This is a genomic window from Pseudoflavonifractor hominis (assembly GCF_014288125.1).
Classification (GTDB): domain Bacteria; phylum Bacillota; class Clostridia; order Oscillospirales; family Oscillospiraceae; genus Pseudoflavonifractor_A; species Pseudoflavonifractor_A gallinarum.
Genome location: NZ_JACOPR010000011.1, coordinates 1 through 55,631, shown reverse-complemented (window position 1 = coordinate 55,631; position 55,631 = coordinate 1). Strand labels below are relative to the sequence as shown.

Here is a 55,631-nt window from a genome sequence, read left to right as displayed (position 1 = left end):
ATCTGGTCCAGATCGGCCTTGAACTGCTCCCACTGCTCCGGGTGCTCCACATAGTAGCGGGGACATTCCTTGCCCGTCACGTCATAGTGACGGATGACCTGATCGGTGCTCAGGTGAAATTCTTCCTGAAGCCAGTGGACCAGCTTCAGGAGGGACTGATAGGTGGCCTCTGTAAAGGCGCCTTCCTCATCCGGGTGGCAGCACTCGATGGAGATGGTGTCCTTGTTGCGCTGGCTGGTGCAGTAAGACCACTCATCCAGGGGGATGCACTGGATGATCTCGCCGTCCAGCCCGATCAGAAAGTGACTGCTGGCATAAGTATTGGAATCGGGCTCCCCTTCGGCTGCGGGCTCCTGCTGGGCAAGTCCCGCAAAAAAGCTCCGGTTCTGCTCGGCCGTCGTGCCGGGATTGCCCACATAGTGGACGATGATACCAGTGACCTCCTCCAGCTTGGTGCCGGGACGGGAAAAGGGATTGATCTCCAAAAGCTCCTGGGTGACCCAGTCGGGCGGGGTGGGAGCGGAGGACAGAAACTGGGGCAGAGCCAGCTTGATCCCGAGCAGCACCAGCACGATCACACCTAGGATGGCGGGCAGAATGAACGGATTTCCCCTCCGCACCTGCTGTTTTTCCCGGGAAGCCAACCGTTTTCCGCCCCGCTGCTGTGCCATATCCACTCTCTCCTTCGCCGTTTGATGGATACCATTATAACAGTTTTTTCGGCAAAGGTCTTTACAATTTCATAAAAAAGCAGCGTGTGGGCGGGATCTGCTTCAGACCCCGCCCACACGCTAGAACTTATTCTTCGTCCAAAAACTGAATACAGGCCCCCAACACACCGGAGCCAATATAGACGCTGAGTGTGGCGTCCATCTCCCCCTGCCAGAAGTGCAGATGTTCCGGCAGAGCAGCGGCAATGGTCTGCCGCAGCTGCGCCATCTCCTCCGGCGCGCCGCCATTGGCCACCGCCAGATTATAGCGCCGGCCCTGTCCCTGTTCGGCCGCCCGGGCGGAGAGAAGCTCCAAGAGCTTTCCCTGGACGGCTTTGCGTCCCCGGACCTTGGCCACACTGGAGAGCTGGCCGTCCGCGGCAAATCCCACCAGAGGCTTGATGTTGAGCATGGTACCGGCCAGAGCGGTGATCTTTCCGATGCGCCCACCCTTCTGGAGATACTCCAGGGTGTCCACGGAAAAATAGGGGTAGGTGTTCCGGATCAGCGCGGGCACACGCTGTTCCACCAGCTTGTCCCAGGTCATCCCGGCCTGGATATCCTCCCATACTTGGAGCAGCGTAATCCCAATTCCCAGGCTGCCGCTGAGGGAGTCAAAGACGGCCACCTCCAGATCCTCCCGGGCGAGCCCCTGGAGGCGCACCATATTGTAGGTGCCCGAGAGACCGGAGGAGAGGTGGATGGCAATGACCTTCTCATAGCCCTGCGCGGCAATGTGGTCCAGGGTATCCTTGACCGAGCCCCCATCGGGGAGGGAGGTCTGAGGCAGTTCACCGGCGGCCTGGCGTGTATAGATATCGGAGGCAAAGATGTCCACGCCGTCGGAAAATTCCCCGTCCCGGCAGCGGATCTTCAGGGGAAGGACAAAGATAGGGGTTCCTGCCCGCTGCTCCGCGCTCAGATCGGCGCAGGAGTCGGTAAGCAGGGCGATCTTCTGAGGATTGCGGTCGAAACAGACGTCGTTCATTGACAAGTTCATCATCCTACTCTATAATACTCACATAACGTTGTTATGTGAGTATTATACGGTGCTTGCGGGCCGGTGTCAAGAAAAAAGGAGGGACCATCTATGGATTATAGCCAGCGGCGCCGGGAACAGGCCAAGCGGACAGAGCAGGCCATCCTGCGCGCGGCGGTGGAACTCCTGCGCCGCAATCAGTTTGACAAGGTCTCGGTACGGGATATCTGCCGGGAGGCGGGGATCACCACGGGGGCTTTTTACCACCATTTCAAGTCCAAGGAAGAGATGCTGCTGCGGGGGTTTGCTCCGCTGGATACCTATATGGAGGAACTGCTGGAGGAGCACCGGGAGGAGCCCCCTGGGCGGAGATTGTGGTTTATTCTCTCGGGGTATGCCGCCTTTATGGAGAATATGGGCTGGGAGCTGGTGGGACGCTATTATCAACAGCGGCTGAACCGGCCGGACGGCCGCTCCATTGACTCCAGCCGCTTTACCTTCCGGGCCATGCGGGAGTGCCTGGTGGAGGCGAAGCAGTCGGGCGAGCTCCCGGGAGGACTTGCCGCAGAGTGGGTGGCCGACTTTTTGTTCCGCCACTTTCGCGGTGTGGTCATCGACTGGATTCTGCACCAAGGAAGCTATCCATTATACCCCAAACTGGAGCAGGACTATCTCTTTTTTCAGGGGGTTTTCCAGGGAGAAGAAGAGAAAGGGAACAATTGACCGCCGAGAGCCGCAGGGTTTCCTGGGGCTCTTTTTTATTGCGGGGGACTATACAAGGGACAGAAAGTTGGATAGAATAGAGGAAACTGAGGCCGTAGCGGAGCGCGCAGTGTCTGCGTACCGGAAAGGCCTGAGAACAGGAGGGACACCCGATGAACGAGATTTTGGAGAGCCTGCACCGGCGCAAGTCGGTCCGGGTCTTTACGGATCAGCCGGTGGGGGAAGCGGAGAAGCGGGCCATTTTGGAGGCGGCGGTCCAGGCCCCGACCGCCGGAAACCAGCAGCTTTATACCATTCTGGATATCACCGATCAGAGCATCAAGGATACCCTGGCCGAGACCTGCGACCATCAGCCCTTCATCGCCAAGGCACCGGTGGTCCTCGTGTTCTGTGCCGACTGCCGCAAGTGGTTTGACGCCTATGTGGAGGCCGGGTGCAGCCCGCGCCGCCCGGGACCGGGCGATCTGATGCTGGCGGTGGAAGATGCGGCCATCGCCGCACAGAATGCGGTGACGGCAGCGGATAGCCTTGGACTGGGATCCTGCTATATCGGAGATATTATGGAGCAGCATGAAGCCCATCGGGAGCTGCTCCATCTGCCGCCCTGGGTCTTTCCCGCTGTGATGTTGGTCCTGGGCTATCCTACCCAGCAGCAGAAGGACCGGCCCAAGCCGGAGCGGGCGGCCATGGAGCATGTGGTCCACAGCAACACCTATCGCCGGATGGACGGGGAGGAGCTGCGCCGGATTTTTGACGGGCGGACCGGAGGAGAGGAATTTTGCAGCTGGATGCAGGCCTTTCACCGGCGCAAGTACGACTCGGGCTTTGCCCGGGAAATGAATCGGTCCGTGCAGGCCTACCTGCGGGATCTGGAAGAGGAGGAGCCGGTATGATCCATATTTATTGCGGAGACGGGAAGGGGAAAACCACCGCTGCCATGGGCCTGACGGTGCGTGCAGTGGGGCATGGCCGCCGGGTGGCGGTGGCCCAGTTCCTGAAAAGCGGCAAGAGCGGGGAGCGGGAGATTCTGGCCAACCTGCCGGGCGTGGAGCTGCTTCCCATTCCGGAGGAGATGAAATTTACCTTCCTCATGACGCCGGAGGAAAAGGCCGCCGAGGCGGTGCGCCAGAAGGACATCGCGGCGCAGGCCTTTGCCCGCAGCAGCAAAGTGGATCTGTTGGTGCTGGACGAGCTGTGTGCCGCCCTTTCCACCGGAATGCTGGAGCTGCCCTGGGTGCTGGAGCAGCTGGACGCCTGCCCGAAAGCGCTGGAGGTGGTCATCACCGGGCGCAATCCCCCGCCGGAGCTGGAGGAGCGGGCGGCCTATATCACTGAGATGAAAAAGCACAAGCACCCCTTTGACGCCGGGCTTCCCGCCCGGGAGGGCGTGGAGTGGTGATTTTTCCGCCAAAAAGTAAACTGGGGCGATTGGACACATTACACGAGCTCTTCCCGGCGATGGAGCGCTTCTTTTGAACATGCACACAAAAAAGAGGCATATCCTTTAAAAAGGCAAAAAGTAAGCGCGATTTTTATACATTTTCTTTATTTGCGTTCTTGTATTTCCCGATCGGGACCGATATAATGTTACAGAACGGGCGCCAGTCGCCCACGCAGGATTAAGGAGTGAAACCATATGTCGAATATCTGGCATGATATCAGCCCCAGCCGCATCCAGCCCGACGATTTTGTGGCGGTGATCGAGATTCCCAAGGGCAGCAAAAAGAAGTACGAACTGGACAAGGAGACCGGTCTCATCATTCTGGACCGAGTCCTTCACACCTCCACCCACTACCCCGCCAACTACGGTTTTATTCCGCGTACCTACGGCGACGACGGAGACCCGCTGGACGTACTGGTCCTCTGCTCCGAGGAGATGGACCCCTTGACGCTGGTGCGGTGCTATCCCATCGGCTATATCTCCATGCTGGACGGAGGCAAGAACGACGAGAAGATCGTGGCCATCCCCTTTGCCGATCCCACCTACAATACCTTCCATGATCTGATGGACCTGCCCGGTCACATCTTTGACGAGATGGCCCACTTCTTCACGGTCTACAAGGCCCTGGAGGGCAAGGAGACGGTGGCCGGTGACGTCAACGACCGGGCCGCTGCCATTGAGGTCATCCGGCGGGCCATGGACCACTACTCGGACAGCTTCCTGGGCGGTGCCGTACCCCGGGGAAGCCAGAACAGCTCCAACCGCTGAGTGGCCCTGCGCGGGAGCAGCCCGTGCAGTTTAAAAAAATCTTAATCCTTTTTTCGTTCCCTTTGCCCTCCGCGTGTGATAAACTGGTCTGGTAGCGAATTAGGAAGGAAAAACGATCGAGATCGAGATGTGAGGTGCACACCGATGCAGAATACATACGACTGCCTGGTTATTGGCGCCGGCTTTGCAGGCGCGGTGGCGGCGCGGGAACTGGCCGAGCGGGCCGGAAAGCGGGTGCTGGTGCTGGAGCGGCGCGGCCATATCGGCGGCAACGCCTATGACCTGCCCGATGAGCACGGAGTGCTCATCCACCAGTATGGCCCCCATATCTTCCATACAGCCAACAAGCGGGTCTTTGACTATCTCTCCCGCTTTACCCAGTGGAGGGACTACCAGCACCGGGTGGTGGCCAATGTTCACGGGACCGAGATGCCCGTTCCCTTCAACCTGACCAGCCTGGAACTGGCTTTTGGCCGGGAAAAGGCCGCCGCACTGGAGGAGAAGCTCATCGCCGCCTATGGCGCGGAGAAGAAGGTCACCATTCTGGAGCTGCGCCGCAATGCCGACCCCGATGTGGCGGCCTTGGCCGACTATGTCTACGAAAACGTCTTTCTCCACTATACCATGAAGCAGTGGGACCAGTCTCCCGAGGAGATCGATCCCAACACCACGGCCCGGGTGCCGGTCTTCCTCTCCCGGGACGACCGGTATTTCCAGGACCCCTGGCAGGGGATGCCTCTGGAGGGCTACACCCCCCTCTTCGAGCGCCTGCTGGATCACCCCGGCATCACCGTGGAGCTGGGGGTGGATGCCCGGGAGCGCCTCACCCTGGGCGAGGACGGCGTGACCCTGGACGGCGTGCCCTTTACCGGCCCGGTCATCTATACCGGCGCGGTGGATGAGCTCTTTGCCTGCCGGTTTGGACGGCTTCCCTACCGGACGCTGGAGTTCCGCTTTGAGAACTACCCGGTGGAGTTCTGGCAGTCCCACGGAACGGTGAACTATACCGTCAGTGAGGAGTGGACCCGCATCACAGAGTTCAAGTACCTCACCGGGCAGGTCAAGCCGGAGTGTACCACCATTGCCAAGGAGATCTCCCACGCCTACACGGGCGCACCCGAGGAGACCCCCTACTATGCCATCATCAACCCGGAGAACAATGCCCTCTATGCCCGCTATCAGGCGCTGGCGGAGCGGTATGGAAACCTCTATCTGCTGGGACGGCTGGCAGAGTATAAATATTACAATATGGACGCCATCGTGGCCCGGGCTCTGGAGCTGTGCGACACGCTGGCAGAGAAGGGAGCCTGAGCCCCATGGACAAGCTCATTACCTTTGCGGTACCCTGCTACAATTCCGCGGCCTATATGGATCACTGTGTGGAGACCCTTCTGGCCGGAGGGGATGACATTGAGATCATCCTGGTGGACGACGGCTCCACCAAGGACGATACCCCGGCCATCTGCGACCGGTATGCCCAGCAGTATCCCGGTATTGTCAAGGCTATCCACCAGCCCAACGGCGGCCACGGCGAGGGCGTGAACCAGGGCCTGCGCAACGCATCTGGACTCTACTACAAAGTGGTGGACTCGGACGACTGGCTGGATACCGACGCACTGAAAAAGGTGCTGGATAAGCTGCGGGAGTTTGCCCGGCAGCCCGACCCGGTGGACCTCATGGTGTGCAACTATGTGTATGAGCACGTGGAGGACAACACCCAGAAGGTCATGCGTTATACCAATGTGTTTCCGGAAAATCGGGTCTTTACCTGGGCGGACATCGGCCGCTTCCGTCCCTCCCAGTATCTGCTGATGCACTCGGTCATCTACCGCACCGAGCTGCTGCGCTCCTGCGGGCTGGAGCTGCCCAAGCACACCTTCTATGTGGACAATATCTTTGTCTATCAGCCCCTGCCCTTTGTCCGGAGCATTTACTACATGGATCTGGACCTCTACCGGTATTTCATCGGCCGGTCCGACCAGTCGGTCAACGAAAAGGTTATGGTGACCCGGGTAGACCAGCAGCTGCGGGTGACCCGCCTGATGATCGATGCCCACGATCTGAAGAAGATACAGTCTACCCTGCCCAAGCTGGGCCGGTATATGTTCAACTACCTGGCCATGATGATGACCATTTCTTCCATCTTCCTCATCATCGACGGTTCCCCCGAGGCACTGGGCAAGCGGACCCAGCTCTGGGAGTACCTGCGCGGGGTGGACGGACGGCTCTATCATAAGATGAAGTACCGCGCGGTATCGGCAGTATCCAATATCCCGGGCTATCAGGGACGCAAACTCTCGGTAAAGCTCTACCGGCTGGCCCGGCGTATTTACAAGTTCAATTAACGAACAAAGATAACAGCGTCCCCGGACTGCATGTGCAGTCCGGGGACGCTGCTTTTACATACGGAAATCAAGCGGGAGTAAGCTGGAGGATCACCAGCTCCGGGCGGTTCCAGATGCGGGGGATGCGGGTGGATTCCCGGGCCAATCCCCGGCTGACGACCTGTACTTCGCCCCCGTCCCGCCGGTATATACCGCCGGCATAGGCGGGAAAAAATCCCTGGTTTGGGGCCAGAAGCCCATTCAGAAGAAAGGGAATGCGCCACTGTCCTCCGTGAGCGTGGCCATTCAGAATGAGATCGCAGCCCAAAGCGGCATAATCGGAATAGCGCTCCGGGCGGTGGGCGAGCAGGATGGCCGTGTGGGAGGTGCGGGGGCGGCTTTTCAGCTCGGTGAGCTGTCTGGAATAGGCGCTGCCCACGGTTGGATCGTCCAGACCCAGAAGATCGACCGGCTGACCATTTAGCTCCAGGGTGATCTGGGTGCCCCGGAGTACATGGATGCCCAGCTCCGCAATGCGAGCACAGAATGCCTCGGCCTGACCGGAGCGGAATTCATGGTTTCCCGTGACATAGACACAGGGCCAGCGCCGGACAGCCTCCTCCAGGAACTGAAAGGCGGGCTCGGTGGGCAGCTCATCGTCCACAATATCCCCGCCCAAGAGAAGAGCATCGGGTTCCTCTGCCTCCAGCGCATCCAAGAGGACGCGCTGGTCCTCTCCATAGCGGCAGCTGTGCAGGTCGGTTATCAGTGCCAGACGTACAGGAGCCTCCAGGGAGGCCAGCGGGATCTCATACCGGCGAATGGCAAGGCGTACATCCAGAGCGGAGCACAGAACAGCGGCGGTCACCAGTCCGAGGGCCAGACGACGGCGCTTCCGGCGGGTCATTCCCGTCCCTGCTCCTTCAGGAGGGACTGCTTGATGTCCCAGAGCTTCTGGGAGAGATCCACATAGTAGTTGTGGGGATTTTCAAAGCGCTTGACCTCATCCCAGAGGAGGTCGATCTGGGCGGCGCAGTAGGCCCGCATCTCCGTAATGGTGGGAGACTGATAGACCAGCTTTCCGTTCCGGAAAATGGGGACCAGAAGCTCCTTGGCCTCAAAATCGGTGAAGGTCTTGCGCTTCCAGGTGGCGTCCGGGTCAAAGAGCTCCAGGGGGCGGCTGTCATCCACCGTCTCGTCATAGAGGGTGATGAGATCAGCCAGGGCTTTGCCCGAGTAGCGGGAGACCAGGCGGTAGACCTTTTTGAAGTGGGGGTTGGTGATCTTGGCCGGATTTTCGCTGATCTTGATCTTGGGGATAATGTGACCCTCCCCGTCCTCCACGGCGGCCAGCTTGTAGACGCCGCCAAAGACCGGCTCGGACTTGGAGGTAATAAGCCGCTCGCCCACGCCGAAGGAGTCGATCTTGGCGCCCTGAAGGAGCAGATCCCGGATGATATACTCGTCCAGAGAGTTGGAGGCCACGATCTTGCACTCGGTCAGTCCGGCCTCGTCCAGCATCTGCCGGGCTTTGCAGGAGAGGTAGGTGAGGTCGCCCGAGTCCAGACGGATGGCGCAGTTGGTGATGCCCTTGGGGAGAAGCACCTCCTTAAAGGCGCGGATGGCGTTGGGTACGCCGGACTTGAGGACATTGTAGGTGTCCACCAGCAGCGTGGCGGAGTGGGGATAGAGCTCGCAGTAGGTCTTAAAGGCAGTGTATTCGTCGGGGAACATCTGCACCCAGGAGTGGGCCATGGTCCCACCGGCGGGAGAGCCATAGAGCTCGTCGGCCAGGGTACAGGCGGTGCCGGCGCATCCGGCGATATAGGAGGCACGGGCGCCCAGCAGCGCGCCGTCGGTGCCCTGGGCCCGGCGGGAGCCGAACTCTGACACGGGGCGGCCCTGGGCAGAGCGTACGATCCGGTTGGATTTCGTGGCAATGAGGGACTGGTGGTTCAGATTGAGCAGCAGGTAGGTCTCGATAAACTGTGCCTCAATGGCGGGGGCGCGGACGGTGAGGATGGGCTCCCGGGGGAAGATGGGCGTCCCCTCGGGCACAGCCCAGATGTCGCCGGTGAAGCGGAAGTTGCGCAGATATTCCAGAAACTCTTCGCAGAAGACGCCCTTTTTCCGGAGATAGGCGATATCCTCCTCATCAAAGCACAGGTTTTCGATATAGTCGATGATCTGCTCCAGACCGGCGGCAATGGCAAAACCGCCTCCGTCCGGGACATTGCGGAAAAAGACGTCGAAATAGCAGATCTGGTCGGCCATGCCGCTCTGGAAATAGCCGTTGCCCATGGTGAGTTCATAGAAATCACAGAGCATGGTGTAGTTCATATGGCTTTTCATGAAAAGACCCTCTTTATATGGGATGGCCGCCCCGGAACAATGGACCGGGGCGGCGGGAGTACGGATTCAGCGGTTGGTCACGGTGACCTGGAGCCCCTCCAGCACATCCAGCGCCTTTTCGTGGAGCGCGGGATCGAAGGAGGCGGTGAGCCGGGCATCCACCAGGATCTCAGCCTCGGGCAGGGCGGCCTTGACCATCACCGCGTTGGAGAGAACGCAGATGTGGGAGACCAGCCCGCACAGCTCCACCTGGGCATAGCTGCGGCCTTTGAGCCACTCAGCCAGCTCCAGGGAAGGGAAGGTGGGCTTGCGGAAGACGCAGTCCCCATCCCCACGGGCGGCGGCGGTGGAGCCATAGAGCTCCCATCCTGCCTCTCCAAAGAGGCAGTGGGGGACGGGCAGTTTGCGGCCCTCCTGGGTCTGGGCGTAGTTGGTGCCATGGGTATCCAGCGTAAAGACCACGTCGTTGCCTGCGGCATGATAGTCCGCAATGCGCTGGGCAATGGACGCGTCCAATGCCTCGGCACCGGCAAAGCCCAGGGAGCCATCCACGAAGTCCTTTTGATAATCCACTACGATCAGTAATTTTTTCATGTGTTATCACACTTTACAGGAGTTTTTCAAAGCAGGGATAGGGAAGAGGCCGTCCGTGCAGATGGATCTCGCCCCGCCGGACAAAGCCCTGCTTGATGAAGAGGGCCTGCATCCGGTGATTGAGAGAGTAGGTGTCCACATGGAGGGCGGACACATGGTTCTGCCGGGCCAGGTCCTGCGCAAAGGAGAGCAGCGCGGTGGCCACACCCTGGCGTTGGGCGGCCGGGTCCACCGCCAGGCGATGGACCGAATAGACCTCCCCCCGGTACTGCCAGGGAATGGAGGCATACTCCGGAGTCTCGCTGCGGTTGAGGCAGGCCGCGCCCAGAATGGCGCCCGTCTCGGTACAGGCCACATAGAGCTCCCCCCGGTCAATATCCCCCGCATAGAGGGCGCGAGTGGGATAGTCCGCCCCCCACTGGGGATTGCCAATGGCATTCATATGGGCCACGGCCCGCTCGACCAGGGCCCAGACGGCATCCAGATCGGCGGGAGCGGCACAGCGGATGATGGGCATGGAGCTTAGAGCGCCATGGGGCCCATGGCCTCGTGCAGTTCGTCGGTGATGGCGCCGTGGAAGAGGCCTCCGGCGAAGCCGTGGAGGGTCTCCAGACGCTCGGGGAGCTGCTCGGGGGTGAGCTTGCCCACCGTAGAGAGATCCTGGTCCAGAATGAAGCGGGGCTTGGGATCCTGCTTCCCGCCGTTGAGCAGGCCGGGACCGGCGTGGAGCTTCAGGCGGCTGTCGGTGCCCAGACGGGTCTCAATGTCCAGAGAGCACTTGTTGACTTCCTTCTCGTCCACATCGGGCTCGCCCAGGATACCGATATAGGGGCTCTGGAGCAGATCGTCCCACAGAAGATCGGTCAGGCCCAGGCGCTCCTTGGAGATGGCGTTGACGTAGCGCAGGCCCACCCGCTCAAAATAGTCGGCGTGGTAGATCTGCAGGAAAGCGGCCACGGCCTTGTCCAGCTTCAGGGCAAAATCCTCCCAGCGGGTGTAGCGCAGGGTGGACAGAGCGATAAAGTTGCTGGTCAGATTCAGCTTCCAGAATCCGTCCTGAGTGATGAAATTATAGTTGGTGATGGGGGGCTGCTGCTCCACCTTGGCGTCGGGGGTGCCCAGACCGGTGATCTTGGGGGCGGGACGCTCCTGCCGGGCGACAAACTGCGGGAATTCGTGCCGGATGGCCTCCTGGAACTCCGCGGGCTCCTGAGAGCCGATGGAGAGGATGGTAGGGAAGCGGAGCTGGCAGATCACCTCAATGAGGGGGCTGCGCTGGTAGAGGCAGCGCTCGTACTTGGCAAATAGCATAGGGTCGTGTTCCTCCTGTATTTTGTTCGGGTCTGTTCAGGGACAGGGGCCCGTTCATGGGTATATTCTCTACTATTATAATGCGTAACGGTAAAAGTAACAAGAGAGAATGGTGGATATTTCTGTTTTTTACACAATCCATACCGAAACGGTGACCGGAAAAAAGAGGGGGCGCACCCTTTTCCCGCGGCGGAATAGGATAAGACAGCAACGGAACATGGAGGAGGAGTTGTGCCATGAAACATGAGTGGAATATCTGGGTGGTGGGCGGAGACCAGCGGCAGGCGCAGCTGGCCGTCCAGCTGGCCAGAGACGGACATACGGTTCATACCTATGCCCTGGAGCGGGCGGGGGAACTGGGGGAGGGCGTGGAGCCGGAACGGGATCTGCGGGGGGCCGTGCGGGCGGACTGCGTGATCCTTCCCCTGCCTGTGACCGGAGAGGGGACGCTGCTCAACACCCCGCTGTCAGAGGGGAGCCTTCCCCTGGCCGAAGTGCTGGACCGCCTGCGCCCGGGCCAGATCGTCTGCGCCGGGCTGGTCACGCCGCCGGTGGCCGCGCTGGCCGATGCCCGGGGACTGACCCTGCACGACTATTTTGCCCGGGAAGAGCTTGCCATAGCCAATGCGGTGCCCACGGCCGAGGGGGCGATCCAGATCGCCATGGAAGAGCTTCCCATCACCCTCCACGGCGCCCGGGTGCTCGTAGTGGGTTACGGGCGGCTGGGAAGAGCGCTGGCCCCCCGGCTGGCGGCGCTGGGCGCCCGGGTGAGCGTGGCCGCCCGGAAGTGGTCCGATCTGGCCTGGATCGAGGCGGAGGGCTACGGGGTGGAACACAGCGGGCAGCTGCGGGGCTGGCTGTGCGGCTATGATCTGATCCTCAATACCGTACCGGCCCGGCTCCTGGAGGAGGAGACCCTGCGGGATCTGAAACCGGGCTGCCTGGTACTGGACCTGGCCTCCAAGCCAGGGGGGGTGGACTTTGAGGCGGCCCGTCGTCTGGGCGTCAAGGCAGTATGGGCCCTGTCCCTGCCGGGAAAAGTGGCGCCGGTGACGGCGGCCAGAGCCATCAAGAGTACCATCTATAATATCCTCAACGAATTGGGAGTGTGAATATGGAAGAGATCCATGTGGGATTTGCCTTTACCGGCTCTTTTTGCACTTACGCCAAGGCCATGGAGACCCTGGAGCGGGTGGCGGAGCGCTATGGCAGCGTGACGCCTATTGTCTCCGAACGGGGGGCGGGAACCGACTCCCGCTTTGGCAACGCCGCTGATTTTGTGGCCGAGATGGAGCGCATCTGCGGCAAACGGGTGGTGGACTCGGTGGTCAAGGCCGAGCCCATCGGGCCCAAAAAGCTGCTGGATGTGTTGCTGATCTGTCCCTGTACCGGGAATACACTGGCGAAACTGGCCGCCGGGATCACCGATTCCTCGGTCACTATGGCAGCCAAAGCCCACCTGCGCAACGGGCGGCCCCTGGTACTGGCAGTGGCCACCAATGACGGTCTGGCCGGGGCAGCCCGCAACATCGGTACGCTGCTGGACAAGAAGCACGTCTATTTTGTCCCCTTCGGCCAGGATGATCCGGAGCACAAGCCCACCTCTCTGGTGGCGGATTTTGACCGGGTACCTGAGACCATTGACGCCGCCCTCTGCGAGAGACAGATCCAGCCAATTTTGCTGCGGGAATGAATTCCGAAACCGGAAAAGGAGCGCTTCTCTGCCCGAATTTGGGGTGGAGCGGAGCGCTCCTTTTTCTTGCTATTTTCATAGAGGCGTGGTAGGATAAAAGAGCTCGCGGCCCCCCGATACTTCGCAGGGGGAGGAGAAGTACCCGCGATGGATGCGGGAATGGATATCAAGAGCAAAAGGAGTCGTTTTCATCTATGATCGCATTTCATACACCGGAACTGGCAGACAAGTCCTGGGTGGACAAGCTGCTGCTGGGGGCGGATTCCAGAGGATGTGAATACAGTTTTACCAATCTCTATACCTGGCGCCACGCGTTCCACTATGCCATTGCCCCGGTGGAGGGGTTTCTGGCGGCCCGTCTGTGTGGAAGGCTGGGGTGCAGCTATCTCTACCCCGCAGGGGAGGGGGAGGTAGAGCAGGTGCTGCATGCACTGGCCCAAGACGCCGATGAGCGGGGGGAACCCTTCCGCCTGGTCTGCCTGTCCAAGGAACAGGCGGAAGGGCTGGAGGCCCGTTTCCCTGGATGCTTTCAGATCGAAGCGGACCGGGACAGCTTTGATTACCTCTATGAGATCGATCGGCTGGCGGAGCTCCCCGGCAAACAGCTGCATGCCAAACGAAACCACATCAATGCCTTTATCCGCGCCTTTCCGCACTGGACCTATGAGGAGATGACTCCGGCCGTCCTGCCGGAGTGCCTGGAGATGGACAAGGAGTGGTACCGGCGCAGCCGGGAGCGGGAAGGAGCAGCGGAGGCCGGGGATCTGGGCAATGAGGGGCTGGCCCTCCGGGATGCCATTGCCCACTTTGAAGAGCTGGGACTGGAAGGCGGCGTGATCCGGGTCTACGGGGAAGTGGTTGCCTTTACCATGGGGGACCGGCTGGGAAAGGACTGCTATGACGTCCACTTTGAGAAGGCCTATAACGAGCTGCGGGGCGGCTACACGCTGATCAACCGGGAATTTGCCCGCTGGGTCCGAAACCGCTATCCCGATGTGCGTTATCTCAACCGGGAGGATGACATGGGTGTCCCCGGGCTGCGGAAGGCCAAGGAGTCCTATTATCCTGACTGCATGGTGGAAAAATACAGCGCTACGTTGAAAAAAGATACAAAATTTTGATAAACTAGCGCGATAAAGCGGCGGGCTGTTACTACAAAAAAGTACGAGGGGCCTAACAAATGTCTCTTGACTGAGGACATAATTTAAGATAAAATATAAAAACTGCGTAAAAGTAGGGCGCAGAGGGCCTCAGAAGGGTTAGAATGGAACGAAAACTGAAATAATTTTTCAAGCATCCGGGCGCTTGAAAAGTGGTTTCAGATTCACTCATTCACCGGAAAGAAAGGCCCTCTGAAACAGAGTGGAGAAAGAAAGTTTAGGAAGTGAAGAAATGGCAAAGTACATATTGAAGCGAGTCGTTATGGCAATCATTACGGTCCTCATCGTGTCCTGTGTCACCTTCCTGCTGATGATGTCGGTGCCTGGCAGCCCGTTTGCCTCGGAAAAAGCGCTGACGCCGCAGCAGCAGGCCACACTGGATGCAAAGTACGGCTTTGACAAGCCGCTGCCCATTCAGATGGTGAATTACCTGAAAAATGCGCTGCACGGCGATCTGGGCGAGTCCCTGAAGATGCAGAAGGGACGCCCGGTAGCCGAGATCATTGCGGATATGTTCCCCATCTCCGCCAAGATCGGCGTGATCGCCCTGGCCTGGGCTGTGGTGGTCGGTATCCTGCTGGGCTGTTTGGCCGCCTATTACCGAGGGAAGTGGGTGGACAGCCTGCTGCGCGTGGTCTGTACCTTAGGTATCTCCATGCCGGGATTTGTCGTGGCCTCGTTCCTGCTGATCCTGTTCTGTTCCCCGGTGGGACCGGAGCTGCTGAAGAGTTTTGAGCTGACCGCCATCTTTAACCCGGATCTGGGCGCCAAGGCCTATTTCATGCCCTGCTTCGCACTGGGCCTCTATCCCATGTGCTACACCGCCCGGCTGACCCGGTCTTCCATGCTGGACGCCATCAATCAGGAGTATATCAAGACTGCCCGGGCCAAGGGCCTGAAGGGCGGCAAGATCATCTTCAAGCACGCCCTGCGCAACGCCCTCATCCCCGTCATCACCTACCTGGGCCCCCTGGTTGCCTTCACCCTGTGCGGCGGCTTCGTGGTGGAGAGCGTGTTCTCCATCCCCGGCCTGGGCCGCTATCTGGTGCAGTCCATCACCAACCGCGACTACTTTGTGATTATGGGCACGACCATCTTCCTGGCGACCTTTGTGGTCCTCATGAACCTGGTGGTGGATATCATCTACAAGCTGGTCGATCCCCGCATCGATCTGACGAAAGGAGAGTAACCAATGGCGAATCGAAAGAAAAAACCGGTCATCGGCTCTCTCCAGCCCGATGTGGACTCCATGCTGGATTGGAATACCCTGACCAACGATGATTTTGCGCCTGCCTCCAGTGAGGAGAAGGCCGACTTTATTCAGCAGCGCAAGAGCGTATCCTACTGGTCGGACGCCTGGCGCCGCCTGCGCAAGAACGTGGTGGCCATGGTGGCTCTGGGCGTCATCGTGCTGCTGATCCTCTTTGCCTTTGTGGGCCCGATGCTGGTGCCCTATGGGTATGAGCAGCGCAACCTGGGCGCCGAGAATCTCTATCCTCACCACTACACCCTGGAGGAACAGGAGCAGTACCGCCAGGCTACCAGCACCCTGGACCCCCAGGAGGCGGTGGAGCAGGCCCGTGCCGAGGCTGAGGCCAAGGGCGAGAAGCTCACCAGCCGCGAGGAGGCTCTGATCCGCGCCAAGGCCAAGACCGGCGGAGAGTATGCCGGTATGTCCGAGGAGGAGGTCTATGCCGCCCTGGGCATTCACAGCCATCCCTTTGGATACTCCAATGAGGAGCTCGAGCGCATCGCCAACGGCGAGAAGGTGTTCCCCCATGTGTTCGGTACCGATAAGCTGGGCCGTGATATCATGGTGCGCACCATGTACGGCACCCGGGTGTCCATGACCATCGGTCTGGCCGCCGCCTTTATCGTGCTCATCATCGGCTCTCTGTACGGCTCCATCTCCGGCTACTTCGGCGGCAAGGTGGACGTGGTCATGCAGCGCATCGTCGACGTTATCTACTCCGTACCTGAGGTGCTGGTTATCCTGCTGATCTCCACCAGTATGAGCCCCCATATCACCCAGTTTATCTCGGACCATCAGGGCAACGCTCTGGCGGAGTTCATGCGCACCATCGGCCCCAACCTGATCGCCATGTTCATCGCCTTCGGCCTTCTGTACTGGGTCAGCCTGAGCCGCATCATCCGCGGTCAGATCCTCCAGCTCAAGCAGCAGGAGTATGTCACCGCGGCCCGGGCGCTGGGCGCCTCCGGCGGACGCATTATCCGACGCCACCTGCTGCCCAACTGCATCGGCCAGATCGTGGTGACCACCTGCCTGCAGATCCCCTCCGCCATCTTCCTGGAGTCCTTCATGTCCTACCTGGGCGTGGGCGTGTCCGCCCCGCTGACCAGCCTGGGCTCCATGTGCCGGGACGCGCTGAGCGGCTTTACCACCTATACCTACCGCCTGATCATTCCGGCTGTCATCATCAGCGTGATGATCCTGGCCTTCAACCTGTTTGGCGACGGCCTGCGCGACGCGCTGGATCCGCGCCTGAAGAAGTAAGAGAGGAGGAGCGAGCATGGATCGGAACAAAGAGAACGAGGAGCGCCGGGACGGGCAGCTCCACACCGAAGCACCGGCCAGCGGCGAGAAGCTGCTGGAAGTGAAGGACCTGCGGGTCTCCTTCTTTACCCCCGCCGGCGAAGTCAAGGCCGTGGGCGGGATCAGCTATGAGCTCAACTACGGCGAGGTCATGGGCATCGTGGGCGAGTCTGGCTCCGGCAAGAGCCAGGAGGCCTACTCCATCATCGGCCTGCTCCAGTCCCCCGGCAAAGTGGTGGGCGGCTCCATCCATTTTGAGGGCCGGGACGTCCTTGCCTTCAACAAGGATCAGATGACCCAGTTCCGGGGCAGCGAAGTGGCCATGATCTTCCAGAACCCCATGACCTGCCTCAACCCGGTCTACACCGTGGGCAACCAGCTGGTGGAGGCCCTCAAGGCCCACGACAAGAAGATCTCCAAGGCCGACGCGGAAAAGCGCGCCATGGAGATGCTGGAGCTGGTGGGAATCAACAACGTGGAAAAGCGGATGAAGCAGTATCCCCATGAGTTTTCCGGCGGCATGCGCCAGCGCGTGATGATCGCCATGGGCCTGATCTGCCATCCCAAGCTGCTCATTGCCGATGAGCCCACCACCGCTCTGGACGTGACCATTCAGGCCCAGATCCTGGAGCTCATGAAGGACCTGCAGAAGAAGACCCAGATGGGTATTATCTTCATCACCCATAACCTGGGTGTGGTGGCGGAGATCTGCGACAAGGTCTCGGTCATGTACGCCGGAAAGATCGTGGAGCAGGGCAAGGTAGACGATATTTTCTACCGCACCGGTCACCCCTATACCATGGGACTGCTGCGCTCGATGCCCCGTGTGGACGCGGAGAGCCACGAGCGCCTGATCCCCATTGAGGGTACCCCTGTGGATATGCTCAACCCGCCCGAGGGCTGTCCCTTTGCGCCCCGCTGCGAGCACTGCATGAAGATCTGCCTGCAGAAGATGCCCCCCTATGTGGAACTGGGTGAGGGCCACCGCGCCGCCTGCTGGCTGCGGGTGCAGGATGAGCTGAAGAAGCAGAGAGAGGAGGGCGCGCAGAATGGCTGAGGATAAAATTCTGCTGGAAGTCCAGAACCTGAAGAAATACTTCCCCGTCAAGGGAACCAAGGGGCCCGGCGTGCAGGCGGTGGAAAACGTGTCCCTCTTCATCCGGAAGGGTGAGACCCTGGGCCTGGTGGGCGAGTCCGGCTGTGGTAAGACCACGCTGGGCCGCACCATTTTGCAGCTCCATGAGCCCACCTCCGGCAAGATCGTCTATGACGGCGAGACCATTTTTGAGGGCGCCGATCCCTGGCAGAAGGACGCCCAGGGCCACGCCACCCGGGTTAAGGTGGCCAAGCCCAAGATGGTGAATATGCTGCCCTACCGCCGGAAGATGCAGATCATCTTCCAGGATCCCTCTGCCTCTCTGGACCCCCGCATGACGGTGGGTGAGATCATCGGCGAGGCGCTGGATATCCACAAGCTCTACGCCAGCAAGGCCGAGCGCACCGATCGCATCAAGGAACTGCTGGGCATGGTCGGACTGAACACCGAACACGCCAACCGCTATCCCCATGAGTTCTCCGGCGGCCAGCAGCAGCGCGTGGGCATCGCCCGCGCCCTGGCGGTGAAGCCCGAGTTCATCGTCTGTGACGAGCCCATCTCCGCACTGGACGTGTCCATCCAGTCCCAGGTGGTCAACATGCTGGAGGATATGCAGAACGAGATGGGGCTGACCTATCTCTTCATTGCCCACGATCTCTCCGTGGTGCGCCACATCTCCAGCCGCATCGGCGTAATGTATCTGGGTTCCCTGGTGGAGCTGGCGGAGAGCTATGAGCTCAACAAGCACCCCCTCCACCCCTATACCAAGACCCTGCTCTCCGCTGTGCCGGTTCCCGACCCCGAGGTCAGCCGCCAGCGCCAGCGCATCGTCCTGGAGGGTGACATTCCCTCTCCCATGAATCCCCCGACGGGCTGCCGGTTCCATACCCGCTGCCCCTATGCTACCAAGGAGTGCAGCGAGGCCGCCCCGGTTTTCCGGGAGGTGGAGCCCGGTCACTGGGCCGCCTGCCATCTGCTGAACAAGTAATTTTCCTGTCCGCGTAGATTGGACGTATCTGCCGTGGGAAAACGGGGATAAGCACTGTTGGATATGTGACTATTTTGCAGAGAATTTTGTTGCATCCAATGGAGTGTCATTGTATTTAAATGCAGAATCCGCGCGGAAAGGCGAAGAAAACCCGAGTTTTCTTCGCCTTTCCTTCCTATTACGGGTTAACAATTTTGAAACATTTTACTTTACAAGAGTAATGCACCGTGGTATAATCAGCCTCGGATTCCACCGAAACGCTTTTGTGGAAGAACATCTGTCCGGCTGAACAGGACAGAAGATGACCGTGTATCACGCTGGAAAGGCGAGAGGATACAAAAAAACTTTGGAGGTTTTCGCAATGAAGAAGACGAAACTTCTGGCTCTGGGCCTGTCGGTCGCCATGACCGCCTCCCTACTGGCCGGATGCGGCGGCACTGAGACGGCTCCCACCGGGACCACTGCTCCTGAGAACAGCGGCGCTCCCGCTGCCGAAGGCGTCAGCATGAGCGTCTGTGTGGCCAGTGAGCCCGAGACCATGGACCCTGCTCTGAACCGTACCGTGGACGGCGGCATCATGGCCCATCACCTGTTTGAGAACCTGTACAAGTGGGTGGACAGCGCCGAGGGCAACAACCCCGACGGCGGCGCCACCGCCGTTCTGGACCTGGGCATGGCCGCGGAGGAGCCCGAGGTGGTCGAGAATGCCGACGGCACCTACACCTGGACCTTCAAGCTGCGTGAGGACGCCAAGTGGTCCGACGGTCAGGCTGTGACCGCCAACGACTTCGTGTATGCCTGGCAGCGCCTGGTCAACCCCGAGCTGGCTGCTCCCTACAACTACATCATCGACATGGTGGTCAACGCTGTGGAGATCCGCAACGGTGAGAAGGATCCCTCCGAGCTGGGCGTCTCTGCTCCCGACGAGCACACCTTCGTGGTCAACCTGACCTACAACTGCCCCTACTTCAAGGAGATCTGCGCCTTCCCCTGCACCATGCCTCTGCGTCAGGACGTGGTAGAGGGCAACGCCAACTGGACTCAGGATCCCGCTACCTACATCTCCAACGGCCCCATGAAGCTGGAGTCTTGGTCTCACAACGCTGAGATCGTCATGGTTCCCAACGAGAACTACTATGACGCTGCCAGCGTGACCGTGAGCAAGCTGACCTTCAAGCTGATGGACGACACCCGCGCCATGCTGACTGCCTTCAACAATGGCGAGCTGGACTTCGTCAACAACGTCCCCGTGGACGAGACCGCCACCCTGCTGGCCAACGGCTCCCTGATCGCCGGTGACTACCTGGGCACCTACTACGTGGACTTCAACAACTCCAAGGCTCCCTTCGACGATCCCCGCGTGCGTCAGGCCTTCAACCTGGCCATTAACCGCAACTACATCGTGGAGAACGTGAGCCAGGTGGGCGAGATCCCCGCCGACGGCTGGGTGCCCTACGGCGTGTATGACGCTGCTGGCCCCGACGGCGATGACTTCCGCACCACCGGCGGCACCTACTGGAGCGTTGCCGAGGAGGACTACGAGGCCAACTGCGAGAAGGCTCGCCAGCTGCTGGCTGAGGCTGGCTATCCCGACGGCGCCGGCTTCCCCGCTGTCACCTACCTCTACAACACCGACGACAAGCACAGCGCCATCGCTGAGGCCCTCCAGTCCATGTGGAAGGATGTCCTCAACGTGGACGTGACCCTGAACAACCAGGACTGGAACGTGTTCCTGTCCACCCGCAGCGAGGGTAACTACAACATCTGCCGCGACGGCTGGATCAGCGACTACAACGATCCCGTGTCCTTCCTGGATATGTTCATGACCGGCAACGGCAACAACAACGCTCACTACTCCAACCCCGAGTATGACAAGATCATGACCGAGGTTCTGAGCGACTCCGATGCCGCGGGCCGTATGGAGCTCATGCATCAGGCTGAGGATATGCTGATGGAGCAGGATTGCGCCATCGCTCCCCTGTACTTCTACACCCAGCCCTACATGATCAACAGCGATCTCAACGGCATGTACTACACCCCCCTGGGCTTCTTCGTGTTCACCCACGTGACCTCCAAGTAAGACCTGAGGGCTGTATAAAACCTGCATAAGAATGAAAACGGCGAGGCCAGTGGCTTCGCCGTTTTCTGCTAGAAAATGTCATACATATCCAGAATACGGTCTGATTGTCGACACGATGCACAAGAGAACGGGCGGGAAGAAAGCAGACTTGGTCATATTCATAAATATGCAAAAAAGACTTGCATTTTCATGAATATGGTGTATAATCATAGCATATCAATCCAACACCGGCCGGCACGGGAAAGACTGGCCGCGAGTTGCTCATGAAGGAGAAGATGAATATGAAAAAGTTCTTTGCTCTTGGTATGGCCGCGGCGCTCTCTCTGAGCCTGCTGGCCGGCTGCGGCAGCACTTCCAGCACCCCCAGCGCCAATCCTGGCGCCGCCAGCCCTGCGCCCACCGAGGAGACCGGAAACACCTGGACCTCTGTGGAGGATCTGAAGGGTAAGAAGATCGCTGTGCAGGAGGGCACCACCGGCAACGATATTGCCAAGGAGATCGAGGGTGCCGAGGTCAGCGCCTTCAAGGCTGCCACCGCCTGCGCGATGGAGCTCATCAACGGCCGGGTGGACTGCATCATCATCGACACCAATCCTGCCCAGTCTCTGGTGAACGCCAACCCCGACAAGCTGCAGCTGCTGGACTTCCCCGCCTCGGAGGAGAGCGAGACCTACGCCATCGCCACCCAGAAGAATGAGGAGGGCGCGGCTCTGGCTGAGGAGTTCAACGCCGCTATGGAGACTCTGAAGGAGAATGGTACCTTTGACGCCCTGGTGGCTAAGTACATCTCCAAGGAGGAGGACGCCACCCTGCCTGAGCTCGCCCCTGTGGAGAATCCCAAGGGCACTCTGGTGATGGGCACCAACTGTGAGTTTGAGCCCTTTGAGTACCTGACCAGCGACGGCCAGCCCACTGGCTTTGATGTGGATTATGTGAAGTACCTGTGCGCCGAGATGGGCTATGAGGTGACCGTGGAGAACATGGACTTTGACGCCCTGATCCCCGCCCTCCAGTCCGGCCGGATCGACTTCATCGCCGCCGGCCTCACCAAGAATCCCGAGCGTGAGGAAAACGCCAACTTCACCAACGGCTACTATGAGGCGGTCCAGTCCATCGTGGTGGCCAAGTAAGAACACAGTCTGAATCAGGGAAGCCTGCGCCGCTCGGATTGGCGCAGGCTCTCCTGCGCTTTTGAATCTTTCCAAAACAGAGAAAAAGGAGGCGGTATCCCCATGGATATCCTGAATTGGTTTGCGGATTTCGGGGACAAGCTCTACCAGGCATTCCTCTTTGAGGACCGCTGGAAGCTCTACCTGGACGGCATGGGCGTCACACTGGGCATCACCCTGGGCGCGATTCTCATCAGTACGGTGCTGGGCATGGTGCTGTGTCTCATGAAGCTCTCCAAGCACGCGGTGCTGCGGGGGCCTGCCAAGGCCTACATCGACATCATCCGGGGGATCCCCGTGGTGGTGCAGCTGCTCATCATGTACAATGTCATCCTGCTGGATGTGACAGACAACAAGATGGTGGTGGCCATCATTGCCTTTGGTCTGAACTCCTCGGCCTATATGGCGGAGATCTACCGCTCGGGCATCAACGCCGTGGAGAAGGGGCAGATGGAGGCCGGGCGCTCCCTGGGACTGACCCAGGCGCAGACCATGTGGCACATCATCTTCCCCCAGGCCCTCAAGAACTGCCTGCCCACCTATACCAGCGAATTCATCGTCCTGGTGAAGGAGACCGCCGTGGTAGGCTATATCGCCCTGGTGGACCTGACCAAGGTCTACTCCTCGGTACAGAGCATGACCTATGACGCCTTTGGCCCGCTATTTATCATTGCGGTGGCCTACTTCTGCATCACCAAGGTCCTTGCCGTCATTTTCGCTGCTATGGAAAGGAGGCTGTGCGCCAGTGATCGACGTTAAGAATCTGTCCAAGTCTTTTGGACACACCCACGTGCTCAAGAACATCAATGAGCACATCTATCCCGGCGAAAAGGTGGTCATTATCGGGCCCTCCGGCTCGGGTAAATCCACCTTCCTGCGCTGCCTCAACCTGCTGGAGACGCCCACTGAGGGCACCATCTCCTTTGAGGGGACGGTCATCAACGATCCCAAGACCGACATCAACGCCATCCGCCGGCAGATGGGCATGGTCTTCCAGCATTTCAATCTCTTCCCCAATATGACCATTCGGAAAAATATCACCCTGGCACCGGTCCAGACCAAGCGTATGGGCCAGGAGGAGGCCGATGAGACCGCCCTCAAGCTCCTGGATCGGGTAGGACTGAAGGATAAGGCAGAAGCCTATCCCAACCAGCTCTCCGGCGGTCAGAAGCAGCGTATCGCCATCGTGCGGGCGCTGGCCATGAAGCCCAAGGTGATGCTCTTTGACGAGCCCACCTCCGCCCTGGACCCCGAGATGGTGGGTGAGGTGCTGGACGTCATGAAGGAATTGGCTAACGAGGGTATGACCATGGTGGTGGTCACCCATGAGATGGGCTTTGCCCGCGAGGTGGCCTCCCGGGTGCTCTTCATGGATGGCGGCAACATCCTGGAGCAGAACACGCCGCAGGAGTTCTTTGCCAACCCTAAGGAAGCCCGCACCATCGAATTTCTCTCCAAGGTACTGTAAAGAAAAGGCCCCGGACATCCTGATGGATGTCCGGGGCCTTTGTCATGTTCTGTATGGAGTTATTCCGCAGAGATCATATAGTAGTAGACGGGCTGACCGCCGGAGAGCAGGTTGACCTCGGCGTTGGGACAGGCCGATTGGAAGATGGAGAGCGCACGCTGGGCATCCTCCTCGGTCACATCAGAGCCATAGAAGATGCTGATAAATTCCGCGTTCTGCTGGGGCTCCGCCTGGGCCAGACGCTCCAGCAGGGCGTCCAGATTCCGGTCGGTGCCGAAGAGCTGATGCTCTGCCAGGGCCAGATAGTCGCCCTGCTTGATGGCAAAGCCGTCAAAATCCGAATCCCGGGCGGCATAGGTGATCTCGCTGGTGGCCACGCGGCCAAAGGCCTCGGTCATGGCGGCGATGTTCTCCTCTTCGCCGGCGTCCGGGTCCATGGAGAGCAGGGCAGAGATGCCCTGGGGCACTGTCTTAGTGGGGAGGACCACCACCTTTTTGTCCTCGGCCAGGGGGATACACTGCTGGGCAGCCATGATGATGTTGCCGTTGTTGGGCAGAACGAAGACGATCTCGGCAGGGGTCTTGTCGATCTCCCGCATGATGTCATCGGTGGAGGGGTTCATGGTCTGACCGCCCGAGATGATGCCGTCCGCGCCCAGATCGGCAAAGACGGCGGCCAGTCCCTCGCCGGCGCACACGGCCACCACGCCATACTTCTTCTCAGGGGCGGCCTTGGCGGGGGCGGAAGAGCAACCCTGCTCCAGCTCGGCCTCCACCGCGTCCAGATCGTCGGTGCTCTGGACATGCTTGCCGGCGGCCAAATCCTCGGCCTGGGTGCGCATGTTCTCAATCTTGGCCAGCTCCAGCACGCCGTACTTCTGGGCCTCGTTCAGGGCGTCGCCGGGGGTGTTGGTATGGACGTGGACCTTGAAGGCATCATCGTCCTCACCGATGACCAGACTGTCACCGATGCTGTTGAGGTAGGCCTGATAGGGGGTCAGATCCACGTGGCGGTTGGTCTTACGGACGATAAAGACGGTATCAAAGGCAAAGGTAATCTCCTCTTCGCTGAGCGCGGCGAAATCGGCCTTCTCTTTGACGGTGCCCTCGTCCTCGGTCTCGGGCATGGGGAGGCCCCGCAGCTCATCCAGCATGCCCTGGAGGATGACCAGAAAACCCTTGCCGCCGGCATCCACGACGCCGGCCTTTTTCAGGACGGGGTTTTGGTTGATGGTGTCGTCCAGAGCCACATGACCTTCCCGAATGGCGGCCTCCAGCACCACCTCGGGGGTGGCATCCTCCCGGGCGGTAGCGGCCGCCTGGGCAGCGGAGAGACGGGAGACCGTGAGGATGGTGCCCTCGGCGGGCTTCATGACCGCCTTATAGGCGGCGGCCACGCCGAAGTCCAGCGCAATGGCCAGATCCCGGCCGTCGATGGTCTCCTTTTCCTTGACAGCCTTGGCAAAGCCGCGGAAGAGCAGGGAGAGAATAACGCCTGAGTTGCCACGGGCGCCCCGCAGCAGGGCGGAGGCGTTGGTGGAGGCCACCTCACCCACAGTGCCGGCCGGCTTCTTTTTCAGCTCGGTGGCCGCCGTGCCGATGGTCAGGCTCATATTGGTGCCGGTGTCTCCATCGGGCACCGGGAAGACGTTGAGTTCATTGATGTGCTGCTTCTGGCTGTTGATAGCGGCGGCAGCATGAATGAGCATACGGGCCAGCAGCGCCCCGTCGATGGTATCTCTCATGTCGGTGTTCCTTCCTTTCGATGCATAAGGCCGATCAGCCGATGACCATGGAGTCGATGCAGACATCCACGCTCTTGACTTCCACGCCGGTAGTGCGGCTGACGATATAGCGGACCTCACTCATGATGGAGCGGCTGACCGCCATGAGGTTGACCCCGTTGTCCACAATGATGTGCAGTTCAATGGAGACAGTGGAGTCGTCGTTGTATGTGACTTTTACGCCCTTGGACATGGACTCCCGGCGCAAAAGGTGCACCAGACCGTCGGTCTTGGAGCGGATGGCCATGCCCTTCACGCCGTAGCAATTGGTGGCGGCCGCACCGGTGATGTTGGTGAATACCTCACTGCTGATGCGGATCTCGCCCTTTTCGGTCTGCAGCTTCATAAAGGACCTTCCTTTCTATCCGAGCCTAAAACGCGTATGCGCCTGATTTCGGTTCATTGGTTTCTCTATTATATTCTATTTCCGACCAAACTACAAGGGAAAAAGTTTCAGATAATGATTGTAATTTGCCCGAAAAGCGTGTAAACTAGAGCTATCATTTGAGTAAGGAGGGGACGGGATATGAAAATCGCCCGTTTTGTGCTGAAAATTGTGGCTCTCTCTCTGACGGTCGCGGCCAGTGTCTGCTGCATCATTGCATATTGGGATAAGATCGCCGCCTTTTTTGCTGGAATCGGTGAGAAGCTGGAGGCGAAGAAGCCCTGCTGCTGCCACTCTGAGTTTGATGATTACGCCGACTGGGATGACTGAGATTATGCAGTCTGAGGCCGCCCGCAGGGGCGGCCTTTTTCCATAAAATGCGAACAGGAGATCGATCATGCACAACGAGCTGACGAAAAAGGACATACAGATGATGCGGGAAGAGCTGGATTATCGCCGCATCGAACTCCGCCCCAAGCTGTTGGAGGCGGTAAAGGAGGCCCGCGCCTTCGGCGACCTGAGTGAGAACTTTGAATATAAGGCGGCCAAGCAGGAAAAAAATCGGAACGAGAGCCGCATCCGCTTTCTGGAGAATATGATCCGCACAGCGGTGGTCATCACAGATCGGGCGGGGGAGGACGCCGTGGGTCTCTACGACAAGGTAACCGTCTATGTGGAGGAGGATGATGAGACGGAATCCTACCAGATTGTCACCACCATGCGGCAGGATGCGCTTCACGGACTGATCAGCAAGGAGTCCCCGGTGGGCCGGGCCATCCTGGGCAAAAAGGTAGGAGAGCGGGTCCACATCCAGGTCAGTGACGACTATGGCTATGACGTCGTCATCCGCTCCATTGAAAAGGCGGGGGACGACGGCTCCATCCCGCTCAACGGGTTTTAAACAAGAGGGGCGTGTGCCGCAGAATCCCTTCTGCGGCACACGCCCTGTTTGATCTCGGGGACAGCTTATTTTTGCAGGGCCTTGCGGATGAGGTCCTGCCCCTCGGGGGAGCGAAGGGTATCCAATACAATCTTTCGCAGCAGCTCCTGCACCGGCTTGCTGGCCAGCACGGCATCCAGCATGGCGCCCTGGGGCTCCTCCTGCTTGAGACGCTTGGGCTTGGGGGCCGGGGTAGGGGTAAAGCCGGGCTCGTCATCGTTCAGGCTGACGCCGGACATCCAGTCCTCCTGGCGGGTGCGGTCACCGCTCTCCCCCCGGAGATAGAAGAGGGAGACGCCGAAATGGGCAGCCAGCTTCTCCTGCTGTTCTTTGGAGGGAGTCTGACGGCCGGTCTCAAACTTTTCAATGGAGCCCTTGGGGAAGCCCAGGGCGGCCGCCAGCGCGGGGCGGCTCAGATTGGCCTCGGTGCGGAGGGACTCGATGCGCTGTGCCATGGTTACCATCGTAAAAAACCTCCTTGATGGATGGGAGATAAAGAAAAATCCCTCTCCAGATGGAGAGGGATTTTGGAGCAGGTGACGAGGCTCGAACTCGCTACCTCCACCTTGGCAAGGTGGCGCTCTACCAGATGAGCTACACCTGCGAGAGACAAATGATATTATAGGGGAAGAGAGTGGTTTTGTCAAGCATAAATTTTTATTTTTCAAAAAGTAAAAGAAAAATCCCTCTCCAAATGGAGAGGGATTTTGGAGCAGGTGACGAGGCTCGAACTCGCTACCTCCACCTTGGCAAGGTGGCGCTCTACCAGATGAGCTACACCTGCAAGCGACAAATGATATTATAGCCGCAGGGAGGGAAAAAGTCAAGCCTTTTTTTCGTTTTTATGCAGATCAGAGACAAGGGGGGATTTCGTTCCGGTCCCAGGTGTACCCCAGTGCCTCCAATGCGGCATCCGAGAGAAGCAGTACCTCCTCACCGGAGGCGTCCACATGGGCATACTGACCGGGAGAGAGCGTCAATACATTCCAGAAGTGTGGGGCGCCGTCCTTCACACCCTGTACCACCCGGCTCTCCAGTCCGGTCCGGTCGCACAGCAGCTGGAAGGCCAGGGCCATCCCCTCACTATCGGCCTGGTGCTCCACAAGAGCGTCATAGGCGGTGGAGGCGGTGCCCGCCGGGGCATCCGTCACTTGCTGGCGAAGCAGAACGTGGACGGCGCGGCCGCCCTGTGCGCCCGAGAGCTCTCCCAGCGTGTCAGCCAGCAGATCAGCCTGCCGGAGGAGGCTTTGGCTCTTCTGGCGCAGCTCCTCCACCGGGGCGGGATAGGTGAGGAGGATCTCCACAATACGCTCCTGACTGCTTTCCTGGGGATAGAGGGTCACGGTATACTCGGGCATTCCAAAGGCCACCGCCGGGGCGTCATAGTAGGCCTGCTGGATCAGATGGGAGATATGGGCCTCATCCTCCGTAAAGTAGGCCACTTGGAGGACCACCTCGGGGGAGAAAAGAGAGAGCTGCTCCAAAAGGACTTGGCGGATGGCGCTGCTGCCGGTCACGTTTTTGATGCTCTGGATCTGCTCCAGTGTGCGGCGGTAAGTAATGTGGATGGTAGATTCATAGTACTTGACCACCCGCGTGCAGTCATGCTCGATGTAGTCCACCGCATAGGCACCCAGGGGCGCGTCCTTGGCCACCTCCAGGCAGGCGTTGTTGAGATCGGTCTCCACATCGCGGGGGTAGTTGGTCAGACGGATGACCCCGGTCTCCATGCCCTGATTGACAAAATAGAGCACATCGTTGACCAGATCCTGATAGGTCTCGGCCTGGAGGACGTTGGAGTCGTCCGCGGTGACCGGATGTTCCGCATGGGGGGAGACCACCAGATAGCTGCGCTCCAACATGGAGGAACAGCCGCTCAGAGGGACCAGGCCCGCCAGAAGCAGGACGGAGAGGACAAGACGGTTTTTCACAGCGGGTCTCCTTTCTCCCGGCCGGGGAAATGGATCAATAGCCCAGAGATTCGCCCACCAAAATCACTTCGGCGTAGGAAATGGCATTGGGCTTGCGCCAGAGCACGGTGAGGGCCTTACAGATACGCTGGGGGCTGTTGCAGTCATAGCAGCGGTCGCCCTTCACAGCGCAGGGAGTCTGGACGCCCAGCCGCTGGGCATTCTTGGGGGAGGCGATATTCCGGGCCCGCCACAGGGCCTGTTCAAAGCTGCTCTCCACTTTATTGATGCCCACGATGAGATAGAGCTCTTTGTGGCCGTAGATGGTGGAGGCCACCCGGTTGCCGGTGCCGTCGATGTTGATGAGCTCTCCGGTCTCGGCTACGCCGTTGACCGAGGAGAGATAGACCTCCGCTCCGGCAGCCTGCTCATGGGTGCTCCCCGTCCAGTGGGAGTAGAAGGTATTATGGGTGGGCAGACGGTCCACTAGGCCCATGTCCTTGATGGTCATGGAGCCGCCCATGCCAAGGGTGCGGCCGTCCAGCTTGGCGTCCAGATAGTCGGCCGCCTCCTTGGCAGTGTCGAAATAGACGGCGTGGAAGCCGTTCTTCTCCAGGTTTTCACAGAGTTTCTTGATGTCAGCCATAGGTGAGCTCCTCCTTTGTCAGTCGATACGGATGTTACAGGGAATCGTGCTTGTACTCCCGGAAACCGTCTCCCAGCACCTCGTGGGCGTTGCAGACGATGAGGAAGGCGGACGGGTCGATCTCCTTGACCATGCGCCGGAGGGGAACGATCTGCTTTTGCTTGAAGGCGCACAGCAGAACTTTTTTGGGCTCCCCTGACCAGCCGCCCTCCGCGTGGAGGAAGGTCACCCCCCGGTCCATCTCCCGGAAGATGGCCTTGGAGATCTCGTCGGGCTTGCTGGAGATGATATAGGCCACCTTGGCGCTGTCCAGACCATAGAGCACCATATCCATCACAGCGGTGGAAATATAAAGGGAAACCACGCCGTACAGGGCGCTGGACAGGTTGCGGAAAGCCAGGGCCACCGCGGCGATGACCACCAGGTCCACCCCCATGAGGAGCTTACCCATGGGGAGCCAGGAGATCCGGAGCTTGAGCAGGCGGGCAAAGAGATCGGTACCACCCGTTGTGGCCCCCTGGAGCAGAATGATGGCCAGAGAGAGGCCGATCAGGATGCCGCCGAAGATGGTAGCCAGCATGGGGTCCATGGGGGAGAAGGGGACGGCCGCATTGAGCAGGTCCACAAAGATGGAAGAGATAAACATGGCGTAGAGAGAGGAGAGCAGCAGATGCCCGCCCAGCAGACGCCAGCCGAAAAAGAAGAGAGGGACGTTGAGCAGGATCACCAGTACACCGATGGGCGCCCAGGGGAGGGCGGCGTTGATGATCTGGGCAAGGCCGGTGATGCCGCCGAAACCGATCTCGTTGGGGGCGTAACACCAGTCAAAGCCCAGAGCATAGGCCGCCGAGGCCACAGTGATCCAGAGATAGGAGAAAAAAAGCTGACGGGCTTTCTGCTTCATGGGAATTACCTCGTTTCCTTGTCAGACATATCAGAGGATGGAGAGCTGTTCCTCCCCCCGGTCCTCCTCCTTGAGAAGGGCGCCGGCGGCGGGAAGGGCCCGGGGACGGTAGCGGCTCACCTGAACCACGGTGGTCTCCTCCAGCGGGAGGACCTTTTCCACCTTATATTTGGGCTTGAGGGTCATGACCGCCACACCCTGGGTAGAGCGGGTGGACTTAGGGGCCAGAACCGAGGTGTGGAAGATCAGGCAGCGGCCCTCACTGGAAAAGACGGCCAGCTCCCGGTCCTCGGAAAGCAGCAGCGCGGCGGCCAGGGGAGATTTGTCAGAGTAGGCTCCGGTCAGACGCTTGCGGCGGGTCTGGGTCTTGTAGGAGGCGAGCTCCACCCGTGCCACCTTGCCGTTCTGGAAGAAGAAGAGCAGGTGCCCGGTGTAGTCACTGGTGATGCAGGCCCACACCACGCTCTCCCCGGCGTCCATGCCCAGGCGGGTGGGCAGATACTCGCCCAGGACGCTGGCCTTGGTGTCTGCAAAGTCGGAGAGACGGGTCTTGTAGCACTGCTGCCGGTCGGTAAAGACCAACAGCTCGTCCCGATTGTTCCCCTCCCACTGGAGGAAGGGACCGTCTCCCTCCTTGTACTTCTGCTCCCCGCTCATGCGCAGGGACTGAGGGGTGATCTTCTTGAAGTATCCCTCCAGAGAGAGGAAGGCATGCACCGGATAGTCGGGGATCTCCTCCTCCGGGTCGGGGCGGGTCTCATTGGAGTAGTCGTAGAGGATCTCCGTGCGGCGGGGAAGGGCGTATTTCTTCTTTACCGCCTGGAGCTCCCCGATGATGACCTTTTTGATACGAGCGGGATTATCCACCAGATCCTTCAAGTCGGCGATCTCTTCGGCCAGAGAGCTGGTCTCCTGAGTGCGCTTGAGGATATACTCCTTATTGATGTTGCGCAGCCGGATGTCGGCCACATACTCGGCCTGGACGGCGTCGATCCCGAAGCCGATCATCAGGTTAGGGATGACCTCGGAGTCCTCCTCGGTCTCCCGGATGATGCGAATGGCCCGGTCGATGTCCAGCAGGATCTTCTGGAGGCCCTCCAGCAGGTGGAGTTTCTCCTCCTTCTTTTTCATGACAAAGTAGGTCCGGCGGCGCACGCCCTCCATCCGCCAGGCGGTCCACTCCTCCAGGATCTCGCCCACGCCCATGACCCGGGGCATTCCGCTGATGAGGATATTGAAGTTGCAGGAATAGGCGTCCTGCAGGGGAGTGGAGCGGAAGAGCCGGGCCATGAGCTTGTCCGGGTCGGCCCCGCGCTTGAGGTCGATGGTGAGCTTGAGGCCGTTCAGGTCGGTCTCGTCCCGCATGTCGGCGATCTCCTTGACCTTGCCCGACTTGATGAGCTCGGCCACCTTGTCCATGATGGCCTCCACCGTGGTGGAGTAGGGGATTTCAAAAATCTCGATGAGGTGCTCGGACTTGAGATAGCGCCACCGGGCCCGCACCTGGACCGAGCCGCGGCCGGTCTGGTAGATCTGGCGCAGGGTGTTCTCGTCATAGAGCAGCTCACCGCCGGTGGGGAAATCGGGGGCTTTAAGCAGGGGAAGCAGGTCGCAGCCAGGCTTTTTGAGCCAGGCGATGGTGGCGTCGCACACCTCCCCCAGGTTGAAGCCGCACAGGTTGGAGGCCATACCCACGGCAATGCCCTGGTTGGCGCTCACCAGTACGTTGGGAAAGGTAGTGGGCAGCAGCGCGGGCTCCTGCATGGAGCCGTCGTAGTTGTCCACAAAGTCCACGGTGTCCTGGTCAATGTCCCGGAAGAGCTCGGCGCAGATAGGGTCCAGGCGCACCTCGGTGTAACGGCTGGCCGCCCAGGCCATGTCCCGGGAGTAGACCTTGCCGAAGTTGCCCTTGGAGTCCACCAGAGGGTGGAGGAGGGCACCATAGCCCCGGGAGAGGCGCACCATGGTGTCATAGATGGCCGCATCACCGTGGGGGTTGAGCTTCATGGTCTGGCCCACCACGTTGGCGCTCTTGGTGCGGCTCCCTCCCAGCAGCTTCATCTGGTACATGGTGTAGAGGAGCTTTCGGTGAGAGGGCTTGAAGCCGTCGATCTCCGGGATGGCCCGGGAGACGATGACACTCATGGCGTAGGGCATGTAGTTGAGCTCCAGCGTCTCGGTGATGGGCTGTTCCAGCACCTCGGGCCGCAGGCCCATGACGTTGGGATTGTTGACTTTTTTGGCCCCGGTGTCCGGAGCTTTCTTTTTGGGCATGGTATCAGTCCTTGTCCTTTGCGTTATATCTTATCTCTATATTACAAAACGGAATGGAATAGAGCGGGTATTACGAGATATCCGCCAGTTCCAGATACTTGTACCCGTTGTCCGCAATGTGGTCCTTCCGGCCCTGGAGGTTGTCCCCCAGCAGCAGGTCAAAGACGGCGGCGGTGCGCTCCACGTCCTCAGGCATGACCTTGATGAGGCGGCGGGTCTCCGGGTTCATGGTGGTAAGCCACATCATGTCCGGCTCGTTCTCGCCCAGACCCTTGGAGCGCTGGATGGAATATTTTTTGCCCGCCAGCACGCCGTTTACGATCTCATTCTTCTCCGCGTCGGAATAGGCAAACCAGGTCTTTTCCTTACAGGTAATCTCATAGAGGGGGGACTCGGCGATGTAGACATAGCCCCGCTGGATGAGAGTGGGCACCAGTCGGTAGAGCATGGTGAGGATGAGGGTGCGGATCTGGAAGCCGTCCACGTCGGCATCGGTACAGATGACTACCTTATTCCAGCGGAGGTTCATCAGGTCAAAGGCGGCCATGTCCTTGGCGTGCTTGTCCTGCACCTCGCAGCCACAGCCCAGGACCTTGAGGAGGTCCATGATGATCTCGCTCTTGAAGATCTTGGCGTAGTCGGCTTTCAGACAGTTGAGGATCTTGCCCCGGACCGGCATGATGCCCTGGAACTCGGCGTCCCGGGAGAGCTTGACCGCGCCCAGAGCCGAGTCGCCCTCCACAATGTACAGCTCCCGCCGCTCCGTGTCTCTGGTACGGCAGTCCACGAATTTCTGCACCCGGTTGGCGATGTCCACGCTGCCCGAGAGCTTTTTCTTGATGTTGAGCCGGGCCTTCTCCGCACTCTCCCGGGATCGCTTGTTCACCAGCACCTGCTCAGCGATCTTCTCCGCGTCGAAGGGGTTCTCGATGAAATAGACCTCCAGCTGGGCCTTGAGGAACTCGGCCATGGCATCCTGCACGAACTTGTTGTTGATGGCCTTTTTCGTCTGGTTCTCGTAGGAGGTCTGGGTGGAGAAGTTGTTGGAGACCAGGACCAAGCAGTCCTCGATGTCCACCCAGGTGATTTTGCTCTCATTTTTCTGATACTTGTTCTGCTGGCGGAGATAGGCATCCACGCCGGAGACAAAGGCGGATTTGACCGCCTTCTCCGGGGAGCCGCCGTGCTCCAGCCAGGAGGAGTTGTGGTAGTGCTCGATGACCTGCACCGTGTTGGAAAAACAGAAGGAGACCGAGAGCTTTACCTTATATTCCGGCTTATCCGCCCGGTCCCGGCCCTTGCGCTCGGTCTGCCAGAAGACGGGCTGGGTCAGGGGAGAGGGACCCGAGAGCTCGTTGACATAGTCCACGATGCCGTTTTCATACTTGAATTCCGTGGTCTCAAACTTGGACCCCACCTGATTGCGGAAGCGGAAGGTGACCCCGGCGTTGACCACCGCCTGCCGCTTCATCACGTCCAGATAGTACTCCACCGGGATATTGATGTCGGTAAAGACCTCCAGGTCAGGCTTCCAGTGGAAGCGGGAGCCGGTCTTTCGGCCGGAGTAGGGTTCCTTTTTCAGGCCGCCGATATTCTCGCCCTTTTCAAAGTGAAGGGAGTATTCAAAGCCGTCCCGGTGGATGACGGCGTCAAAGTATTCACTGGCATACTGGGTGGCGCAGGAGCCCAGACCATTGAGACCCAGGGAGTACTCGTAATTGTCCCCGTCCCCGTTGCCGTACTTGCCGCCGGCATACAGCTCACAGAACACCAGTTCCCAATTGAATTTTTGTTCCCGCTCGTTCCAGTCCACCGGACAGCCCCGGCCAAAGTCCTCTACCTCAATGGACTGGTCGGCGTAGCGGGTGACCGTGATGACGGAACCGTGGCCCTCACGGGCCTCGTCGATGGCGTTGGACAGGATCTCAAAGACGGCATGCTCACAGCCGTCCAATCCGTCCGAGCCGAAAATAACACCGGGACGCTTGCGGACCCGGTCGGCACCCTTGAGGGCGGATATGGATTCATTGCCATATGTGTTCACACTGGTCTTTGCCATGGAGTTCTCCTTACCGTGTCAGAATTGGATGCGATACATTTTACATTCTATCTTACCCTATTTTCAGGGGAAGTGTCAAGAAAAGGGCAGGACGCAACGAGGGCCGCCGCACCGAATGCACTCGGCACGGCGGCCCTCCACGGCAGCCTCACCCCTCCGGAGCTGTTCCGGAAGCGGATGGAGCCGTTCGGACGGACAGGCCGCCGCTCCTTTCGCCTTTCGCCAGAGGGTACGCGTACCCGGCACCGGCTTAAAAGGAGATGCGTCTGGAAGGCGTTGTCCCTTCTCCGCCTGTCCGAGTGTAGTATGGCCGCGGACGCGGAGACCATGCGCGGGAAAAACTGGTATAGAACGGTCTCTTTCGGACAAACTGGACATACAGTGGACCAAGAAGTGCACATGGAAAGGAGCGCCTATGCAACGCAAGAGCGACCGGAAAAGACAGGGGCAGAGACAGGAAGAGCGGCAGGTCCTGCTGGATGCCCTGGAGCGGACCCGGGTCCTTCTGACCCAGGCCCATGGTGATTTTAATGCCGCGTCCGACCCGGATCTCACCGAGTCCTATATCTATGAGATCAAAGCCCTCCAGGCCAGATACGGCTATCTGCTGCGGCAGATCAAGGAGCTGAGCGGGGAGGAGCTGACGCAGCCCATGGCCCGTCCGCCGGAGACGAAAAAACGCGACTCCTCCGGCGGGACCCTCCGCCAGGGACCCTGGCGGCCCATTTCAGCCTACCAATGAGAGAACAGCCAGGGCTCTGGCAGAGAACGAATGGGAGGAATGCGCGGTGGAATGGATGGTAGAAAATCTGCCTCTGGTCACGCTGGGGCTGATCTTATTTGTGGTGGCTCTCACGCTGCACAAGACAGTGGGGCGATGTGTGCGCCTGCTGGGGCGTACCGGCGTGGGGCTTGCCTTTCTGGCCCTGTGGAGCCAGGTGGGGGGGATGCTGGGGCTCTCCCTGGGGGTGAATCTCTTCAATGCCCTGGTGCTAGGCCTCCTGGGGATCCCGGGCTTTGGACTACTTTTGATGATGAACTGGGCCCTGGGGGCATAAAAGAGAGAATTGGGCGGTGGAGCTGTCAAAATGGCTCCACCGCCCAATGTTTGTTTTATAGAACCGCTCAGCGGCCCCGGATCAGCTTGAAGATCTGGATGATCAGCGTGGGGAGGAAGGCAAGGCCCAGGATCTCCAGCAGATGGGTCATATCCAGTGCAGTGGCCTGGAAGAGGGTATTGAGGCCGGGGATAAAGAGCACAGCCAGCAGCAGCAGCACACCGCCGCCGAAGGCGGCCAGGGAGAAGGGGTTGGAGCGGAAGCCCAGGCGGAAGATGGACTCCTCGCCCCGGCAGTTAAAGCCGTGGAACAGACGGGCCAGGGTCAGGGTAGCAAAGGCCATGGTGGAGGCAGCAGCCGGTCCGCCATAGGAGAGACCCAGATAGAACGCGGCCATGACGGGGACAGCGATGAGTAGGCCCTGTCCGAAGATGCGCTGGAGCAGGCCGCGGTCCAGAATGGGCTCCTTGGGGTCCCGGGGCTTATGCCGCAGCAGGCCCTTCCGGGCGGGCTCCATGCCGATGGCAATGGCGGGCAGGGAGTCGGTCAGCAGGTTGATAAAGAGCAGATGGACCGGCGCGAAGGGGACGGACAGACCCATCACCGAGGCATAGACCACGCAGAGGATGGCCGACATATTACCCGAGAGCAGGAACTGAATGGCGTTTTTGATGTTGGCATAGACGCTGCGGCCGTTGACCACCGCCCGCACGATGGTGGCGAAGTTGTCATCGGCCAGGATCATGGAGGCGGCGTCCTTGGAGACCTCGGTGCCCGTGATGCCCATGGCCACGCCGATGTCGGCCTTTTTGAGGGCGGGGGCGTCGTTGACGCCGTCGCCGGTCATGGAGACGATGCAGCCCCGGCGCTGCCAGGCAGAGACGATGCGGATCTTATGCTCCGGGGAGACCCGGGCGTAGACCGAGACATGGGGCAGGATCTGATCCAGCTCCTCGTCGCTCATGGCGTCCAGCTCCACACCGGAGAGGGCGGTGTCTCCCTCCTGGAAGATGCCGATCTGGCGGGCGATGGCCGAGGCGGTGACCTTGTGGTCGCCGGTGATCATGATGGTGCGGATGCCGCCGGTCTTGGCGTCGGCCACGGCCTGGATGGACTCCGGTCTGGGAGGATCGATCATGGAGACCAGACCCACAAAGGTGTAGTCGTTCTCGTCCTCCAGGGTGAGGTCGCGGATGCCGTCCATCTCCTTCTGGGCGAAGGCCAGGACCCGCAGGCCCTCATTGGACAGCTGCTCATTGACCGCCATGATCTCGGCACGGCGCTCCTCGGTCATGGGCACCGGGCCCTCGCTGGTGAGAAGCTTGGTGGAGCGGCCCAGCAGCACGTCGATGGCGCCCTTGGTGAGCAGGGTGGGCACGCCGTCCAGCTGGTGCAGGGTACTCATGAGCTTGCGGTCGGAGTCAAAGGCCAGCTCCCGCAGACGGGGGTGGTACTGTCGGTAGAGCTCTTCCTCCACGTCGAAGGCGTTGGCCAGCTGAAGCAGTGCCACCTCGGTGGGGTCGCCGATGGAGGAGCCGTCGGCGGGATCGTAGGTGGCGTCGCTGGCCAGAAGGCCGATCTTGAGGAGCAGACGCTGGGGGGTGTTGGCAAGCTCCAGGTCCTTACCCTCCAAGAGCTTACCGTCGGCATAGATCTTCTGCACGGTCATGCGGTTCTGAGTCAGGGTACCGGTCTTATCCGAGCAGATGACCGACACGGCGCCCAGGCTCTCCACCGCCTTGAGGTCCTTCATAATGGCGTTCTGCTTGGCCATCTTCTGGGTACCCATAGCTAGCACGATGGTGACGATGGAGGAGAGCGCCTCGGGGATGGCTGCCACCGCCAGGGCCACGGCGAACATCAGGGAGTCCAGCACCCCCATGTGGGAGCGGAAGATGGACAGGGCAAACACCACGGCACAGATGGCCATGATGACCACCGCCAGCTTGCCGGAAAAGTCGTCCAGGCTCTTCTGGAGAGGGGTCTTGCGCTGCTGGGTCTGGTTCATGAGAGCGGCGATCTTGCCCAGCTCCGTGTTCATGCCGGTGGCAGTGACCGCCACCGTGGCCCGGCCATAGGTGACCAGGGAACCGGAGAAGACCATGTTTTTCTGATCGCCCAGGGCCACCTGCTCCCGATTGATGGGGGCGGCGTCCTTCTCCACACCCTCGCTCTCGCCGGTGAGGGAGCTCTCATTCACCTTCAGGGAGAAGTTTTCGATGATGCGCCCGTCGGCCACCACCAGATCGCCGGCCTCCAGCAGCACGATATCGCCGGGGACCACCTCGGCTGAGGGGACCTCCACCCGGACGCCGCCGCGGAGCACTTTGGCGGTGGGGGAGGACATGGCTTTCAGACTTTCCAGGGATTTTTCCGCCTTGAGATACTGCACGGTACCCAGTACGGCGTTGAGGATCAGGACGGCAAAGATGACGATGGTGCTCTCCACATTTTCCGTCAGGGCAGAGATGACGGCGGCAATGAGGAGGATGATGACCAGCAGGTCCTTGAACTGCTCCAGAAAGAGAACGGCCACGCTCTTGCGCTTGCCCTCCTGAAGCTTGTTGGGGCCATACTGCTCCATGCGCTGCTGGACCTCCTGGGCGGAGAGGCCAGCCGGTGTGCTGCGCAGCTCGGACAGAGTGTCCTCCGGCGAGCGGCTGAACCAGGGTTTGGACATAATGGTGCACTCCTTTTCAGTTCTTTCTCGTGCGTCCCCACCGGAATGCGCCGCATGACCGGGTGGGAGCTGGGGAAACGACAGCGGATGGGGGAGCAGGGCGGCGAATGGTATGTGGGCAAAAGAAAAAGACTTTTTGACGGCTGCAAAACACGACAGCCGTCAAAAAGTCTTGTTACCAATCGGATCGGCGCATACCGCCAGGCATCCAAGAGACGCCGTGGTGTTGACGGTACGCCCGGACACCCAAGGCGTCCGGAACTACTCCCTTTTTCACGTGATGTCAATGTATCATAAGCAAGGGGGAAAGTCAAGCAAATCCGCCGGAAAAGACAGGAAATTTTACAGAGACGGCGGCTTGTTCACACATTTTTAAAAAAGGTATAGTAGGATGATTCTGTTACAATGATCCCTTTGACGAAAAATACCGGCGGGAAGATCAGATTTGGATGGATTCCTGCCGGACAGACTACGATAAAAGGAGTGCCCTGACATGCTTCATAAATCCGTTTATCGACTCAGGCGGAAAGCGGCGGCCTGCGCGGTATGTGCCGCTCTGCTCCTCACGCCCGCACTGGCGGCCAGCTTTACCGATGTGCCCCAGAACGCCTGGTATGCCGCCGCAGTCAACGAGGTGGTGGACGCCGGGCTCCTCTCCGGTACCAGCGCCACGACTTTTCAGCCCAGCGGGAAGGTGACCCGGGCCATGACCGTGACCGCACTGTGGCGTCTGGCGGGTTCTCCCGCCCCGAAGAGCAGCCAGAGTTTCAGCGACGTTCCGTCCGATGCCTGGTATAGCCAGGCGGTGGCATGGGCGGCCGAAACCGGAGTGGCCTCCGGCAATGGGAAGGGGGCTTTCCAGCCGGGAAACCTGGTCACCCGGGAGCAGCTGGCGGTTTTTCTCTACCAGTATGCCCAGAGCCAGGGGCTTGATACCGCACAGGGAAAGCTGAGTGCCTATACGGACGGCAATACCGTATCCAAATGGGCCGTGGATGGCATGGAGCACGCCGTGGGGGCCGGTCTGATCTCCGGCAGCAAGGGGAAGCTCTCCCCCAAGGCCAACGCCACCCGGGCAGAGCTGGCGGTGGTGCTGGAGCGCCTGATGACCCCGGCGGTCGGGTAAAAAACAGGACCGAAACAGGGAGCGGGGCACCCGCCGTCTCTCTGGCAGGAGCGATTGACAAATACAGGAGCAGAGGGTATGCTCTTGAAGAGCCCGATTCGGGGAAGGAGCGAACACTATATGGAAGAGAGGCCCAGTGTTTTGATGTCATATCTGCGTGTGACGCAGCATATGTCGCAGCAATTTCGTGCACATTTCGGCAAGCTGAACTTGACCTTCCCACAGGCACTGGTCCTCAATGTGCTGGGGGAGGAGGGACCGCTCCCCATCAGCGTCCTGGCCGAGCGGACGGGCAGTGCCAACAGCACGGTGTCCGGGATCGTGGACCGGTTGGAACGGCTGGGGCTGGCCCGGCGGGAACGCTCCGAGCATGACCGGCGGGTGATCTATGTCTCTGCAACCGAGCAGTATCGGCTTCTGCACCAGAAAGCAGCGACCGATGTGAGCGGCTATTTTAATTCGCTCCTGGACACAATGACACCGGAGGACCGCGCCATGGTGGCAGAGGCTCTCTATAAGTTGGATAACCTCCTCTCCACGGCGGAGAGAACTGTGCGCCTGGATGGCGACGGAGAAGCGCACCAGAATCGCTGAACAACAATTGACAGGTGGGAATCAGACATGGCAAGGCGAGGAAACCGGTATGGATACGGAGGCTATCATGGCCGCTCCCGGGGGCAGGGCGTACTGAAAGTCATCATTGCGGTGTTGGCAGTGGTGCTGCTGCTGGTGCTGGGACTCTTCTTTTTGCAGGAGAATCACCTGGCCTTTTCCAGCGATGGGGCCCACCTCTCCCTCCCGTTTTTTGGAGGGGATGAAGTCCTGCCCGAGCCGGAAGTGAGCGAGCCGGTGGTGGTGACCACTGCTCCTACCCCGACCCCCACGCCGACTCCCACGCCGGAGCCGCCCACACAGGCGGCCCTGCTGCCCCGCAGCGCGCTGAAGGACGGGACGGCACCGGCTCTGCTGGGGGAGGCGGGAGCCAATACTGCGGTATTTGATATGAAGGCCGATGATGGGACCCTTGGCTATGTCTCGAACCTGGAGCTGGCCAAGCAGGCGGGGGCATCCGCCTCGGATCCGGAGCTCAATCAGGCCATTGAGAACTGGAATGCCGGAAACGTCTACACGGTGGCCCGGGTATCCTGCTTCCGGGACAATAAGGTGCCCTATGCGGTGCCGGCTCTGGGGGTCAAGACAAACAGCGGCTACAACTGGCGGGACCAGGATGACCTGCGCTGGATGAGCCCCAGCAGCGAGGAGGCACGGGCCTATATCGTGGATGTGTGCGTGGAGCTTGCAGAGCTGGGATTTGATGAGATCCTGCTGGACAACAGCGCCTATCCCGTCCAGGGCCATTTGGAGTATATCAAGCGGGGAGAGAACTATGACCAGAGTAAGTTCCAGGAGACCATCACCGCTTTTTATACCCAGGTAGAGACGGCGCTGGCGGCCTATCCGGACGTAAAGCTCTCCATTCGCACCGAGGGCGAGGTGCTGGTATCCGGCCAGGATGCGGTCAGCGGGCAGAGCGCAGCAGCACTGGCGGAACATGCGGATCGTATCTGGGTAGACCTGGGAGAGGTGTCCCTGACCGCGGCGGCAGAGGCACTGGGCGGCACCGGCGCAGAGGAGAAGCTGGTCCCCATCCTGGGGACGGCAGGCGGAGCCGGTGAGGCCTGGGCGAATTTGAACACAACGGAACCGTAAATTGGTAAGACGGCGGCATGGATCTCCATGCCGCCGTCTTTTTTGCGGGGAAACGTGTGTGGAAGGGGGAAAGAGCGGGAACACTGTGAGTGCTCCAGGGCAGGGACACTTTGGGAAAACAAACTGATGAGTATACAAAATGCACAAAAAAGATGCGGGAATTTCTATATGGCGAAAAGCCTGGGAGATAGAAAGGGTTTGATTGCACAAAAAACAGACCCAATAGTCAAAAATTTAACAAAAATAAGAAGTATACTGAATGGTTTAGTTGCAAAAAAAGACAGGTACTACAACGATTCGGTTGGAAAATTGAACTTGCATTTTATAGACAGTTCGAGTATGATTTCAATATAATCAGGATGGTTTATTATGGAATACGACCAAAAGAAAGGCGGTGAAGATATGTCTTTGGAGGGAATCAAGCAGGTGACAGAGGCCGAGACGCTGGCGCAGCAGCGCAAGAACGAGGCACTGGCGCAGGCGAAAAAGACCGTCGCGGACGCCCGCCGCGCCGGGGAGGAGCGTTTGAGCTCCGCCCGGATGCAGGCTGAGGCGCAGGTGAAGGGATTTTTGCAGGAGGCCGAAGAGCGTGCCTCCAAACACACGGAGCAGGTGCTGGCCGAGACCAGGCAGGCCTGCGACGCGCTCCGGCAGGAGGCTGAGGGCCGACTGGCGGATGCCGCGGCACTCATTGTCAGAAGGGTTGTGAATGTCTGATGTCCATCGTCAAAATGAAGCGGATTCGCCTCTTTGGCATGCGGTCAGACAGAGAAGAGATTCTCCGGGTACTCCAGCGGGCAGGCTGTGTGGAGATCGATGAGCCCTCCGATCTGGAGGGCGCGGCCTGGCAGGGCCTTTCCCGGCCGGATGACCGGGCGCTCAACGAGGCCAGAGAGGCCAGTGCGGCCGCTTTGGCAGCCCTGGGTATCCTCAAAAAATATGCTCCCGCAAAGGGCGGACTGCTCAAGGCGCGGCCCGTCATTTCCGAGCGGGAGCTGTTTGACGAGGAGGCATACCGGGCCGCACTGGATACAGCGCACAAGCTCGTGGAGGCAGAGCAGCATATCACGGGACTCAATGCCGAGATGAGCAAGGTGAAGAGCCAGAAGATGGCGCTCGCCCCCTGGCTCGGACTGGATCTGCCGTTGGAGACGGCCTCGACCCGTGAGGTGACCATCCGCCTGGGCACGGTGCCCGGAAAGGTGGTCATGGAGGAGCTTCTGAGCGCGCTGAAGGGCGTTACGGATCTGGTACAGCTCACCGAGATCAGTGCCGATCAAAATGCCCACTATCTCTTCTTTGCCTGCCACAAGGCGGCGGAGGAAGCGGCGGATCAGGTCCTCAAGGATTACGGCTTCTCCCTGGCCAGCCTGAAGGGCTGGACCGGCACCGCCCGGGAAAACGACCGAAAGCTGGATGAGACGCTGGCGGAACTGGAGCGCGAGCTGGAAGCGGCAAAAGCCGGTATTGCGGACCAGAAGGGGGCCAGAGAAGCGCTGGAGCGCTGTGCCGACCGGGCGGCCCAGGAGGTGCGCCGGGAGGAGGCCAAGAGCCGTCTGCGGGACACCGAGACCGCCTTCTTCCTGGAGGGCTGGGCCCCGGCCGAGTCGCTGGATGTCCTGCGGCAGAAACTGGAGCCCTTCGGATGTGCGTTTCAGGCGGAGGACCCCACAGAAGAGGACTATCCCAGCGTTCCGGTCAAGCTCAAGAACAATGCGCTGACCCGGCCGCTGAACATGGTCACGGAGATGTATTCGCTCCCGGCCTATAACGGGATCGATCCCAACCCGCTGATGGCGCCCTTCTTCATTCTCTTCTACGGCATCATGATGGCGGATATGGGCTACGGCCTGCTGATGATGCTGGCCTCGGTATTCGTACTCAAGAAGGCCAGACCAAAGGGCGGGATGCACAACTTCTTTGCCCTGCTGGGGCTGTGCGGCATCAGTACCTTTGTAATGGGCGCCCTGACCGGCGGCTTCTTCGGTGATTTTATCCCGCAGCTGCTCAAGGTTATCAACCCGGAAAGCCAGTTCGTCTGGTTCTGGAAGCCCCTGTTCACACCGCTGGACAACACCTTGCAGATCCTGGTGGGGTCCATGGTACTGGGCTTTGTACAGATCAATGCGGGTATGCTCATCAGCTTTGTGAAAAAGCTGAAGGAGGGCCAGTATATGGACGCGCTCTGGGAAGAGGCCACCTGGTGGGTGGTCTTTGTGGGAGCGGGCCTGGCCATCCTGGGCGTGACCCCTCTGGTCCTGGCACTTGGCGGTATTCTGGTGGTAGCCGGTCCGGTGGTCACAAACAAGGGATTTGGAAAGATCACCGGGATCTTTGGCTCGCTCTATAACCATGTGACCGGATACTTTGGCGATATCCTCTCTTATTCCCGACTGATGGCCCTGATGCTGGCCGGTTCGGTCATTGCCCAGGTGTTCAATACACTGGGCGCCATCCCCGGAAATGTGGTGATCTTCGTGATCATTTCCATGGCGGGCAACGCGCTCAACTTTGCGCTCAACCTGCTGGGATGCTACGTCCATGACCTGCGTCTGCAGTGCCTGGAATACTTCGGAAAATTCTATCAGGACGGCGGCAAGCCGTTCCGACCGCTGGAGATCAACACGAAATTTGTGGATATTCAAGAGTAATCGTTTGAGGAGGAACTAACAATGACTGATATGAATGCATTGATGGAGCTGCAGCAGAGTCTGACTTTCCTGGGCAGCATCGGCGGCCTGGCCCTGGCCCTGCTGGGCGCCGGCCTGGCGGCAGTTTTGAGCGGCATCGGCTCGGCAAAGGGCACCGGCATCGCCGGTGAGGCCGGCACCGGCCTGCTGTGCGAGGACCCTTCCAAGTTTGGTAAGGTCATGATCCTTCAGGTTATCCCCGGCACCCAGGGCCTGTATGGTCTGGTGGTGTGGTTCTTCGCCATCTTCCGCATGGGCCTGCTCTCCGGCACCCTGCCTGAGCTGACCATTGCCCAGGGCATGCAGTACCTCTTTGCCTGCCTCCCCATGGCGCTGGGCGGCCTCTTCTCCGCCATCGCGCAGGGCCGCGTGGCTGCCGGCTCCATCAACATTCTGGCCAAGAAGCCGGACGACTGGGCCAAGGGCATGGTGCTGTGCATCACCGTTGAGTTCTATGCCATCCTGTCCCTGCTGGCCTCCATGCTGATGATCATCAACATCAGCGCCTGATCGGGACGCCCCACTGTGGAAAGGCGGTAGACGACATCATGGACGGAATTGATAAAATCACCAGCCGCATCAATGCCGACGTGGACCAGGAGATCGCAGAGATCCAGGCCCAGGCGGCAGCGGAAGCGGCTCAGATCGCCGCGGAGTACGATCAGCGGTGCACCCAGGAGACGGAGGAGATCCTCTCCCGGGGCCGCAAGACGGCGGAAGAGCGGGAGGAGCGGCTGGCCAGTGTGGCACAGCTGGAGGCCCGCAAGCTGATCCTGGCGGCCAAGCAGGAGGTCCTGGAAGAGGCCTTCCGCAAGGCGCTGGAGGATCTTCTCAGCCTGCCGGAGCAGGAGTATGTGGAACTGCTGGCCAAACTGATTACCAAGGCCAGCCAGTCCGGGAGTGAGCAGGTCATCTTCTCGCAGAAGGACCGGCCCCGTTATGGAAAGGCGGCGGTCACCCGCGCAAACGAACTGCTGGGTGAGCGGGGACGCCTGACGTTGGCGGTGGAGACCCGCCCCATCGGCGGCGGCTTCATCCTCAGCGACGGAGATGTGGAAGTCAACGGCACCTTTGAGACTCTGGTCCGCATGCAGCGCCGTGAGATGGATGCTGCTGTGGCCAAGGTCCTCTTCCATGAAGGAGCTTGATTCCGCTCCCCAGACGGGAAAGGAGGAAGTGTCTTGTCCAAAAAGTTGAAAGACACGGATTATCTCAGCATTTCCACCCGGGTGCGGGCCATGGAGAACCGGCTGCTGACCCGGGAGCGCATGGAGCGGATGATCGATGCACGCACGGACGAGGAGGCCGCCAAGGTCCTGAGCGAGTGCGGCTATGGAGAGCTCTCCCGGCTCACTGCAACGGCGCTGGACGAGGTGCTGGCCAAAGCCCGGGACGCGGTCTATCAGGATCTGCGCACGGCGGTGCCAGACAAGCACCTCATCGATGTATTTCAGATGAAATACGACTATCACAACATCAAGACGCTCATCAAGGCGGAAGCCATGGGCGTAGACGCGGGACTTTACCTCTCCAGCGGAGGGCGGTACTCCCCGGTCAAGCTGACCGACGATTTCCGTCGGGAGGAGCTGCGGGATTACAGTGATATCTTCCGCACGGCGGCGGGCAAGGCCAAGGAGACGCTGGCCGCCACCCAGGACCCGCAGCTGGCCGACTTCATCCTGGATAAGGCCTATTTTCAGGAAATGATCGGCGCGGCCAAGGCGGTGGGAAGTCCCTTCCTGACCGGCTATGTGCGCCTGCTGGCCGATGCGGCCAACCTGCGCTCGGTGGTGCGCGCGGCCCGGATGGGGAAGGGGAGCGATTTTCTCGCCCTGGCCCTGGTCCCTGGCGGCAGCATTGAGGAGAGCACTCTGTGCCAGACCAAGAGCAGCGAGCTGACCGCCCTCTTTCAGGGCGGGGCGCTGGCGGAGGCTGCCGCCCTGGGTGCCGGTCTGATGGCCGGTCAGGGGCACTCCTTCACCGCGTTTGAGCGGGCCTGTGACAATGCGGTCAACGCCTATCTGTGTACGGCCCGACGGGTGCCCTTCGGAGAGCATCCGATCATTGGCTACCTCTATGCCCGGGAGGCGGAGATCACCGCCATCCGCACCATCCTTTCCGGACGTATGGCCGGTCTGAGCGCGGATATTATCCGGGAAAGGCTGCGTGATGCCTATGTATAAGATTGCAGTACTGGGAGACAAGGACAGCGTTCTGGGCTTCAAGGCCCTGGGGCTGGACGTGTTTCCGGTGGAGAGCGTGGAGGAGGCCCGCCGGGTGCTCCACGCCCTGGCCAGAGAAAATTACGCGGTGATCTATCTCACCGAGCAGGCAGCTGCTCAGATGGAGGCCGACGTAAACCGCTACAAGGATGAGCTCACACCCGCGATCATCCTCATTCCCGGGAAGGAAGGTTCCCTGGGAATCGGTATGGCCAATGTGAAAAGCGCGGTGGAACGGGCCGTTGGCGCGGATATCCTGTAAAAAGCCGCGGCGGAAAAGTCCTCTCCGGCGGAGAGGCAATGAGTTTGAAATCTGCCTTGAAAGAAGGTTGAAACCGAATGGGCAAAGTTGTTAAGGTTTCCGGTCCTCTGGTGGTAGCCACCGGGATGGAAAACGCCAACATGGCCGACGTGGTCCGCGTGGGCGAACAGCGTCTGATCGGCGAGATCCTGAATATGAACGGGGATTCCGCCTCCATCCAGGTCTACGAGGAGACCTCCGGTCTGGGGCCTGGCGCCGAGGTGATTACCACCGGCTCCCCCCTGGCGGTGGAGCTGGGGCCCGGCCTCATTGAAAATATCTACGATGGTATCCAGCGTCCGCTGGAGGAGATCATGCACAAGGCGGGCGCCAACATCACCCGCGGAATCGAGGTCCCGGCTCTGAGCCGGGAGAAGAAGTGGGCCTTCACCCCCGTGGCCAAGGTGGGCGACAAGGTCCAGGGCGGCGACGTGATCGGAACGGTCCAGGAGACCAGCGTGGTGCTCCACAAGATCATGATTCCCCCCAAGATGAGCGGTACGCTGGAGATGGTGGTTGCGGCCGGCGACTACACCGTGGAGGAGACCGTGGCGGTCCTCAAGACCGATAAGGGTGAGAGCGTCTCCCTCACCATGGTGCAGAAGTGGCCCGTCCGTGTGGGACGCCCCTATAAGCACAAGTATCCCCCCAAAGCGCCCCTGTGCTCCGGCCAGCGCATCATCGACACCATGTTCCCCATCGCCAAGGGCGGTACCGCCGCCGTGCCCGGCCCCTTCGGCTCGGGCAAGACCGTGGTGCAGCACCAGCTGGCCAAGTGGGCGGATGTGGACATCGTGGTCTACATCGGCTGCGGCGAGCGCGGCAATGAGATGACCGACGTGCTGCGGGAGTTCCCCGAGCTGAAGGACCCCCGTACCGGCGAGTCCCTGATGAAGCGCACGGTGCTTATCGCCAATACCTCCGATATGCCCGTGGCCGCCCGTGAGGCCTCCATCTACACCGGGATCACCATCGCCGAGTACTTCCGTGACATGGGCTATGACGTGGCCGTCATCGCCGACTCCACCTCCCGCTGGGCCGAGGCCCTGCGTGAGATGTCGGGCCGTCTGGAAGAGATGCCCGGCGAAGAAGGCTACCCCGCCTACCTCTCCTCCCGTCTGGCGCAGTTCTACGAGCGCGCCGGTATGGTGGAGTGCATCGGCTCCGATGAGGACCGCAGAGGTTCTCTGACCGCCGTAGGCGCAGTCTCGCCTCCCGGCGGCGACCTGTCCGAGCCCGTCTCCCAGGCCACCATGCGCATCGTCAAGGTGTTCTGGGCCCTGGACTCCTCCCTGGCGTACAAGCGCCACTTCCCGGCCATCAACTGGCTCAACTCCTACTCCCTGTATCTGGACTCCCTCAAGCCCTGGTTTGACGAGAAGCTGGGCAAGGAGTTCCTGGTGGACCGTGAGAAGGCCATGTCCATCCTTCAGGAGGAGGCCAGCCTGAACGAGATCGTGCAGCTGGTGGGCAAGGATTCCCTCTCGCCCAGCGACCAGCTGACCCTGGAGACGGCCAAGATGGTGCGGGAGGACTTCCTCCAGCAGAACGCCTTTGTGGACATCGACAGCTACTCCAGCTATGACCGGCAGGAGAAGCTGCTCTCCCTGATTCTGAGCTATGACCGCCTGTGCCGCGCCGCCATCGAGAAGGGCGCCCAGACGGTGGATCTCTTTGCCATCCCTGCCCGGGAGCGGATCGGCCGCGCCAAGAGCGCCGAGGCGGACCAGTATGTGGAGGTCTACGCCGATATCGCCCGCAGCATGGCCAGTGAGATCGACGCATGTGCCGAGAAAGGAGGACTGGACGTATGATCCGGGAATATAAAACGATCCAGGAGGTCAACGGTCCTCTGATGGTGGTCAAGAAAGTACAGGGCGTCGCCTACGACGAACTGGGCGAGATTGAGCTGCCCGACGGCACCGTCCGCCGCTGCCAGGTGCTGGAGGTCAACGGCGACAACGCGGTGGTCCAGCTCTTTGAGGCCAGCGCCGGCATCAACCTGAAGGACTCCAAGATCCGCTTCCTGGGCCATCCCCTGGAGCTGGGCGTGTCCGGCGATATGCTGGGACGCGTGTTCAACGGCATGGGCCGTCCCATCGACGGCGGCCCCGAGATCCTGGCGGAGGAGCACCGGGACATCAACGGCCTGGCCATGAACCCCGCCGCCCGTGACTACCCCAACGAGTTTATCCAGACCGGTATCTCCACCATCGACGGCCTGAATACCCTGGTCCGCGGGCAGAAGCTGCCCATCTTCTCCGGCTCCGGTCTGCCCCACGCGGCTCTGGCTGCCCAGATCGCCCGTCAGGCCAAGGTGCTGGGCGACGACGCGGGCAACTTCGCCGTGGTGTTTGCCGCCATCGGCATCACCTTTGAGGAGTCCGACTTCTTCGTGCAGGAGTTCAAGCGCACCGGCGCCATCGACCGTACCGTCCTCTTCACCAACCTGGCCAATGACCCCGCCGTCGAGCGTATCGCCACCCCACGTATGGCGCTGACGGCCGCCGAGTACCTGGCCTTTGAGAAGGGCATGCACGTGCTGGTCATCCTGACCGATATCACCAACTACGCCGAGGCGCTGCGTGAGGTTTCGGCCGCCAAGAAGGAGGTCCCGGGCCGCCGCGGCTATCCCGGCTACCTCTACACCAACCTGGCGACCATCTACGAGCGCGCCGGCCGTCAGCTGGGCAAGCCCGGCTCCATCACCCTGATTCCCATTCTGACCATGCCGGAGGACGACAAGACCCACCCCATCCCCGACCTGACCGGCTATATCACCGAGGGACAGATCATCCTGAGCCGTGAGCTCTTCCGCAAGGGCATCAACCCGCCTGTGGATGTATTGCCCTCCCTGTCCCGTCTGAAGGACAAGGGCATCGGCGTGGGCAAGACCCGTGAGGACCACTCTGGTACCATGAACCAGCTCTTTGCCGCGTACTCCACCGGTAAGGAGAACAAGGAGCTGATGTCCATTCTGGGCGAGGCGGCTCTGAGTCCCACCGATCTGCTGTACGCCAAGTTTGCAGATGAGTTCGAGAAGCGCTATGTCTCTCAGGGCAATGAGACCAACCGGACCATCCAGGAGACCCTGGATCTGGGCTGGGAGCTGCTCTCCATTCTGCCCCCCGCCGAGCTCAAGCGCATCAAGCCGGAGTTTATCGAAAAGTACCTCCCGAAAAAGGAGGGATAACGCATGCCGGCCATCAACGTGAACCCCACCCGCATGGAACTGACCCGGCTGAAGGGCCGGCTCAAGACAGCTGTCCGGGGCCATAAACTGCTCAAAGACAAGCGCGACGAGCTGATGAAGCAGTTTCTGGATGTGGTGCGGGAAAACCGGGCCCTGCGCAAAAAGGTGGAAGACGCCCTCATGCAGGCCTATGGCTCCTTTACGGTGGCCTCGGCCCTCATGTCCGGCGAGATGCTGGAGCAGTCCCTGCTCTACCCCAAGCAGAGTGTGGAGCTGGATATGAGCTTCCAGAACATCATGTCGGTCAATGTGCCCGTCTACCACTTCAAGACCAAGAGCGAGGACCCCGGAGAGGTCTATCCCTACGGCTTTGCCACCACTTCCGGCGAACTGGATGACGCCGTAGACAGCATGGCATCCGTCTTTCAGGATATGCTCAAGCTGGCTGAGATCGAAAAGACCAGTCAGCTCCTGGCAGAGGAGATCGAAAAGACCCGCCGCCGCGTCAACGCGCTGGAGTATGTCAAGATCCCTCAGATGCAGGAGGCCATCAAGTATATCTCCATGAAGCTGGATGAAAATGAACGTGCCACCACCATTCGTCTGATGAAGGTGAAGGATATGCTTCTGAAGGAAGCCATCGAGGAGCGGCAGGAAGAGACCCGCCGTGCCATCGAGGCATCCGGAGGACACCTCGGCCAGGCGGAGGAAATCTGATCCCAGGCACAGACACACCGGTATTTCAAACCGAAATGCCGGTGTGTTTTTTTGTCCCATTTTGACAGGAAGGGCAAATGGGTGTATAATGACGACTCCTGCCACGAAAAGAAACATGGGAGAATTTCGAATGCAAACAGTTCAGATATCGAATCAAACAAAGAAAATTGGAACTTATTTTGGCAAAGCTGCCCTGCTGCTCCTGCCGCCCCTGAGCGCCTTCTGGCTCATGCAGTTTATCCTGGGGGCCATGCCCTGGGAGATGGGGGTGGGGATCACGCTGGCCAATACGGCGTGCCTGGCCGGGCTCTATTGGCTCGCCTGCGCCATTTCCGGCTATCCGGCCATCTGCTGCATCGTGCTGCACGCCGCGGCAGGGCTGTGGGGAGCGGCCAACTACTTTGTGTCCGTGTTCCGTGGGACTCCCATTCTGCCCTGGGATTTCACCGCGCTGGGCACTGCGGCGGCAGTAGCGGGAAGCTATCGGTATACGCTGACCTGGCAGATGGCCGCGGCTATGGCAATCATGGCGCTGCTGATCTGGGGACTGCGCCATCAGATTCGAGGGGGCACCTTCCGTCCCAGCCGCCGCAGTCTGCCCCTTCGGCTGGGCGGTCTGCTGTTGGGCGGGCTGTGCCTGTTCCCGGTGCTTCAGCCCCAGTGCCTGGCCGCCTTCGGTGTGGAGACCGACGTATGGGACCAGACCGGGGCGTACCGCAATGGCGGAGCGGTGGCTGTATTTCTGCGCAATACCGAATTTATGCAGGTAACGCCCCCGGAGGATACCACGGCGGAGCGAGTCTCGGCCATTGTGGAGGGAGCGGACGAGGTGCCCTCTGCGGCAGTAAACGTGGAACACCCCAATATCATCGCCATCATGAATGAGTCCTGGGCGGATTTTGAATCCTTTGGAAACCTATCCCTCAGCGAGAGTGTGACCGACTACATTGATTCTCTGGACAATACGATCCGGGGAAAGGCATATGCCTCGGTCTTCGGCGCCGGTACCAGCGCCAGTGAATTTGAGTTTTTGACCGGCAACTCCATGGCCTTCCTGCCCTCGGGCAGCATCCCCTATCAGCAGTATGTGCTGGGCCCTACCGACTCCATGGCGTCCCTCCTGCGGGAGAACGGCTATGAGACCCGGGCCTTTCATCCGGGGGCCAGAACGTCCTGGCAGAGAAATATCGCCTACCCCCGCCTGGGCTTCGACACCTTTAAATGCAGAGAGGATATGGATGTGCCCCAGACGGAGGAGCATGGGTATGTGAGCGATGCCTCGGACTTTGCCCAGCTGATCTGGGAACTGGAGCACAAGGAGGAGGGGAAACCCCTGTTCCTCTTCAACGTGACCATTCAGAACCACGGGAGCTACACGGTGGAGGACTATCCCGCCGAGGTGACCTTGACCGATGAGCCGGGGGTTTATCCCATGGCAGAGCAGTATCTGACCCTGGCGAATAAGACGGATGAGGCCTTTGCCCAGCTCATCTCCTATCTGGAGCAGATGGAGGAGCCCACGCTGGTGGTCATGTTTGGAGACCACCAGCCGTCCGTGGAACAGGCCTTCCTGGATAAGGCCTATGGTGTGACACAGAGTGAGATGACCATGGAGCAGTACATGGGGAAATTCCAGGTGCCCTTTGTGATCTGGGCCAATTATCCCCTTCCCCAGGAGGGGCCTGAGATCACCAGCCTGAACTTTTTGGGGCAGCATGTGCTGCGGTATGCCGGAATCGAGAGCAGCCTGTATGGGAATTTCCTGTGGCAGATGCAGGAGAGCGTGCCTGCGTTGTCCTTCCCGGGATATTGGGATACCCAGGGAAAGGCGTACAGCCATTTGGAGAGCAATGGGTACACGGAATGGATCCAGGACTATGAACGGGTCCAGTATAACAATCTCTTTGGCGGAGAAGAGCGGCAGGACGCGCTCTTTGGAAGACGCCAGAGCGACGGATAAACGGATGGAGCGGCGCATTCCGATTCGGAATGCGCCGCTCCATGTCAAAGAGGGGGAAAGAGAGTTATGAGGCACGCTCCACGGAGACCAGATCGGCAGTGATTTTCTCCGAATCAGCATCCAATGTGCCGGTATATGTAACGACGACGCGGTCGCCGAGAGCTACATGGGAGACATCGACACCATTGAGGTTGAATTGAAAATAGCTATCACCGGAGGCAAGAACCATATAATCCAATTCGGTATCCACTAGATAGAATGTGCCGGTTACAGTTTCGGTTTCAAGCTCCGGGGTGCTGGAGGGAGCTGGGGTGTCTGCGGGGAGTGATGCGGAGGGAGAAGGAGAGGGAGTGCCCCCTCCCAGTGCAGGAATACTGCAGGAACTTAACGCCAGACTGAGGACAAGACAACCTGCAAGGAGAAAGGGAACCTTTCTTCTGAGCATAAGATCACTTCCTAATATTGAAATGACCGGTACAAGGACACCGGTGGGCACAAGATATCACATGGTATGCGCAATGACAAGGGCTTTCCAGCAACCTTTATCCTTCCGTAAGAAAGTATCATACTTTATCAAAGAATTAGAAAGAAACCTGACAAAAGGATGAAGATCAGCTGTATAAAAAATAAGAGTTGGCCCACACTAAAAGCAAGAACAAAGGAGGATGCGCAAATGGATATGACCAACCGGGAATACGGGGCCTATGTCAAAGCAAAAGCGGGGCGGTCGCCCCTCTGGAAAGACCTGATATGGGCCTTTTTGGTGGGCGGGCTAATCTGTGCCGGAGGGCAGGGACTGCGGCAGTTTTATATGAGCCGGGGCATGGATGCGGATGCTGCCGGAGGCGCGGTATCCATTACCTTGATCTTTTTGGCGGCTCTTCTGACCGGACTGGGGACCTTTGATAAGCTGGCCAAACGGGCTGGCGCCGGAACGCTGGTCCCTATTACGGGATTTGCAAATGCCATGGTCTCCCCGGCACTGGAATTCAAAAGCGAAGGACTGGTGACCGGTGTGGCAGCCAAAATGTTTACCATTGCGGGGCCGGTGTTGGTATTCGGTATTAGCGCCAGCGTGGCATATGGCCTGCTGCTGGTCCTCTTTGGATTGAACTAAAAAAATCCGCCCTTTTGATAAGGGCGGATTTTTTTAATGCTCGTGATGAGAACAGTCGTGATGATGCTCGCCGCATCCGTGGTCGCCGCAGGTATGGCCCTCCTCGTGATGGTGGTGGGAGCAGACCGTATTGGGATCGTAGCGGAGAGCACCGGCCAGAAGGGCCGCCACATTTTCATCTGCGCTGCCGGAAGCGCCGGGGTAAAGCTGAATCCCGGCCTGGGCCAGCGCCGTACGTGCGCCGCCGCCGATGCCGCCGCAGATAAGAACATTAACTCCGTGCTGCTGAAGGAAACCGGCCAGCGCGCCGTGGCCGCTGCCGTTGGCGTCAATGACCTTGGAGGAGAGGATCTGGGTGCCCTCTACCTCATAAACCTTAAACTGCTGGCAATGCCCGAAGTGCTGAAAAATCTGTCCGTTTTCATAGGTGACCGCGATGTTCATGCCAATGCCTCCTATTTTTTAGCTGATATACGTATTGTACACCTGTTTCTGACATAAGTCAATAAATAAAAGGCTCAGCGCTCCTCGTTGTTCTGGCGGCGTGGGCAGGGCTTTCCACAGCAGCCATGGGCATGGGGACAGAGGTCATAGACGCCGCCGCGGATGGAAAGCCGTTTTCCGCAGACCAGAGCTTCCGCCAGTTTGTACCGGGCGGATTCATAAATAGCCTGCACGGTAGTGCGGGCAACCTTCATTTGCTGGGCACACTCCTCCTGAGAAAGGCCCAGGTGGTCAATGAGGCGGATGGCCTCGTATTCATCGATCGTCATGTCAATCTGACCGGTACAGGATTGGAGCGGCACAAACTCCACCACTTTGGGCAGCTGACAGATCCGCCTGCGTTTGATTGGGCGTGCCATGAGACAGACCTCCTTTGTGTTTGGGGAAATCGCTTTTATGGTCATTATAGAGAAGAGCACAGTGAAAAGTCAATGGGGGACATGTGCACAAGATTTTAGATGATATTTCTAAAAAGGCATTGACAAAACGGGAAAACAATAGTACAATATAGCCAGAAAGAAAGGAGAGAGTCCAATGTACTAGGACAGAAGAATCCTTTCCGTGGATCGATCCGAAAAGGAAGATCCATAGCAGCGCAAGTGATCCAGGCAAGAGAAGATCCAGACGTCACAAGTTCCAAACTACCTCACGTGTGTGAGAAAAAGCGCCAAAGCCCCGGAAGCGAAATATCGTTGAAGGAAGACTTAGCGTAGAAGAAGTTTTTGGGTAACTGCAAAGGCGAGGAACACTTCACCAGCAAGGATCTCAGCAAGCGCAAATCTGTAGAAAGCAAGAGGTTGAGACATGACGGAAATCCAGAATCAGAAGTAGCCCCCCAGCCACGATGGATGGCTGGGGGGTTGTGTTTTATATTTCGGATTTCCGAATCAGATCTCCCGAATATCATATGGCGTGGTCTGATATACATAGTAATTCAGCCAGTTCGTGTAGAGCAGCTGTCCGGCAGAGCGCCAGCGTACAATGGGAGGACGACTGGGATCATTGTCGGGGAAGTAGTTGGCGGGAACATCAATATCCAAGCCCTTCTCTACATCCCGTCGATATTCCTTGGCCAGGGTATCCGGATCATATTCCGGATGCCCCATGATATAGAACCGGCGACTGTCCTGGGTTTTGACGGCAAATACACCGGCCTGCTCTGACGTGGCGATGAGCTCCAGCTCGGGGCGGCTCAGGATATCATCTGCCCATACCTCGGTATAGCGGGAGTTAGGGGCAAAAAAGACATCGTCAAATCCGCGGAACAGGGGAGAGCTGGGCTTGAGCACCTTGTGCTCATAGACACCAAAGAGCTTTTTGGGGAGACTGCGCTTTTGAATTCCGTGATGGAAATACAGTCCCGCCTGGGCTCCCCAGCAGATATGGAGGGTGGAATGCACGTGGGTACGGCTCCACTCCATGATCTCACAGAGCTCCGGCCAGTAATCCACCTGGTCAAATTCCATATTCTCCACGGGAGCGCCAGTGATGATCATGCCGTCAAACTTCCGGTCCTTCACCTGGGAGAAGGTCGTATAGAAAGAAGAGAGGTGGGATTCATCGGTGTGGCGGGAGACATAGCTGCTGGTCTGAAGAAGCTCAACCTGGATCTGAAGCGGAGTGTTGGAGAGCTTTCGCAGGATTTGGGTCTCGGTCACGATCTTCGTGGGCATCAGGTTCAGGATCAGAACATTCAGCGGGCGGATATCCTGATGCATCGCCCGATATTCCGTCATGACAAAGATGTTTTCTCCCTCAAGGGTGGTGCGAGCGGGAAGAGAATCAGGAATACGAATTGGCATGGGCGACATCTACCTTTCTGTCCGGTTCGAGTTTGATAGGAATACTTATATAGAGTAGCACACTTCAAAAAGCGGCGCAATGTCCATTTCTCTTATATGTAATTAAGGGGAGAGAAGGGGAAAACGAAAAAAGGAAAGAAAAAGTGAAAAAAGGTGTTGACAAAAGTGGTGTGGGGTGGTATTCTATCTGAGCGCCTCACGAGAGGGCACTGAAACGAGTCGAAAAGTGAGAAGAAACC

At 59.5% G+C, this 55,631-nt stretch carries 56 protein-coding genes and 2 tRNA genes (1 of these 58 running past the window's edge); 36 read left to right on the top strand and 22 right to left on the bottom strand.

Features of this window, described 5'->3' with window-relative positions:
- Positions 1 to 671 carry the 5' portion of a peptidoglycan recognition protein family protein gene (locus H8S34_RS13955; protein WP_101691022.1) on the bottom strand. The gene continues 10 nt to the left of window position 1, outside the view, so the window shows 671 of its 681 coding nt (coding positions 1-671); it begins with the start codon at positions 669 to 671; its stop codon lies beyond the left edge, outside the window.
- Between the two features lie 127 nt (positions 672 to 798).
- Positions 799 to 1,698 (bottom strand): DegV family protein, encoded by a 900-nt coding sequence (locus tag H8S34_RS13950; RefSeq protein ID WP_186964313.1) that lies wholly within the window; start codon positions 1,696 to 1,698, stop codon positions 799 to 801.
- 102 nt (positions 1,699 to 1,800) lie between these two features.
- Here H8S34_RS13950 and H8S34_RS13945 point away from each other — a divergent pair, with 102 nt between their 5' ends.
- The 6 genes from H8S34_RS13945 (at position 1,801) to H8S34_RS13920 (ending at position 6,966) form a co-directional block, all read left to right on the top strand.
- On the top strand, positions 1,801 to 2,412 hold the full coding sequence (locus H8S34_RS13945) for a TetR/AcrR family transcriptional regulator (protein WP_101691024.1): 612 nt from the start codon (positions 1,801 to 1,803) through the stop codon (positions 2,410 to 2,412).
- 152 nt (positions 2,413 to 2,564) lie between these two features.
- The gene (locus H8S34_RS13940; protein ID WP_186964312.1) at positions 2,565 to 3,305 is read left to right on the top strand and encodes a nitroreductase family protein; all 741 of its coding nucleotides are present in this window, start codon (positions 2,565 to 2,567) and stop codon (positions 3,303 to 3,305) included.
- Positions 3,302 to 3,811, top strand: coding sequence for a cob(I)yrinic acid a,c-diamide adenosyltransferase (locus H8S34_RS13935; RefSeq protein ID WP_186964311.1), 510 nt, complete (start codon positions 3,302 to 3,304; stop codon positions 3,809 to 3,811). Before H8S34_RS13940 ends, H8S34_RS13935 begins: the two co-directional genes overlap by 4 nt.
- A 237-nt stretch (positions 3,812 to 4,048) precedes the next feature.
- Positions 4,049 to 4,621, top strand: a complete 573-nt coding sequence (locus tag H8S34_RS13930) for an inorganic diphosphatase (protein WP_101691027.1) — start codon at positions 4,049 to 4,051, stop codon at positions 4,619 to 4,621.
- Positions 4,622 to 4,765: 144 nt separating this feature from the next.
- Complete coding sequence (gene glf / locus H8S34_RS13925) at positions 4,766 to 5,932, top strand: UDP-galactopyranose mutase (protein ID WP_101691028.1); 1,167 nt, start codon at positions 4,766 to 4,768, stop codon at positions 5,930 to 5,932.
- Between the two features lie 5 nt (positions 5,933 to 5,937).
- Positions 5,938 to 6,966, top strand: coding sequence for a glycosyltransferase family 2 protein (locus tag H8S34_RS13920; protein WP_101691029.1), 1,029 nt, complete (start codon positions 5,938 to 5,940; stop codon positions 6,964 to 6,966).
- A 67-nt stretch (positions 6,967 to 7,033) separates the two neighbouring features.
- Here H8S34_RS13920 and H8S34_RS13915 read toward each other — a convergent pair whose 3' ends face one another.
- The 5 genes from H8S34_RS13915 to H8S34_RS13895 form a co-directional block, all read right to left on the bottom strand.
- Positions 7,034 to 7,852, bottom strand: coding sequence for a metallophosphoesterase (locus tag H8S34_RS13915; RefSeq protein WP_186964310.1), 819 nt, complete (start codon positions 7,850 to 7,852; stop codon positions 7,034 to 7,036).
- A complete protein-coding gene (locus H8S34_RS13910; RefSeq protein ID WP_186964309.1) occupies positions 7,849 to 9,297 on the bottom strand; it encodes a nicotinate phosphoribosyltransferase in 1,449 nt (482 codons plus the stop codon). Before H8S34_RS13910 ends, H8S34_RS13915 begins: the two co-directional genes overlap by 4 nt.
- Before the next feature lie 66 nt (positions 9,298 to 9,363).
- A complete protein-coding gene (locus H8S34_RS13905) occupies positions 9,364 to 9,891 on the bottom strand; it encodes a cysteine hydrolase family protein (RefSeq protein WP_186964308.1) in 528 nt (175 codons plus the stop codon).
- A 13-nt stretch (positions 9,892 to 9,904) separates the two neighbouring features.
- Positions 9,905 to 10,408 carry a GNAT family N-acetyltransferase gene (locus H8S34_RS13900; protein ID WP_101691032.1) on the bottom strand — a complete coding sequence of 168 codons (504 nt, stop codon included), beginning with the start codon at positions 10,406 to 10,408 and terminating at the stop codon, positions 9,905 to 9,907.
- 5 nt (positions 10,409 to 10,413) lie between these two features.
- Complete coding sequence (locus tag H8S34_RS13895; RefSeq protein WP_101691033.1) at positions 10,414 to 11,202, bottom strand: TIGR04255 family protein; 789 nt, start codon at positions 11,200 to 11,202, stop codon at positions 10,414 to 10,416.
- Positions 11,203 to 11,438: 236 nt separating this feature from the next.
- Here H8S34_RS13895 and dpsA point away from each other — a divergent pair, with 236 nt between their 5' ends.
- The 11 genes from dpsA (at position 11,439) to H8S34_RS13840 (ending at position 23,410) form a co-directional block, all read left to right on the top strand.
- A complete protein-coding gene (gene dpsA / locus H8S34_RS13890) occupies positions 11,439 to 12,314 on the top strand; it encodes a dipicolinate synthase subunit DpsA (RefSeq protein ID WP_186964307.1) in 876 nt (291 codons plus the stop codon).
- 2 nt (positions 12,315 to 12,316) lie between these two features.
- Positions 12,317 to 12,895 (top strand): dipicolinate synthase subunit B, encoded by a 579-nt coding sequence (locus H8S34_RS13885; RefSeq protein WP_186964306.1) that lies wholly within the window; start codon positions 12,317 to 12,319, stop codon positions 12,893 to 12,895.
- A 194-nt stretch (positions 12,896 to 13,089) separates the two neighbouring features.
- A complete protein-coding gene (locus tag H8S34_RS13880; protein WP_186964305.1) occupies positions 13,090 to 14,016 on the top strand; it encodes a DUF2156 domain-containing protein in 927 nt (308 codons plus the stop codon).
- Positions 14,017 to 14,287: 271 nt separating this feature from the next.
- On the top strand, positions 14,288 to 15,244 hold the full coding sequence (locus H8S34_RS13875) for an ABC transporter permease (protein WP_101691055.1): 957 nt from the start codon (positions 14,288 to 14,290) through the stop codon (positions 15,242 to 15,244).
- A 3-nt stretch (positions 15,245 to 15,247) separates the two neighbouring features.
- A complete protein-coding gene (locus tag H8S34_RS13870) occupies positions 15,248 to 16,570 on the top strand; it encodes an ABC transporter permease (RefSeq protein WP_101691056.1) in 1,323 nt (440 codons plus the stop codon).
- 16 nt (positions 16,571 to 16,586) lie between these two features.
- Complete coding sequence (locus tag H8S34_RS13865; protein WP_235964343.1) at positions 16,587 to 17,666, top strand: ABC transporter ATP-binding protein; 1,080 nt, start codon at positions 16,587 to 16,589, stop codon at positions 17,664 to 17,666.
- A complete protein-coding gene (locus H8S34_RS13860) occupies positions 17,659 to 18,693 on the top strand; it encodes an ABC transporter ATP-binding protein (protein ID WP_101691057.1) in 1,035 nt (344 codons plus the stop codon). Before H8S34_RS13865 ends, H8S34_RS13860 begins: the two co-directional genes overlap by 8 nt.
- Before the next feature lie 361 nt (positions 18,694 to 19,054).
- Entirely contained in the window at positions 19,055 to 20,773 is a 1,719-nt protein-coding gene (locus H8S34_RS13855) for a peptide ABC transporter substrate-binding protein (RefSeq protein WP_186964304.1), read from the top strand.
- Between the two features lie 281 nt (positions 20,774 to 21,054).
- A complete protein-coding gene (locus H8S34_RS13850; protein WP_243208038.1) occupies positions 21,055 to 21,903 on the top strand; it encodes a transporter substrate-binding domain-containing protein in 849 nt (282 codons plus the stop codon).
- Between the two features lie 102 nt (positions 21,904 to 22,005).
- A complete protein-coding gene (locus H8S34_RS13845) occupies positions 22,006 to 22,701 on the top strand; it encodes an amino acid ABC transporter permease (protein WP_101691059.1) in 696 nt (231 codons plus the stop codon).
- Positions 22,688 to 23,410 carry an amino acid ABC transporter ATP-binding protein gene (locus tag H8S34_RS13840; protein ID WP_186964303.1) on the top strand — a complete coding sequence of 241 codons (723 nt, stop codon included), beginning with the start codon at positions 22,688 to 22,690 and terminating at the stop codon, positions 23,408 to 23,410. The genes H8S34_RS13845 and H8S34_RS13840 overlap by 14 nt, the downstream gene beginning before the upstream one ends.
- A 59-nt stretch (positions 23,411 to 23,469) precedes the next feature.
- On the opposite strand, the gene H8S34_RS13835 is transcribed toward H8S34_RS13840, so the two are convergent.
- A complete protein-coding gene (locus H8S34_RS13835; RefSeq protein WP_101691061.1) occupies positions 23,470 to 25,155 on the bottom strand; it encodes a DAK2 domain-containing protein in 1,686 nt (561 codons plus the stop codon).
- Between the two features lie 34 nt (positions 25,156 to 25,189).
- Complete coding sequence (locus H8S34_RS13830; RefSeq protein WP_101691062.1) at positions 25,190 to 25,540, bottom strand: Asp23/Gls24 family envelope stress response protein; 351 nt, start codon at positions 25,538 to 25,540, stop codon at positions 25,190 to 25,192.
- A 180-nt stretch (positions 25,541 to 25,720) separates the two neighbouring features.
- Between H8S34_RS13830 and H8S34_RS13825 the strand changes: the two genes are divergently transcribed.
- Both H8S34_RS13825 and H8S34_RS13820 read left to right on the top strand, forming a co-directional pair.
- The gene (locus tag H8S34_RS13825; RefSeq protein ID WP_101691063.1) at positions 25,721 to 25,909 is read left to right on the top strand and encodes a hypothetical protein; all 189 of its coding nucleotides are present in this window, start codon (positions 25,721 to 25,723) and stop codon (positions 25,907 to 25,909) included.
- A 67-nt stretch (positions 25,910 to 25,976) separates the two neighbouring features.
- On the top strand, positions 25,977 to 26,480 hold the full coding sequence (locus H8S34_RS13820) for a GreA/GreB family elongation factor (protein WP_101691064.1): 504 nt from the start codon (positions 25,977 to 25,979) through the stop codon (positions 26,478 to 26,480).
- Positions 26,481 to 26,545: 65 nt separating this feature from the next.
- Here H8S34_RS13820 and H8S34_RS13815 read toward each other — a convergent pair whose 3' ends face one another.
- From H8S34_RS13815 to H8S34_RS13780, 8 genes are all read right to left on the bottom strand, one after another.
- Positions 26,546 to 26,983, bottom strand: coding sequence for a helix-turn-helix domain-containing protein (locus H8S34_RS13815; protein ID WP_186964302.1), 438 nt, complete (start codon positions 26,981 to 26,983; stop codon positions 26,546 to 26,548).
- A 64-nt stretch (positions 26,984 to 27,047) separates the two neighbouring features.
- Positions 27,048 to 27,123 (bottom strand) — tRNA-Gly (locus H8S34_RS13810).
- Between the two features lie 104 nt (positions 27,124 to 27,227).
- A tRNA-Gly gene (locus tag H8S34_RS13805) sits at positions 27,228 to 27,303 on the bottom strand.
- Positions 27,304 to 27,370: 67 nt separating this feature from the next.
- Positions 27,371 to 28,450 (bottom strand): hypothetical protein, encoded by a 1,080-nt coding sequence (locus H8S34_RS13800; RefSeq protein ID WP_186964301.1) that lies wholly within the window; start codon positions 28,448 to 28,450, stop codon positions 27,371 to 27,373.
- 34 nt (positions 28,451 to 28,484) lie between these two features.
- Positions 28,485 to 29,075 (bottom strand): lactate utilization protein, encoded by a 591-nt coding sequence (locus H8S34_RS13795; protein WP_186964300.1) that lies wholly within the window; start codon positions 29,073 to 29,075, stop codon positions 28,485 to 28,487.
- Positions 29,076 to 29,109: 34 nt separating this feature from the next.
- Positions 29,110 to 29,979 carry a YitT family protein gene (locus H8S34_RS13790; protein WP_101691068.1) on the bottom strand — a complete coding sequence of 290 codons (870 nt, stop codon included), beginning with the start codon at positions 29,977 to 29,979 and terminating at the stop codon, positions 29,110 to 29,112.
- A gap of 30 nt (positions 29,980 to 30,009) precedes the next feature.
- The gene (locus H8S34_RS13785; protein WP_186964299.1) at positions 30,010 to 32,253 is read right to left on the bottom strand and encodes a DNA gyrase subunit A; all 2,244 of its coding nucleotides are present in this window, start codon (positions 32,251 to 32,253) and stop codon (positions 30,010 to 30,012) included.
- A gap of 70 nt (positions 32,254 to 32,323) precedes the next feature.
- Positions 32,324 to 34,312, bottom strand: coding sequence for a DNA gyrase/topoisomerase IV subunit B (locus H8S34_RS13780; protein ID WP_101691070.1), 1,989 nt, complete (start codon positions 34,310 to 34,312; stop codon positions 32,324 to 32,326).
- Positions 34,313 to 34,727: 415 nt separating this feature from the next.
- Here H8S34_RS13780 and H8S34_RS13775 point away from each other — a divergent pair, with 415 nt between their 5' ends.
- Complete coding sequence (locus H8S34_RS13775) at positions 34,728 to 35,054, top strand: YaaL family protein (protein ID WP_186964298.1); 327 nt, start codon at positions 34,728 to 34,730, stop codon at positions 35,052 to 35,054.
- Positions 35,055 to 35,109: 55 nt separating this feature from the next.
- The gene (locus H8S34_RS13770; RefSeq protein ID WP_101691099.1) at positions 35,110 to 35,370 is read left to right on the top strand and encodes a pro-sigmaK processing inhibitor BofA family protein; all 261 of its coding nucleotides are present in this window, start codon (positions 35,110 to 35,112) and stop codon (positions 35,368 to 35,370) included.
- 67 nt (positions 35,371 to 35,437) lie between these two features.
- On the opposite strand, the gene H8S34_RS13765 is transcribed toward H8S34_RS13770, so the two are convergent.
- Positions 35,438 to 38,050: a cation-translocating P-type ATPase gene (locus tag H8S34_RS13765; protein WP_101691072.1), complete on the bottom strand. Its 2,613-nt coding sequence runs from the start codon at positions 38,048 to 38,050 to the stop codon at positions 35,438 to 35,440.
- Positions 38,051 to 38,162: 112 nt separating this feature from the next.
- On the opposite strand from H8S34_RS13765, the gene H8S34_RS13760 reads away from it, so the two are divergent.
- The 14 genes from H8S34_RS13760 to H8S34_RS13695 all read left to right on the top strand — a co-directional run bounded on the left by H8S34_RS13760 (position 38,163) and on the right by H8S34_RS13695 (position 51,969).
- Positions 38,163 to 38,426: a hypothetical protein gene (locus tag H8S34_RS13760; protein ID WP_186964297.1), complete on the top strand. Its 264-nt coding sequence runs from the start codon at positions 38,163 to 38,165 to the stop codon at positions 38,424 to 38,426.
- 117 nt (positions 38,427 to 38,543) lie between these two features.
- Positions 38,544 to 39,176: an S-layer homology domain-containing protein gene (locus H8S34_RS13755; RefSeq protein WP_101691074.1), complete on the top strand. Its 633-nt coding sequence runs from the start codon at positions 38,544 to 38,546 to the stop codon at positions 39,174 to 39,176.
- Positions 39,177 to 39,347: 171 nt separating this feature from the next.
- Complete coding sequence (locus tag H8S34_RS13750; protein ID WP_243208037.1) at positions 39,348 to 39,770, top strand: MarR family winged helix-turn-helix transcriptional regulator; 423 nt, start codon at positions 39,348 to 39,350, stop codon at positions 39,768 to 39,770.
- Between the two features lie 27 nt (positions 39,771 to 39,797).
- Positions 39,798 to 40,886 (top strand): putative glycoside hydrolase, encoded by a 1,089-nt coding sequence (locus tag H8S34_RS13745; RefSeq protein WP_186964295.1) that lies wholly within the window; start codon positions 39,798 to 39,800, stop codon positions 40,884 to 40,886.
- Between the two features lie 369 nt (positions 40,887 to 41,255).
- Positions 41,256 to 41,603: a hypothetical protein gene (locus H8S34_RS13740; RefSeq protein ID WP_235964346.1), complete on the top strand. Its 348-nt coding sequence runs from the start codon at positions 41,256 to 41,258 to the stop codon at positions 41,601 to 41,603.
- 14 nt (positions 41,604 to 41,617) lie between these two features.
- Complete coding sequence (locus H8S34_RS13735; protein ID WP_243208036.1) at positions 41,618 to 43,537, top strand: V-type ATP synthase subunit I; 1,920 nt, start codon at positions 41,618 to 41,620, stop codon at positions 43,535 to 43,537.
- A 30-nt stretch (positions 43,538 to 43,567) separates the two neighbouring features.
- Complete coding sequence (locus H8S34_RS13730; RefSeq protein ID WP_346727989.1) at positions 43,568 to 44,086, top strand: V-type ATP synthase subunit K; 519 nt, start codon at positions 43,568 to 43,570, stop codon at positions 44,084 to 44,086.
- Between the two features lie 38 nt (positions 44,087 to 44,124).
- Positions 44,125 to 44,724: a V-type ATP synthase subunit E gene (locus H8S34_RS13725; RefSeq protein ID WP_186964294.1), complete on the top strand. Its 600-nt coding sequence runs from the start codon at positions 44,125 to 44,127 to the stop codon at positions 44,722 to 44,724.
- Between the two features lie 33 nt (positions 44,725 to 44,757).
- A complete protein-coding gene (locus tag H8S34_RS13720; protein ID WP_235964348.1) occupies positions 44,758 to 45,759 on the top strand; it encodes a V-type ATPase subunit in 1,002 nt (333 codons plus the stop codon).
- On the top strand, positions 45,746 to 46,060 hold the full coding sequence (locus H8S34_RS13715; RefSeq protein WP_186964293.1) for a V-type ATP synthase subunit F: 315 nt from the start codon (positions 45,746 to 45,748) through the stop codon (positions 46,058 to 46,060). The genes H8S34_RS13720 and H8S34_RS13715 overlap by 14 nt, the downstream gene beginning before the upstream one ends.
- A 77-nt stretch (positions 46,061 to 46,137) precedes the next feature.
- Positions 46,138 to 47,913, top strand: a complete 1,776-nt coding sequence (locus tag H8S34_RS13710) for a V-type ATP synthase subunit A (protein ID WP_186964292.1) — start codon at positions 46,138 to 46,140, stop codon at positions 47,911 to 47,913.
- Positions 47,910 to 49,292, top strand: a complete 1,383-nt coding sequence (locus tag H8S34_RS13705; protein WP_101691080.1) for a V-type ATP synthase subunit B — start codon at positions 47,910 to 47,912, stop codon at positions 49,290 to 49,292. The genes H8S34_RS13710 and H8S34_RS13705 overlap by 4 nt, the downstream gene beginning before the upstream one ends.
- 3 nt (positions 49,293 to 49,295) lie before the next feature.
- Complete coding sequence (locus H8S34_RS13700; RefSeq protein ID WP_101691081.1) at positions 49,296 to 50,009, top strand: V-type ATP synthase subunit D; 714 nt, start codon at positions 49,296 to 49,298, stop codon at positions 50,007 to 50,009.
- A gap of 130 nt (positions 50,010 to 50,139) precedes the next feature.
- Positions 50,140 to 51,969 (top strand): LTA synthase family protein, encoded by a 1,830-nt coding sequence (locus H8S34_RS13695; protein WP_186964291.1) that lies wholly within the window; start codon positions 50,140 to 50,142, stop codon positions 51,967 to 51,969.
- A 64-nt stretch (positions 51,970 to 52,033) separates the two neighbouring features.
- On the opposite strand, the gene H8S34_RS13690 is transcribed toward H8S34_RS13695, so the two are convergent.
- Positions 52,034 to 52,414: a hypothetical protein gene (locus H8S34_RS13690; RefSeq protein ID WP_101691083.1), complete on the bottom strand. Its 381-nt coding sequence runs from the start codon at positions 52,412 to 52,414 to the stop codon at positions 52,034 to 52,036.
- Positions 52,415 to 52,642: 228 nt separating this feature from the next.
- Between H8S34_RS13690 and spoVAC the strand changes: the two genes are divergently transcribed.
- Positions 52,643 to 53,086 carry a stage V sporulation protein AC gene (gene spoVAC, locus H8S34_RS13685; RefSeq protein ID WP_101691084.1) on the top strand — a complete coding sequence of 148 codons (444 nt, stop codon included), beginning with the start codon at positions 52,643 to 52,645 and terminating at the stop codon, positions 53,084 to 53,086.
- Positions 53,087 to 53,119: 33 nt separating this feature from the next.
- Here the strand turns inward: spoVAC and H8S34_RS13680 are convergent, their stop codons facing one another.
- The 3 genes from H8S34_RS13680 to metA form a co-directional block, all read right to left on the bottom strand.
- Entirely contained in the window at positions 53,120 to 53,530 is a 411-nt protein-coding gene (locus tag H8S34_RS13680; protein WP_101691085.1) for a NifB/NifX family molybdenum-iron cluster-binding protein, read from the bottom strand.
- Between the two features lie 74 nt (positions 53,531 to 53,604).
- Positions 53,605 to 53,949, bottom strand: a complete 345-nt coding sequence (locus H8S34_RS13675) for a DUF134 domain-containing protein (RefSeq protein ID WP_101691086.1) — start codon at positions 53,947 to 53,949, stop codon at positions 53,605 to 53,607.
- Between the two features lie 528 nt (positions 53,950 to 54,477).
- On the bottom strand, positions 54,478 to 55,392 hold the full coding sequence (gene metA, locus H8S34_RS13670; RefSeq protein ID WP_101691087.1) for a homoserine O-acetyltransferase MetA: 915 nt from the start codon (positions 55,390 to 55,392) through the stop codon (positions 54,478 to 54,480).
- Positions 55,393 to 55,631: the final 239 nt, after the last annotated feature.

What these genes read in the sequence shown, in the direction of transcription:
- H8S34_RS13950 (WP_186964313.1), bottom strand. Translation starts at nt 1,698, where the DNA reads ATGAACGACGTCTGTTTCGACCGCAATCCTCAGAAGATCGCCCTGCTT.
- H8S34_RS13945 (WP_101691024.1), top strand. Translation starts at nt 1,801, where the DNA reads ATGGATTATAGCCAGCGGCGCCGGGAACAGGCCAAGCGGACAGAGCAG.
- H8S34_RS13940 (WP_186964312.1), top strand. Translation starts at nt 2,565, where the DNA reads ATGAACGAGATTTTGGAGAGCCTGCACCGGCGCAAGTCGGTCCGGGTC.
- H8S34_RS13935 (WP_186964311.1), top strand. Translation starts at nt 3,302, where the DNA reads ATGATCCATATTTATTGCGGAGACGGGAAGGGGAAAACCACCGCTGCC.
- H8S34_RS13930 (WP_101691027.1), top strand. Translation starts at nt 4,049, where the DNA reads ATGTCGAATATCTGGCATGATATCAGCCCCAGCCGCATCCAGCCCGAC.
- glf (WP_101691028.1), top strand. Translation starts at nt 4,766, where the DNA reads ATGCAGAATACATACGACTGCCTGGTTATTGGCGCCGGCTTTGCAGGC.
- H8S34_RS13920 (WP_101691029.1), top strand. Translation starts at nt 5,938, where the DNA reads ATGGACAAGCTCATTACCTTTGCGGTACCCTGCTACAATTCCGCGGCC.
- H8S34_RS13915 (WP_186964310.1), bottom strand. Translation starts at nt 7,852, where the DNA reads ATGACCCGCCGGAAGCGCCGTCGTCTGGCCCTCGGACTGGTGACCGCC.
- H8S34_RS13910 (WP_186964309.1), bottom strand. Translation starts at nt 9,297, where the DNA reads ATGAAAAGCCATATGAACTACACCATGCTCTGTGATTTCTATGAACTC.
- H8S34_RS13905 (WP_186964308.1), bottom strand. Translation starts at nt 9,891, where the DNA reads ATGAAAAAATTACTGATCGTAGTGGATTATCAAAAGGACTTCGTGGAT.
- H8S34_RS13900 (WP_101691032.1), bottom strand. Translation starts at nt 10,408, where the DNA reads ATGCCCATCATCCGCTGTGCCGCTCCCGCCGATCTGGATGCCGTCTGG.
- H8S34_RS13895 (WP_101691033.1), bottom strand. Translation starts at nt 11,202, where the DNA reads ATGCTATTTGCCAAGTACGAGCGCTGCCTCTACCAGCGCAGCCCCCTC.
- dpsA (WP_186964307.1), top strand. Translation starts at nt 11,439, where the DNA reads ATGAAACATGAGTGGAATATCTGGGTGGTGGGCGGAGACCAGCGGCAG.
- H8S34_RS13885 (WP_186964306.1), top strand. Translation starts at nt 12,317, where the DNA reads ATGGAAGAGATCCATGTGGGATTTGCCTTTACCGGCTCTTTTTGCACT.
- H8S34_RS13880 (WP_186964305.1), top strand. Translation starts at nt 13,090, where the DNA reads ATGATCGCATTTCATACACCGGAACTGGCAGACAAGTCCTGGGTGGAC.
- H8S34_RS13875 (WP_101691055.1), top strand. Translation starts at nt 14,288, where the DNA reads ATGGCAAAGTACATATTGAAGCGAGTCGTTATGGCAATCATTACGGTC.
- H8S34_RS13870 (WP_101691056.1), top strand. Translation starts at nt 15,248, where the DNA reads ATGGCGAATCGAAAGAAAAAACCGGTCATCGGCTCTCTCCAGCCCGAT.
- H8S34_RS13865 (WP_235964343.1), top strand. Translation starts at nt 16,587, where the DNA reads ATGGATCGGAACAAAGAGAACGAGGAGCGCCGGGACGGGCAGCTCCAC.
- H8S34_RS13860 (WP_101691057.1), top strand. Translation starts at nt 17,659, where the DNA reads ATGGCTGAGGATAAAATTCTGCTGGAAGTCCAGAACCTGAAGAAATAC.
- H8S34_RS13855 (WP_186964304.1), top strand. Translation starts at nt 19,055, where the DNA reads ATGAAGAAGACGAAACTTCTGGCTCTGGGCCTGTCGGTCGCCATGACC.
- H8S34_RS13850 (WP_243208038.1), top strand. Translation starts at nt 21,055, where the DNA reads ATGAAAAAGTTCTTTGCTCTTGGTATGGCCGCGGCGCTCTCTCTGAGC.
- H8S34_RS13845 (WP_101691059.1), top strand. Translation starts at nt 22,006, where the DNA reads ATGGATATCCTGAATTGGTTTGCGGATTTCGGGGACAAGCTCTACCAG.
- H8S34_RS13835 (WP_101691061.1), bottom strand. Translation starts at nt 25,155, where the DNA reads ATGAGAGATACCATCGACGGGGCGCTGCTGGCCCGTATGCTCATTCAT.
- H8S34_RS13830 (WP_101691062.1), bottom strand. Translation starts at nt 25,540, where the DNA reads ATGAAGCTGCAGACCGAAAAGGGCGAGATCCGCATCAGCAGTGAGGTA.
- H8S34_RS13825 (WP_101691063.1), top strand. Translation starts at nt 25,721, where the DNA reads ATGAAAATCGCCCGTTTTGTGCTGAAAATTGTGGCTCTCTCTCTGACG.
- H8S34_RS13820 (WP_101691064.1), top strand. Translation starts at nt 25,977, where the DNA reads ATGCACAACGAGCTGACGAAAAAGGACATACAGATGATGCGGGAAGAG.
- H8S34_RS13815 (WP_186964302.1), bottom strand. Translation starts at nt 26,983, where the DNA reads ATGGTAACCATGGCACAGCGCATCGAGTCCCTCCGCACCGAGGCCAAT.
- H8S34_RS13795 (WP_186964300.1), bottom strand. Translation starts at nt 29,075, where the DNA reads ATGGCTGACATCAAGAAACTCTGTGAAAACCTGGAGAAGAACGGCTTC.
- H8S34_RS13790 (WP_101691068.1), bottom strand. Translation starts at nt 29,979, where the DNA reads ATGAAGCAGAAAGCCCGTCAGCTTTTTTTCTCCTATCTCTGGATCACT.
- H8S34_RS13785 (WP_186964299.1), bottom strand. Translation starts at nt 32,253, where the DNA reads ATGCCCAAAAAGAAAGCTCCGGACACCGGGGCCAAAAAAGTCAACAAT.
- H8S34_RS13780 (WP_101691070.1), bottom strand. Translation starts at nt 34,312, where the DNA reads ATGGCAAAGACCAGTGTGAACACATATGGCAATGAATCCATATCCGCC.
- H8S34_RS13775 (WP_186964298.1), top strand. Translation starts at nt 34,728, where the DNA reads ATGCAACGCAAGAGCGACCGGAAAAGACAGGGGCAGAGACAGGAAGAG.
- H8S34_RS13770 (WP_101691099.1), top strand. Translation starts at nt 35,110, where the DNA reads ATGGTAGAAAATCTGCCTCTGGTCACGCTGGGGCTGATCTTATTTGTG.
- H8S34_RS13765 (WP_101691072.1), bottom strand. Translation starts at nt 38,050, where the DNA reads ATGTCCAAACCCTGGTTCAGCCGCTCGCCGGAGGACACTCTGTCCGAG.
- H8S34_RS13760 (WP_186964297.1), top strand. Translation starts at nt 38,163, where the DNA reads ATGTGGGCAAAAGAAAAAGACTTTTTGACGGCTGCAAAACACGACAGC.
- H8S34_RS13755 (WP_101691074.1), top strand. Translation starts at nt 38,544, where the DNA reads ATGCTTCATAAATCCGTTTATCGACTCAGGCGGAAAGCGGCGGCCTGC.
- H8S34_RS13750 (WP_243208037.1), top strand. Translation starts at nt 39,348, where the DNA reads ATGTCGCAGCAATTTCGTGCACATTTCGGCAAGCTGAACTTGACCTTC.
- H8S34_RS13745 (WP_186964295.1), top strand. Translation starts at nt 39,798, where the DNA reads ATGGCAAGGCGAGGAAACCGGTATGGATACGGAGGCTATCATGGCCGC.
- H8S34_RS13740 (WP_235964346.1), top strand. Translation starts at nt 41,256, where the DNA reads ATGGAATACGACCAAAAGAAAGGCGGTGAAGATATGTCTTTGGAGGGA.
- H8S34_RS13735 (WP_243208036.1), top strand. Translation starts at nt 41,618, where the DNA reads ATGAAGCGGATTCGCCTCTTTGGCATGCGGTCAGACAGAGAAGAGATT.
- H8S34_RS13730 (WP_346727989.1), top strand. Translation starts at nt 43,568, where the DNA reads ATGAATGCATTGATGGAGCTGCAGCAGAGTCTGACTTTCCTGGGCAGC.
- H8S34_RS13725 (WP_186964294.1), top strand. Translation starts at nt 44,125, where the DNA reads ATGGACGGAATTGATAAAATCACCAGCCGCATCAATGCCGACGTGGAC.
- H8S34_RS13715 (WP_186964293.1), top strand. Translation starts at nt 45,746, where the DNA reads ATGCCTATGTATAAGATTGCAGTACTGGGAGACAAGGACAGCGTTCTG.
- H8S34_RS13710 (WP_186964292.1), top strand. Translation starts at nt 46,138, where the DNA reads ATGGGCAAAGTTGTTAAGGTTTCCGGTCCTCTGGTGGTAGCCACCGGG.
- H8S34_RS13705 (WP_101691080.1), top strand. Translation starts at nt 47,910, where the DNA reads ATGATCCGGGAATATAAAACGATCCAGGAGGTCAACGGTCCTCTGATG.
- H8S34_RS13700 (WP_101691081.1), top strand. Translation starts at nt 49,296, where the DNA reads ATGCCGGCCATCAACGTGAACCCCACCCGCATGGAACTGACCCGGCTG.
- H8S34_RS13695 (WP_186964291.1), top strand. Translation starts at nt 50,140, where the DNA reads ATGCAAACAGTTCAGATATCGAATCAAACAAAGAAAATTGGAACTTAT.
- H8S34_RS13690 (WP_101691083.1), bottom strand. Translation starts at nt 52,414, where the DNA reads ATGCTCAGAAGAAAGGTTCCCTTTCTCCTTGCAGGTTGTCTTGTCCTC.
- spoVAC (WP_101691084.1), top strand. Translation starts at nt 52,643, where the DNA reads ATGGATATGACCAACCGGGAATACGGGGCCTATGTCAAAGCAAAAGCG.
- H8S34_RS13680 (WP_101691085.1), bottom strand. Translation starts at nt 53,530, where the DNA reads ATGAACATCGCGGTCACCTATGAAAACGGACAGATTTTTCAGCACTTC.
- H8S34_RS13675 (WP_101691086.1), bottom strand. Translation starts at nt 53,949, where the DNA reads ATGGCACGCCCAATCAAACGCAGGCGGATCTGTCAGCTGCCCAAAGTG.
- metA (WP_101691087.1), bottom strand. Translation starts at nt 55,392, where the DNA reads ATGCCAATTCGTATTCCTGATTCTCTTCCCGCTCGCACCACCCTTGAG.